The organism is Streptomyces sp. LHD-70, from assembly GCF_031157275.1.
GTDB lineage: Bacteria > Actinomycetota > Actinomycetes > Streptomycetales > Streptomycetaceae > Streptomyces.
Genome location: NZ_JAVIFW010000003.1, coordinates 113,647 through 169,880 on the forward strand (window position 1 = coordinate 113,647; position 56,234 = coordinate 169,880).

49 protein-coding genes, 3 pseudogenes and 1 riboswitch (2 of these 53 only partly in view) are annotated in these 56,234 nt (G+C 72.3%); of the genes and pseudogenes, 23 read left to right on the plus strand and 29 right to left on the minus strand.

Annotated features, from left to right (window positions below; translation table 11 throughout):
* Positions 1-393 carry the 3' portion of a nickel pincer cofactor biosynthesis protein LarB gene (gene larB, locus RCO28_RS08640; RefSeq protein WP_308940403.1) on the plus strand. It extends 339 nt beyond the left edge of the window, so 393 of the gene's 732 nt are visible here — the last part of the coding sequence; the start codon falls outside the window, past its left edge; it ends in the stop codon at positions 391-393.
* A gap of 90 nt (positions 394-483) precedes the next feature.
* On the opposite strand, the gene larC is transcribed toward larB, so the two are convergent.
* The 3 genes from larC to merB form a co-directional block, all read right to left on the minus strand.
* Entirely contained in the window at positions 484-1,755 is a 1,272-nt protein-coding gene (larC, locus tag RCO28_RS08645; RefSeq protein ID WP_308940404.1) for a nickel pincer cofactor biosynthesis protein LarC, read from the minus strand.
* Between the two features lie 130 nt (positions 1,756-1,885).
* Positions 1,886-2,116: a hypothetical protein gene (locus tag RCO28_RS08650; RefSeq protein WP_308940405.1), complete on the minus strand. Its 231-nt coding sequence runs from the start codon at positions 2,114-2,116 to the stop codon at positions 1,886-1,888.
* A gap of 198 nt (positions 2,117-2,314) precedes the next feature.
* The gene (gene merB, locus RCO28_RS08655) at positions 2,315-3,043 is read right to left on the minus strand and encodes an organomercurial lyase (RefSeq protein WP_308940406.1); all 729 of its coding nucleotides are present in this window, start codon (positions 3,041-3,043) and stop codon (positions 2,315-2,317) included.
* Between the two features lie 184 nt (positions 3,044-3,227).
* On the opposite strand from merB, the gene RCO28_RS08660 reads away from it, so the two are divergent.
* The 3 genes from RCO28_RS08660 (at position 3,228) to RCO28_RS08670 (ending at position 7,595) form a co-directional block, all read left to right on the plus strand.
* The gene (locus tag RCO28_RS08660) at positions 3,228-3,797 is read left to right on the plus strand and encodes an AraC family ligand binding domain-containing protein (RefSeq protein ID WP_374991121.1); all 570 of its coding nucleotides are present in this window, start codon (positions 3,228-3,230) and stop codon (positions 3,795-3,797) included.
* Positions 3,682-3,960: a TetR-like C-terminal domain-containing protein gene (locus tag RCO28_RS08665; protein ID WP_374991132.1), complete on the plus strand. Its 279-nt coding sequence runs from the start codon at positions 3,682-3,684 to the stop codon at positions 3,958-3,960. Before RCO28_RS08660 ends, RCO28_RS08665 begins: the two co-directional genes overlap by 116 nt.
* Positions 3,961-4,217: 257 nt before the next feature.
* Complete coding sequence (locus RCO28_RS08670) at positions 4,218-7,595, plus strand: pyruvate carboxylase (RefSeq protein WP_308940408.1); 3,378 nt, start codon at positions 4,218-4,220, stop codon at positions 7,593-7,595.
* A gap of 181 nt (positions 7,596-7,776) precedes the next feature.
* Here RCO28_RS08670 and RCO28_RS08675 read toward each other — a convergent pair.
* Both RCO28_RS08675 and RCO28_RS08680 read right to left on the minus strand, forming a co-directional pair.
* Positions 7,777-8,305, minus strand: a pseudogene (locus RCO28_RS08675) (GNAT family N-acetyltransferase).
* A gap of 31 nt (positions 8,306-8,336) precedes the next feature.
* On the minus strand, positions 8,337-9,362 hold the full coding sequence (locus RCO28_RS08680) for an Lrp/AsnC family transcriptional regulator (RefSeq protein ID WP_308940409.1): 1,026 nt from the start codon (positions 9,360-9,362) through the stop codon (positions 8,337-8,339).
* A 326-nt stretch (positions 9,363-9,688) separates the two neighbouring features.
* Here RCO28_RS08680 and RCO28_RS08685 point away from each other — a divergent pair, with 326 nt between their 5' ends.
* The 4 genes from RCO28_RS08685 to RCO28_RS08700 all read left to right on the plus strand — a co-directional run bounded on the left by RCO28_RS08685 (position 9,689) and on the right by RCO28_RS08700 (position 15,290).
* On the plus strand, positions 9,689-11,077 hold the full coding sequence (locus RCO28_RS08685; protein ID WP_308940410.1) for an MFS transporter: 1,389 nt from the start codon (positions 9,689-9,691) through the stop codon (positions 11,075-11,077).
* The gene (locus RCO28_RS08690; RefSeq protein ID WP_308940411.1) at positions 11,074-12,285 is read left to right on the plus strand and encodes an amidohydrolase; all 1,212 of its coding nucleotides are present in this window, start codon (positions 11,074-11,076) and stop codon (positions 12,283-12,285) included. The genes RCO28_RS08685 and RCO28_RS08690 overlap by 4 nt, the downstream gene beginning before the upstream one ends.
* Positions 12,286-12,373: 88 nt before the next feature.
* Positions 12,374-13,264: a 3-hydroxybutyrate dehydrogenase gene (locus tag RCO28_RS08695; RefSeq protein WP_308940412.1), complete on the plus strand. Its 891-nt coding sequence runs from the start codon at positions 12,374-12,376 to the stop codon at positions 13,262-13,264.
* A 112-nt stretch (positions 13,265-13,376) separates the two neighbouring features.
* A complete protein-coding gene (locus RCO28_RS08700) occupies positions 13,377-15,290 on the plus strand; it encodes a GAF domain-containing protein (RefSeq protein WP_308940413.1) in 1,914 nt (637 codons plus the stop codon).
* Between the two features lie 191 nt (positions 15,291-15,481).
* On the opposite strand, the gene RCO28_RS08705 is transcribed toward RCO28_RS08700, so the two are convergent.
* Positions 15,482-16,876, minus strand: coding sequence for an MFS transporter (locus tag RCO28_RS08705; RefSeq protein ID WP_308940414.1), 1,395 nt, complete (start codon positions 16,874-16,876; stop codon positions 15,482-15,484).
* A gap of 230 nt (positions 16,877-17,106) precedes the next feature.
* Here RCO28_RS08705 and RCO28_RS08710 point away from each other — a divergent pair, with 230 nt between their 5' ends.
* Positions 17,107-17,388: a DUF1269 domain-containing protein gene (locus RCO28_RS08710; RefSeq protein ID WP_308940415.1), complete on the plus strand. Its 282-nt coding sequence runs from the start codon at positions 17,107-17,109 to the stop codon at positions 17,386-17,388.
* Here RCO28_RS08710 and RCO28_RS08715 read toward each other — a convergent pair.
* Positions 17,316-17,687, minus strand: coding sequence for a helix-turn-helix domain-containing protein (locus tag RCO28_RS08715; protein WP_308940416.1), 372 nt, complete (start codon positions 17,685-17,687; stop codon positions 17,316-17,318). The two genes, RCO28_RS08710 and RCO28_RS08715, sit on opposite strands and share 73 nt — an antisense overlap.
* Positions 17,688-17,762: 75 nt before the next feature.
* Positions 17,763-19,340 carry an AMP-binding protein gene (locus tag RCO28_RS08720; RefSeq protein ID WP_308940417.1) on the minus strand — a complete coding sequence of 526 codons (1,578 nt, stop codon included), beginning with the start codon at positions 19,338-19,340 and terminating at the stop codon, positions 17,763-17,765.
* Positions 19,341-19,459: 119 nt separating this feature from the next.
* Here RCO28_RS08720 and RCO28_RS08725 point away from each other — a divergent pair, with 119 nt between their 5' ends.
* Both RCO28_RS08725 and RCO28_RS08730 read left to right on the plus strand, forming a co-directional pair.
* Positions 19,460-20,068, plus strand: coding sequence for a TetR/AcrR family transcriptional regulator (locus tag RCO28_RS08725; protein WP_308940418.1), 609 nt, complete (start codon positions 19,460-19,462; stop codon positions 20,066-20,068).
* Positions 20,069-20,162: 94 nt separating this feature from the next.
* Positions 20,163-21,821 (plus strand): acyl-CoA dehydrogenase family protein, encoded by a 1,659-nt coding sequence (locus RCO28_RS08730; RefSeq protein WP_308940419.1) that lies wholly within the window; start codon positions 20,163-20,165, stop codon positions 21,819-21,821.
* A gap of 193 nt (positions 21,822-22,014) precedes the next feature.
* On the opposite strand, the gene RCO28_RS08735 is transcribed toward RCO28_RS08730, so the two are convergent.
* Genes RCO28_RS08735 through RCO28_RS08750 form a run of 4 tightly spaced genes read right to left on the minus strand, consistent with a single transcriptional unit; the run spans position 22,015 to position 24,727 of the window.
* Positions 22,015-22,854 (minus strand): ATP-binding cassette domain-containing protein, encoded by an 840-nt coding sequence (locus tag RCO28_RS08735; RefSeq protein ID WP_308940420.1) that lies wholly within the window; start codon positions 22,852-22,854, stop codon positions 22,015-22,017.
* Positions 22,851-23,600 carry a cobalt ECF transporter T component CbiQ gene (gene cbiQ / locus RCO28_RS08740; protein ID WP_308940421.1) on the minus strand — a complete coding sequence of 250 codons (750 nt, stop codon included), beginning with the start codon at positions 23,598-23,600 and terminating at the stop codon, positions 22,851-22,853. Before cbiQ ends, RCO28_RS08735 begins: the two co-directional genes overlap by 4 nt.
* 6 nt (positions 23,601-23,606) lie before the next feature.
* Positions 23,607-24,014, minus strand: a complete 408-nt coding sequence (locus RCO28_RS08745) for an energy-coupling factor ABC transporter substrate-binding protein (protein ID WP_308940422.1) — start codon at positions 24,012-24,014, stop codon at positions 23,607-23,609.
* Positions 24,014-24,727: an energy-coupling factor ABC transporter permease gene (locus RCO28_RS08750; protein WP_308940423.1), complete on the minus strand. Its 714-nt coding sequence runs from the start codon at positions 24,725-24,727 to the stop codon at positions 24,014-24,016. The genes RCO28_RS08745 and RCO28_RS08750 overlap by 1 nt, the downstream gene beginning before the upstream one ends.
* A 28-nt stretch (positions 24,728-24,755) precedes the next feature.
* A riboswitch (cobalamin riboswitch) is annotated at positions 24,756-24,941 on the minus strand.
* 149 nt (positions 24,942-25,090) lie between these two features.
* Between RCO28_RS08750 and RCO28_RS08755 the strand changes: the two are divergent.
* Positions 25,091-25,618, plus strand: a pseudogene (locus tag RCO28_RS08755) (DUF4872 domain-containing protein); the annotation flags it as partial.
* Positions 25,619-25,763: 145 nt separating this feature from the next.
* On the opposite strand, the gene RCO28_RS08760 reads toward RCO28_RS08755, so the two are convergent.
* A complete protein-coding gene (locus RCO28_RS08760; RefSeq protein ID WP_374991122.1) occupies positions 25,764-26,489 on the minus strand; it encodes a response regulator in 726 nt (241 codons plus the stop codon).
* Positions 26,486-27,313 (minus strand): histidine kinase, encoded by an 828-nt coding sequence (locus RCO28_RS08765; protein WP_308940425.1) that lies wholly within the window; start codon positions 27,311-27,313, stop codon positions 26,486-26,488. The genes RCO28_RS08760 and RCO28_RS08765 overlap by 4 nt, the downstream gene beginning before the upstream one ends.
* Before the next feature lie 378 nt (positions 27,314-27,691).
* On the opposite strand from RCO28_RS08765, the pseudogene RCO28_RS08770 reads away from it, so the two are divergent.
* From RCO28_RS08770 to RCO28_RS08780, 3 genes and pseudogenes are all read left to right on the plus strand, one after another.
* Positions 27,692-27,970: pseudogene (locus tag RCO28_RS08770) on the plus strand (SLC13 family permease); the annotation flags it as partial.
* Between the two features lie 119 nt (positions 27,971-28,089).
* Positions 28,090-28,437 (plus strand): TrkA C-terminal domain-containing protein, encoded by a 348-nt coding sequence (locus RCO28_RS08775; RefSeq protein WP_374991123.1) that lies wholly within the window; start codon positions 28,090-28,092, stop codon positions 28,435-28,437.
* A 48-nt stretch (positions 28,438-28,485) separates the two neighbouring features.
* Positions 28,486-30,036, plus strand: a complete 1,551-nt coding sequence (locus tag RCO28_RS08780) for a phosphatase PAP2 family protein (RefSeq protein ID WP_308940426.1) — start codon at positions 28,486-28,488, stop codon at positions 30,034-30,036.
* Between the two features lie 25 nt (positions 30,037-30,061).
* Here RCO28_RS08780 and RCO28_RS08785 read toward each other — a convergent pair whose 3' ends face one another.
* The 4 genes from RCO28_RS08785 to RCO28_RS08800 all read right to left on the minus strand — a co-directional run bounded on the left by RCO28_RS08785 (position 30,062) and on the right by RCO28_RS08800 (position 34,192).
* Entirely contained in the window at positions 30,062-31,171 is a 1,110-nt protein-coding gene (locus tag RCO28_RS08785; protein WP_308940427.1) for an NADAR family protein, read from the minus strand.
* An 89-nt stretch (positions 31,172-31,260) separates the two neighbouring features.
* On the minus strand, positions 31,261-32,715 hold the full coding sequence (locus RCO28_RS08790; RefSeq protein ID WP_308940428.1) for a glyceraldehyde-3-phosphate dehydrogenase: 1,455 nt from the start codon (positions 32,713-32,715) through the stop codon (positions 31,261-31,263).
* A gap of 77 nt (positions 32,716-32,792) precedes the next feature.
* Positions 32,793-33,413 carry an L-threonylcarbamoyladenylate synthase gene (locus tag RCO28_RS08795; protein ID WP_308940429.1) on the minus strand — a complete coding sequence of 207 codons (621 nt, stop codon included), beginning with the start codon at positions 33,411-33,413 and terminating at the stop codon, positions 32,793-32,795.
* A gap of 179 nt (positions 33,414-33,592) precedes the next feature.
* Positions 33,593-34,192, minus strand: a complete 600-nt coding sequence (locus RCO28_RS08800) for a TetR/AcrR family transcriptional regulator (protein WP_308940430.1) — start codon at positions 34,190-34,192, stop codon at positions 33,593-33,595.
* 153 nt (positions 34,193-34,345) lie between these two features.
* On the opposite strand from RCO28_RS08800, the gene RCO28_RS08805 reads away from it, so the two are divergent.
* Positions 34,346-35,809 (plus strand): cytochrome P450, encoded by a 1,464-nt coding sequence (locus RCO28_RS08805; RefSeq protein ID WP_308940431.1) that lies wholly within the window; start codon positions 34,346-34,348, stop codon positions 35,807-35,809.
* Here RCO28_RS08805 and RCO28_RS08810 read toward each other — a convergent pair.
* From RCO28_RS08810 to RCO28_RS08840, 7 genes are all read right to left on the minus strand, one after another.
* The gene (locus tag RCO28_RS08810) at positions 35,763-37,346 is read right to left on the minus strand and encodes an APC family permease (RefSeq protein ID WP_308940432.1); all 1,584 of its coding nucleotides are present in this window, start codon (positions 37,344-37,346) and stop codon (positions 35,763-35,765) included. The genes RCO28_RS08805 and RCO28_RS08810 overlap by 47 nt on opposite strands.
* A gap of 127 nt (positions 37,347-37,473) precedes the next feature.
* Positions 37,474-38,424 carry a PDR/VanB family oxidoreductase gene (locus RCO28_RS08815; RefSeq protein ID WP_308940433.1) on the minus strand — a complete coding sequence of 317 codons (951 nt, stop codon included), beginning with the start codon at positions 38,422-38,424 and terminating at the stop codon, positions 37,474-37,476.
* 4 nt (positions 38,425-38,428) lie between these two features.
* Positions 38,429-39,439, minus strand: a complete 1,011-nt coding sequence (locus RCO28_RS08820; protein WP_308940434.1) for an aromatic ring-hydroxylating dioxygenase subunit alpha — start codon at positions 39,437-39,439, stop codon at positions 38,429-38,431.
* 49 nt (positions 39,440-39,488) lie between these two features.
* Positions 39,489-40,280 carry an SDR family NAD(P)-dependent oxidoreductase gene (locus RCO28_RS08825; protein WP_308940435.1) on the minus strand — a complete coding sequence of 264 codons (792 nt, stop codon included), beginning with the start codon at positions 40,278-40,280 and terminating at the stop codon, positions 39,489-39,491.
* Positions 40,277-40,702, minus strand: a complete 426-nt coding sequence (locus RCO28_RS08830) for a VOC family protein (protein ID WP_308940436.1) — start codon at positions 40,700-40,702, stop codon at positions 40,277-40,279. The genes RCO28_RS08825 and RCO28_RS08830 overlap by 4 nt, the downstream gene beginning before the upstream one ends.
* On the minus strand, positions 40,699-41,844 hold the full coding sequence (locus RCO28_RS08835) for a C45 family peptidase (protein ID WP_308940437.1): 1,146 nt from the start codon (positions 41,842-41,844) through the stop codon (positions 40,699-40,701). The genes RCO28_RS08830 and RCO28_RS08835 overlap by 4 nt, the downstream gene beginning before the upstream one ends.
* Positions 41,841-42,722: a polysaccharide deacetylase gene (locus RCO28_RS08840; RefSeq protein ID WP_308940438.1), complete on the minus strand. Its 882-nt coding sequence runs from the start codon at positions 42,720-42,722 to the stop codon at positions 41,841-41,843. The genes RCO28_RS08835 and RCO28_RS08840 overlap by 4 nt, the downstream gene beginning before the upstream one ends.
* 232 nt (positions 42,723-42,954) lie before the next feature.
* Between RCO28_RS08840 and RCO28_RS08845 the strand changes: the two genes are divergently transcribed.
* The 4 genes from RCO28_RS08845 (at position 42,955) to meaB (ending at position 48,691) form a co-directional block, all read left to right on the plus strand.
* Entirely contained in the window at positions 42,955-43,419 is a 465-nt protein-coding gene (locus tag RCO28_RS08845) for an Lrp/AsnC family transcriptional regulator (RefSeq protein WP_308940439.1), read from the plus strand.
* A 151-nt stretch (positions 43,420-43,570) separates the two neighbouring features.
* The gene (locus tag RCO28_RS08850; RefSeq protein WP_308940440.1) at positions 43,571-45,430 is read left to right on the plus strand and encodes a methylmalonyl-CoA mutase subunit beta; all 1,860 of its coding nucleotides are present in this window, start codon (positions 43,571-43,573) and stop codon (positions 45,428-45,430) included.
* Entirely contained in the window at positions 45,430-47,703 is a 2,274-nt protein-coding gene (scpA, locus tag RCO28_RS08855) for a methylmalonyl-CoA mutase (protein WP_308940441.1), read from the plus strand. Before RCO28_RS08850 ends, scpA begins: the two co-directional genes overlap by 1 nt.
* A gap of 4 nt (positions 47,704-47,707) precedes the next feature.
* Positions 47,708-48,691: a methylmalonyl Co-A mutase-associated GTPase MeaB gene (gene meaB, locus RCO28_RS08860; RefSeq protein WP_308940442.1), complete on the plus strand. Its 984-nt coding sequence runs from the start codon at positions 47,708-47,710 to the stop codon at positions 48,689-48,691.
* Between the two features lie 133 nt (positions 48,692-48,824).
* Here the strand turns inward: meaB and RCO28_RS08865 are convergent, their stop codons facing one another.
* Entirely contained in the window at positions 48,825-49,127 is a 303-nt protein-coding gene (locus RCO28_RS08865) for a hypothetical protein (RefSeq protein ID WP_308940443.1), read from the minus strand.
* Between the two features lie 263 nt (positions 49,128-49,390).
* Between RCO28_RS08865 and RCO28_RS08870 the strand changes: the two genes are divergently transcribed.
* The 3 genes from RCO28_RS08870 to RCO28_RS39325 all read left to right on the plus strand — a co-directional run bounded on the left by RCO28_RS08870 (position 49,391) and on the right by RCO28_RS39325 (position 52,943).
* Positions 49,391-49,705 carry a hypothetical protein gene (locus tag RCO28_RS08870; RefSeq protein WP_308940444.1) on the plus strand — a complete coding sequence of 105 codons (315 nt, stop codon included), beginning with the start codon at positions 49,391-49,393 and terminating at the stop codon, positions 49,703-49,705.
* On the plus strand, positions 49,702-51,786 hold the full coding sequence (locus RCO28_RS08875) for a bifunctional polysaccharide deacetylase/glycosyltransferase family 2 protein (protein ID WP_308940445.1): 2,085 nt from the start codon (positions 49,702-49,704) through the stop codon (positions 51,784-51,786). Before RCO28_RS08870 ends, RCO28_RS08875 begins: the two co-directional genes overlap by 4 nt.
* Before the next feature lie 419 nt (positions 51,787-52,205).
* Positions 52,206-52,943: an LCP family protein gene (locus tag RCO28_RS39325; RefSeq protein ID WP_374991133.1), complete on the plus strand. Its 738-nt coding sequence runs from the start codon at positions 52,206-52,208 to the stop codon at positions 52,941-52,943.
* 3 nt (positions 52,944-52,946) lie between these two features.
* Here the strand turns inward: RCO28_RS39325 and RCO28_RS08885 are convergent, their stop codons facing one another.
* From RCO28_RS08885 to RCO28_RS08895, 3 genes are all read right to left on the minus strand, one after another.
* On the minus strand, positions 52,947-54,350 hold the full coding sequence (locus RCO28_RS08885; protein ID WP_308940447.1) for an MFS transporter: 1,404 nt from the start codon (positions 54,348-54,350) through the stop codon (positions 52,947-52,949).
* A gap of 205 nt (positions 54,351-54,555) precedes the next feature.
* Positions 54,556-55,443 (minus strand): LysR family transcriptional regulator, encoded by an 888-nt coding sequence (locus tag RCO28_RS08890; protein WP_308940448.1) that lies wholly within the window; start codon positions 55,441-55,443, stop codon positions 54,556-54,558.
* Positions 55,444-55,588: 145 nt separating this feature from the next.
* A protein-coding gene (locus RCO28_RS08895; protein WP_308940449.1) for a formylglycine-generating enzyme family protein crosses the window boundary here: on the minus strand, positions 55,589-56,234 show its 3' portion. It continues 146 nt past the right edge of the window; only the last 646 of its 792 coding nucleotides appear in the window; its start codon lies beyond the right edge, outside the window; its stop codon occupies positions 55,589-55,591.

Genomic DNA, 56,234 nt, shown 5'->3' on the forward strand with positions numbered 1-56,234 from the left:
GTCATCGCCTGTGCCGGAACGTCCGACATCCCTGTGGCGCGTGAGGCGTTGCTGACCGCTCGCTACCTCGGCCGCGCCACCGAGCTGATCGTCGATGTCGGAGTGGCGGGTCTGCACCGCGTCCTGGGGAAGCTCGACGTCCTGCGCGCGGCGCGGGCGGTGGTCGTCGTCGCGGGGATGGACGGTGCCCTGCCCAGCGTGGTGGCCGGGCTGGTCGCCGCTCCCGTCGTCGCGGTACCGACTTCCGTCGGCTACGGCGCTGCGTTCGGCGGGGTGGCACCGCTGCTGTCCATGCTCAACGCCTGCTCACCGGGCGTGGCGGTCGTCAACATCGACAACGGTTACGGGGGAGGGCACTTGGCCGCCCAGATCGCCGCTCCGTCCGACGGCTGACCGGGGGCGGCCCGAGCTGTCGTTCGGTGTCGCGTCACGCTCCGTCCGACGGTTGACCGGGGGCGCCGGAGGTTGTCCTCCGGTGTCGCGTCACGCTCCGTCCGACGGCAGCTCCGCACCCGGGACCAGCCCCTGCGCCACCGCAGCCGCGTTGGCGGCGTCCAGTACGGTGACGACCGGAAGCCCCTGCGTCGTGGCCAGCGCGACCACGTCCTCGAACTCCGGCGTGGCCCGGACGATCGTCCCGCCGCGGTGGGCGACCTTGACCGGCACGGTCTGCCCGTCCAGCACAGCGGCCGGCACCCACGTACGCTCCAGGGCGGTCTTGTGCACGGCCCAGTCACGTACCCCGATCGTGCTCGTCTCGCGGAACATCCGCTCACGCACCGCGGCGACCCGCGCCACCGGTACCAGCACGCGCAAGGTGTGCGCCGGCCGGCCCTTCTTCATCAGGATCGGCACCAGCCAGGCATCCGATGCCCCGTCCGTGAGCAGGGCCGTAAGGACGCCGGGCCACAACCGCGGATCCATGTCGTCGACATTGGCTTCCAGGACCACATCGGTGGCATCCCGGCTGCTGTCCGGGGCCGCCGGCATCGGCGTGCCGAGCACGGCCCGTACGACATTGGCACGGCCCGGTGTGTCCTTCGTGCCCGCGCCCATACCGGTCCGCTGCACAGTCAGCGCGGGGAGGGTTCCGCACTGCTCGGCCAGCGCGGTCACCAGGGCCATGCCGGTCGGTGTGGCCAGTTCGCCCTCGCCGCCGCTCAACACCTGCCAGCCCGCGGACAGTTCCAGTACGGCGGGCACCGGCACCGGGATGTCGCCGTGGGCCGCGCGCACCCGGCCGGAGCCCAGCGCGACGGGGCTCGCGGTGATCCTGGTGACACCGAGGTCGTGCAGGGCGGCACATACCCCCACGACATCGGCGATCGAGTCCCATGCACCGACCTCGTGGAAGTGCACCTCGTCGACCCCCACCCCGTGTACGCGGGCCTCCGCCCCGGCCAGCCGGCCGAACACCACCAGCGCCCGGTCCCGTACCGGACCGGGGAGACCGGCCTGTGTGATCAGGTCCCTGATGGTCTGCCAGGTGCGGTGCGGATGGTCTTCGGCCAGCGGCTCCACCGCCACCTTCGTGGCGCGCAGTCCGGCGCGCCGAACGGTCGTCTGCGACAGCCGGACGGTCCCAGGGATCACGGCGTCGACCGCCGCCTGCACGACCGCCGGCCCGGCACCCGCATCGATCAGCGCGCCGAGCAGCATGTCGCCCGCTGCACCGGCCGTGGCGTCGATCCACACCTCCTGGTGCTGGGCGTTCGCCGCGTGGGATTCAGGCGGTTGGGCAGCAGGAATGCGCATGTCCGCAGTCTACAAACTGGCGATTTCGCCTCCTGCAGCCCCTGCCTCGGAGGGCCGTGGGCCAAGCCGAACTCGTCGGGTGCGGCCCCGAGTTCAGCACGGGCTCAGCTACCGACGGGCTGCCTCGGTTTCACCGTCCCTCCAGCGCGGTCATCTTGCTGTACGGGCTCGGGATGCGCTGCTGCGTCGAGCCGAAATCGACGAGCACCGCGAGCCCTTCCTCGATGCCGATGACCCGGCCGAGGCCGTACGTGTCGTGCGTGACCTGATCGCCTACGGCGAAGTGCTTGGGAGCCGGTGTATCGGGGACCTTGAAGGGACTGGTGGGCAGATGACGCTTCGGTGCAGCGGGCTTAGTCATTGCCCCCAGTATGCGCCTGTCGGCGCGCTGCTCCGTACGGTTGTCGATATCGCCCGTTTGCTGGGCAGGGCTCAGACGCAGGTGGAGGAACGCGCGGCGGTGGCTGCGCCGCCGACGGCGTGGCCCCCCACAGCGGTCCGTGACGGGTCGACGAGCCGGGCGCCGTCCCCCCCTCGCGTGTTCCGCGGTCCGGTCTGTTCATGGGACGTCGTCACGCACAGAGCCAGGCAGCCCCCAGAAGGAGCCGTGCAGGCCGACCTGGGTGAAGTAGGCGCCGGCGGCGGCGGGGTCGCGGCGGGTGTAGCCCGGGTCCAGGCGTCCGGTGTACCAGTCGCTGGCGAAGCGCCACAGGGTGCCGAGATCCATGACGTAGCCCCGCTCCTGGCCCGTCTCCTGCAGCCAGGTGTCGACGCAGTCGGTGGAGCAGAACAGGCGCTGGTTGGCGCAGGTGTGCACGACGTCGTCCCAGGCCCGGTGCATGGGGGTGAGGAAATGGGCGACCTGGTCGCCCTTCGGGGGTGCGTCTCGGCCGACGACCCAGGCGTGCGGGGTGTCGCAGGCCGGGCAGCGGGTGGCGACCAGGACGTCGGGCTCGTCCTTGAGCAGGTGGGGCAGGGCGAACGAGTCCCAGGCGCAGCCGCCCCACCACAGGGTGTGTGCCCCCATGACGGAGAAGCCGAGCGGCACGGAGGCGAAGGGGTGGGCCATCACGACGTGGTCGTCGTCCTGCGGGTTCAGGACCACATCGTGGCTCTCGTGAAGGGTGCGCAGTTCCTGACGTACCTGGCCGGGGGCGAGTCCGGTGAGTGCGGCGAGTTCCGGCACGCTCGGAGCCTTTCCGGTGCGCGCGAATCCGTTGTAGACGGCCAGGCGGACCCGCTCCGTCCCGTGGAGGTCCATCGGTGCCGCTGAGAAGTTCTCGGTCATTCCTGTGGTTCCTTCGCTGGTTGAGGCGCTCTGTCCAGCGTGCGCCTGGAGCAGGCCCGGGGCTTGAACGCTCGTGCGGAACAATGGGGACATGACGTCTTCCGGAGAACGCGCCGCCTACTGGCGGGTTCCCGGGCTTGCGCTGGAGGCCATGCGTGCCCGCTTTGAGTACTAGGCCTATCCGATGCATGCCCACGACACGTACTCCTTTGGAGTCACCGACGACGGCGCGCAGTCGTTCGTGTGCAGGGGGGAAAGACACGTCAGCGCGGCCGGGCTCGTCATGACGTTCAACCCGGACGAGCCGCACGACGGCCGCACCGCCGGGCTGCTGGCGCTGTCCCGCGATGCCGCGACGAGGCCGGCGCGGCTGCCGGACCTGCGGGGACGGGTGGACCTGGCCGCGATGGCGCGGGCCCGAAGCCTGCTGCGGCAGTGGTTCGCCGACAACGTCGGCGCCGACGAACTGGCCCGGGTCGCCGGATGCAGCCGCTTCTCGTTGTACCGGGGCTTCCGCGCGGCGTACGGCTTTGCACCCAGCGACTACCAGCGCGATCTGCGGCTGCGCCGAGCCCGCGCGCTCCTGGCCGACCCTGGAACTCCTGCGCTCCACTCTGAGGGGCCGCGTCATGCAGGGACTGGTCTCGGAGGTCGCGGCCGACCCCGAACTGGCGAAGGCCTACCGGGAGCGCGTGGTCAACCGCCGACGGGCGGACGTGCGCAGCCTTGTGGAGCGGGGAATTGCCAGGGGTGAGATGCGCCCGGACCTCGACCCCGAGATGGTCACCGACCTGCTGCTGGTGCCCATTTACTACCGGCTCTTCCTGAGCGGCCCGCCGTTGGACGAGGAATTCGGGAAGCAGCTGGTTGCGGCTGTCATTGCGCACTGCCGCATGGAGGGGAACGGCCCGGAATGACGCGGGCCGGGTCCGGGAAGTGAGACGCGGGGCGGCATCGCCCGTCGCGATGAGCCGCTTCCCGCCTCCGCGGAGGGGTGTTCCCCGACTCCGGTCGCCCGTGGCAGGCCTCGGGGGCCACGATTGTCCTCACCGGGGCGGATCGCGTCCGGTGACCATGCTCACGTGTGCAGACAGGGCTGTCTGCGGCGGGTGGCGGGTACGCAAGCTCCTGCACTTCCCAACCACTTTGCTTTCCCCTGACGTTGAGGATTCGCATGTTCACAAAAGTGCTCGTGGCCAACCGTGGAGAGATCGCGATCCGGGCGTTCCGGGCAGCGTTCGAGCTGGGGATCTCGACGGTGGCGGTGTTCCCGCACGAGGACCGCAACTCACTGCACCGGGCGAAGGCCGACGAGTCGTATCTCGTGGGGGAGCGCGGCCATCCCGTGCGGGCGTACCTGTCGGTCGACGAGGTGATCAAGGCCGCGCGCAAGGCGGGCGCGGACGCCGTCTATCCCGGTTACGGCTTCCTCTCCGAGAACCCGCACCTGGCAGCCGCGTGTGCGGAGGCGGGCATCACCTTCGTCGGCCCGCCCGCGGACGTCCTGCACCTGACGGGCAACAAGTCCCGCGCGGTCGCCGCGGCCCGCGAGGCCGGGGTGCCGGTCCTGGCGTCGTCCGAGCCGACCACGGACGTGGAGTCGCTGCTCGCCGCGGCCGACGACATGAACTTCCCGCTGTTCGTCAAGGCCGTCGCGGGCGGTGGTGGCCGCGGCATGCGGCGCGTGGCCCGGCCCGACGAGCTGCGCGAGTCGATCGTCGCGGCCAGCCGGGAGGCGGAGTCCGCCTTCGGCGACGGCACCGTCTTCCTCGAACAGGCCGTGGTGAACCCGCGCCACATCGAGGTGCAGATCCTCGCCGACGCGGACGGCAACGTCGTCCACCTCTACGAACGGGACTGCTCGGTACAGCGCCGGCACCAGAAGGTCGTCGAGATCGCGCCCGCCCCGAACCTCGACCCGCAGCTGCGCGAGCGGATCTGCGCCGACGCCGTCGCCTTCGCCCGGCACATCGGGTACGTCAACGCGGGCACCGTCGAGTTCCTGGTCGACGAGCGCGGCAACCACGTCTTCATCGAGATGAACCCGCGGATCCAGGTGGAGCACACGGTGACCGAGCAGGTCACCGGCCGGGACCTGGTGATCGCGCAGCTGCGGATCGCCGCCGGAGCCACCCTGCCCGAACTCCGGCTCACCCAGGACGACATCGTCCTCAACGGCGCGGCCCTGCAGTGCCGTATCACCACCGAGGATCCCGCCAACGGCTTTAGGCCCGACACCGGGACCATCTCCGCGTACCGCTCACCGGGCGGCCCCGGCGTCCGGCTCGACGGCGGCACCGTGCACACCGGCGCCCAGGTCAGCGCACACTTCGACTCGATGCTGGTCAAGCTGACCTGCCACGGGCACAACTTCGGCAACGCCGCCCGCCGGGCCCGCCGTGCCATCGCCGAGTTCCGTATCCGCGGGGTGTCGACCAACCTGCCGTTCCTGGCCGCCGTCCTCGACGACCCCGACTTCCAGGCCGGGCACGTCACCACCAGCTTCATCGACGAACGCCCCCAGCTGCTGCGGGCCCGCCCCTCGGCCGACCGGGGCAGCCGCATCCTGCACCACCTCGCCGAGACCACCGTGAACAAGCCGCACGGACTGCGGCCCGTCGTGGTCGAGCCCGCCGACAAGCTTCCCGTCACGGACCTCACCACCGAGCCGCCGTCCGGTTCGCGGCAGCGTCTGGCCGAGCTCGGTCCCGAGGCGTTCGCCGCGGATCTGCGGCGGCGACGCTCGGTCGCCGTCACCGACACCACGTTCCGCGACGCCCACCAGTCCCTCCTCGCCACCCGCGTACGCACCCGCGACCTGCTCGCCGTCGCCCCGCACGTGGCCCGTACGGCACCGGAGCTGCTGAGCCTGGAGTGCTGGGGCGGCGCCACCTACGACGTGGCGCTGCGGTTCCTCGCGGAGGACCCGTGGGAGCGGCTCGCGCTGCTGCGTGAAGCCGCGCCGAACCTCTGCACCCAGATGCTGCTGCGCGGCCGCAACACCGTCGGCTACACCCCGTACCCGACCGAGGTCACCGACGCGTTCGTCGCCGAGGCCGCCGCCACCGGCATGGACATCTTCCGCATCTTCGACGCGCTCAACGACGTCTCGCAGATGCGCCCGGCCATCGACGCCGTACGCGCGACGGGCACCGCGGTCGCCGAGGTCGCCCTCTGCTACACCGGCGACCTCAGCGACCCCGGCGAGCAGCTCTACACCCTCGACTACTACCTGCGTCTCGCCGAGGAGATCGTGGAGGCCGGGGCGCACGTCCTGGCCATCAAGGACATGGCCGGGCTGTTGCGTCCCCCGGCGGCCAGAAAGCTGGTCACCGCGCTGCGCGAGCGGTTCGACCTGCCCGTTCACCTGCACACCCACGACACGGCGGGCGGCCAGCTGGCCACGCTGATCGCGGCGGTCGACGCCGGGGTCGACGCCGTCGACGCGGCCGTGGCGTCCATGGCGGGCACCACCAGCCAGCCGTCCCTGTCCGCCCTGGTCGCCGCCACCGACCACACGGACCGCGCAACAGGCCTGTCCCTGCAGGCAGTCGGCGACCTGGAGCCGTACTGGGAGGCGGTACGCAAGGTCTACGCGCCCTTCGAGTCCGGCCTGGCCTCGCCCACCGGACGCGTCTACCACCACGAGATCCCCGGCGGACAGCTGTCCAACCTGCGCCAGCAGGCGATCGCGCTCGGCCTCGGCGACCGCTTCGAGCTGATCGAGGACTGCTACGCCGCGGCCGACGCGATGCTCGGCCGCCTCGTCAAGGTCACCCCGTCCTCCAAGGTCGTCGGCGACCTCGCCCTGCACCTGGTCGGGGCCGGGGTCGAAGCGCGTGACTTCGAGACCGACCCGGCCAAGTTCGACCTGCCGGACTCGGTGATCGGCTTCCTGCGCGGCGAACTCGGCGACCCGCCCGGCGGCTGGCCCGAGCCCTTCCGCACCCGCGCCCTCGAAGGCCGCCCCGAGAAGGCCGAGGCTGCGCACCTCTCCGACGAGGACAAGAAGGGCCTGAGCGAAGCCCGCCGCGCCACCCTGAACCGGCTCCTCTTCCCGGGCCCGACCAAGGCGTTCGACGCCCACCGCGAGACGTACGGCGACACCTCGGTGCTGTCCACCAAGGACTTCTTCTACGGCCTCGAACCCGAAACCGAGCACACCGTCACGCTGGAGCAGGGCGTGAACCTCCTGATCGAGCTGGAGGCCATCTCGGAGGCCGACGAGCGCGGCTTCCGCACCGTCCTCGCCACTCTCAACGGCCAGCTCAGGCCCGTCGCCGTGCGCGACACCTCCATCGCGACCGACGTGAAGGTCGCCGAGAAGGCCGAACGCGGCAACGACGGTCATGTCGCCGCCCCCTTCGCCGGTGTCGTCACCCTGCAGGTCGAAGAGGGGGCCTCCGTCGAGGCCGGACAGACCGTCGCCACGATCGAGGCCATGAAGATGGAGGCCACGATCACCGCCCAACGCGGCGGCAAGGTCGGCCGCCTGGCGATCGGCTCCATTCAGCAGGTGGAAGGCGGAGACCTGCTCCTTGAGATCCACTGACCTCACCTCGTCCCGGGCGCCTTCCTGAAGGCCGTCCGCGTCGTCGACCGAGAGGCGGGCTTCGAGCCGCACGGCTCGAAGCCCGCCTCCCGGTCTCCCGTGCCCGGATCTCCCGTGCCCAGGCTTCCCGTGCCCGGATCTGCCGTGCCCGGGTCTTCCCGTGCCCAGGCCTGACGGGCCATCAGGGCCGCACGCCGAGCCACTGCTCCGCGCCGTACTCCTCGAACCGCGCCACCTCGGTGAACCCCAGCCTCACCGCGAGCCGCATCGCGCGGTCGTTGGCGGTCCGGGTGCACAGCACGACGGGCTCGCCGGGAAGCGCCTCGGCGCACCAGTCCAGTACGGCTGCATGCCTCGGCGGCGTACCCGTATCCCCACGCCTGAGGCAGGAGCAGGAAGCCGAGCTCGGCTTCCCCGGCGTCAGGACGGACATGACCCGGACGCTCCGGGGCGCGCCGGTCGAGCGTGACCGTGCCGATCATCACCCCGTCGAGATCGACGACGAAGAGCCCGGGCCGCCGCCCGGGCACGGGAGGGACGACCCGTTCGAGCTCAGCCCGCGGCCGGGGACCACCGAGGTGGGCGTGCACCTCTGACGAGGCGAACAGCTCGATGAACGCCGCCCGGTCGCGAGCCTCCGACTCACGGAGCACGAGCCGTTCGGTTCGTACGGGGGCAGGGGGCCAGTCGGCCGATCCGGGTCCAGGCATGGCGGGCAACTTATCGCCCGGCAGGGCCGGTTCACCAGGGTGAGATGGGCTGTACCCCGGTCCGCAGGCCCTCGGTGTCCAGGAGGTGGCCCATGCGCTTGACCGTGTGCAGGCCGACGATGCGGTCCGCGATCGTCAGCGTGGGCAGGCGGGCGCAGAGGGCCGTCTCGCGGCGCTGGATGTCGGCCATGTCGTGGACCCAGAGGGTGGCGAGGACATTGGCCGGTCCCGTGACGCCCGCGACGAGCCGGCACTCGGGCAGGGCCGCGAGCGTGCGGTGGACGGCGCCCATGTCGCGCGCCGGGGTCTGCGCGAGGAGCGTCACCGGCACGGGATGGCCGGCCAGCGGGGCGGCCACATCGCAGCGGAAGGCCAGCACGCCCGCGTCGGTCAGGCGCCGCAGCCTGCGGCGGACCGTGGCGGGGCTGGTGTCGGTGCGCTCGGCGAGCTCGGCCAGGCTGAGCCGGCCGTCGCGGACGAGGGGGTCGAGGAGGGCGCGGTCCACGGTGTCCAGGTCGAGCGTGCGGACCTGATCGGCCGCCGTGGACGAGGAGTTGCCGAGCGCCGAGAGCTGGGCGGGGTCGAGCGAACGCAACCGCCAGCGGCTTCCCTCGACGTACAGCGAGGTCGCGAAGAGGCAGGCGATCGACGTGATGCCGGGCAGCCGGTCAAGCGTCTCCGTGACGAACCGGCCGAGCGAGGCCAGGTCGGGGGCGAGCACGTCGAGGAAGAGATCGGCGGTGCCGGGCGCCGTCACCTCGATCGTGGCGGCCTCCGTGTACGCGCTGAGCCGCTCGATCAGCCCGGAGCGGGCGCCCGGCTCGCAGCGCAGCAGGACGAACGCGGTGCACCGGCTGCGGGTGAACTCGCGGCCCGGCACCGCGTACACCCAGGCGAGCCCGGTGTCGCAGAGCCGTTCCCAGCGGCGGGCCAGGGTGCTCGCGGTGACGCCGAGCAGCGGCGCCAGCTCGGACCAGGAGGCGCGCGGGCGCAGTTGCAGGGCGTTCACGAGGGCGAGGTCGAGCTCGCTGACGGCGACCGCTGCCGTTTCCCCCACCTTCACTCCCTTGTCCGCCGTTCCTCGCCGCGGTGACCCTGCGGTGGCCCTGCGGTGGCCCTGCGGTGGCCCTGCGGTGGCCCTGCGGTGGCCCTGCGGTGGCCCTGCGGTGGCCCTGCGGTGGCCCCGCGGTGGCCCTGCGGTGGCCCTGCGATGGCCCTGCGGTGACCGTTTCTCGCACCGCACCAACCGCGTACGCACGAATCCTTCGATCTGCGAGGGCACTCGCGCCTCGACCCGCACAGTAGCCACCACTTCCGGTTCCGGCCACCACAAGGGGTGAGGCATTGTCCAGGCGCGCATCGGAATTCCGCATGCTTCCGGCCATGGCCGTCGTCGTGCTGTTCAGCGGCATCGTGCAGGGCTATCTCACGCCCCTGCTCCCTGAACTCGGGGAGCAGCTGCACATCGGCGGCGTAGGCCAGAACAACATCTATCTGCTCTCCCAGCTGGCGTTCGCCGTGATGACGCCGCTGATCTCACGCCTCGGCGACCTCTACGGCCACCGCAGGCTCCTGCGTATCGCCCTCGCGATGGTCGCGGGCGGCTCGCTCCTGATGGCCGTGTGGCCGACGGCCATCACGCTCGCCGTCGGTGTGGTGCTGCAGGGCGCCCTCGTCGGCTTCTTCCCGCTGCTCGTCGGGATCCTCAGGTCCCGGGCGCCCGAACGGAACCGCACCGGGATCTCCCTGCTCGTCGGCGTCCTCCTCATCTCCATCGGCGTGGGCGGCCTGGTCGCGGGCGCGCTCAGCGAGCGGCACGCGGCGGCGGGACTGTGGGCGGCCGTGCCCGTGGCGGCGCTCGCCCTGCTCGCCGGAGCGGTGCTGCCGGACAGTGACGTACCGCGCGGCGGGCGCTTCCACTACGGCGCGGCCACGCTGCTGACCGGCGGGCTCATCGCGCTCGTCCTGGTCCTCGCGCAGGGCAGCTCCTGGGGGTGGGCCGCGCCGTCGACCCTCGGCCTCGCCGCGGTGGCCGTCGTACTGCTCGCGGCCTGGGTGGTGGTCGAGCGGCGGTCGGAGCATCCGCTGGTCAGCGTGCGGATGCTGGCCAACCCGCGGCTCGCGGTGGTCAGCGGCTACACCTTCTGCGCCGCGTTCGGCACGATCGGCTTCCTCGGCGCCAACGCCCTGTTCCTGGGCGCATCCCCGGCGGACGCGGGCTACGGCATGGACCTCGGCCCGCAGACGATCGCCACCGTCTCGCTCGCCATGGTGATCGCCGGCTTCGCCGGTTCGACGCTCACGCCCCGCATCGCCCGCAGCGTGGGCGACCGCGCGGTGCTTGCCGTCGGCGGTGGCCTGATCGCCCTTGGCTTCGTGGGGATGGCGCTGTTCCACGACACCCTCGGCCAGTACCTGGCCGCCGCACTCGTCGTCGGATTCGCCACGGGCCTGTTCGAGTCGATCACGCGCACGCTCTCCGCCGAGGTCGTCCCGGAGCACGAGACCGCGCTCGCGGTCGGCCTCAACGAGCTGGCCCTGTCGCTCGGCGCGGCCATCGGCGCCGCCGTGATCGGCGCGTGCTTCGCCGCGCACCCCGCGCCCGGCGGCGGACACATCGGGGAGTCCGGCTTCCTGTGGGGCTGGGGCGCCTGCGCGGCCGTCGCCGTCCTCGGCTCGGCCCTCGCCCTGCGCTACCGCACACCCCAGGGGGCGGACGCCCCCGCCGTACGACCGTCCGAGCAGGCGGTGGAGACCGGAGGACTGGCATGACGACGCACACCCACGACATACGCGACATCCATACCGCTGCCGACGAGGTGTCGGGGGCCGTGGAGTCAGCCGTACGCACCTACGCCGACCTGCTGGTCGGACTCAGCCACAGCCTCCACGACGAGCCCGAGACCGCACTCCAGGAGCACCGCTCGGCGGCGAAGATCGCCGACCTGATGGCGGACGCAGGCTTCGCGGTGACCCGCGGCGTGGGCGAACTGCCCACCGCCCTCGTCGCCACGTACGGCACCGGAGACCTGGTCGTCGCCTTCTGTGCCGAGTACGACGCGCTGCCCGGCATCGGCCATGCCTGCGGCCACAACGTCAACGGTGCGGCGGCGGTCGGCGCGGCCCTCGGTCTGGCCGCGGTGGCGGACCGGCTCGGCCTGACCGTCAAGCTGGTCGGCACGCCCGCCGAGGAGGACATCGGGGGCAAGGTGCTGCTCCTGGACGAAGGGGTCTTCGACGACGTCGCCGCCGCGATGATGGTGCACGCCGCCCCGTACGACAGCGTCGGCGCGTCCTCCCTGGCCATCGGCGCCTGGGACATCGCGTACACCGGCACCCCCTCGCACGCGGCCGTCGCCCCCTGGGAAGGCGTCAACGCCCTCGACGCGATGGCCCTCGCCCATACCGCGATCGGCCTGCTCCGCCAGCAACTCCCGCCCGGCGCGCTGGTCCACGGCATCGTCACGGAGGGCGGCCAGGCCGTGAACGTCATCCCCGCGCGGACCACCGCGCGCTACGAGGTCCGGGCACCTTCCCTGGAGGCGCTCTCCGCCGTACGCGACCGGGTCCGGGCCTGCTTCGAGGCGGGCGCCCTCGCCACCGGAGCCGAGCTCGAACTGCGCGTCCACGGGCGGGACTTCGCCGAGCTGCGGCAGGACCCGTACATGACGGGGGCGTACGTCCGTGCCGCCGAGGCGCTCGGCCGCACGGTGGCGGCACGCCACGGCGAGACGCTGGCCTCGACGGACATGGGCAACGTCTCGCGCCTCGTGCCCACCATCCACCCGACCATCGGCTACGAGACCGACGGCGCCCTGCAGCACACCCCCGAGTTCACCGCCCACGGCAAGACCCCCGGAGCCGACCGCGCCGTCCTCGACGGCGCCACCGCACTCGCCCTCGTGGGGGCCGAACTCGCGGCCACGGAGGAACAGCGGAGCCGCCTCCTCGCGGGGGTCGCGAGCCGCCATGGTCGATGAACCCACGTGGTTCGACCCCAGCTCTCAGCCCTGAAGTATGGGTTCTGACCATATGAGGGCGGTCAGATGTGCTGCCTAGGGTGCCTGCATGAGCGCCTCACCCGTGACCCGCACCCCGTCCGACGGACCGGTCGGCGGCGCCTACGCTGCCGACCGGTCCGCCCCGGCCCCCGCCCGCGTCGCCGAGGAGCCGGCCGGCCGTACGGTCGCCGTCGACCTCAGCGGGCGCACCGCGCTCGTCACCGGCGCGGCCTCCGGCATCGGCCGCGCCTGCGCCCTGCGCCTGGCCGCCGCCGGGGCGCGGGTCCGGGCCGTGGACCGGGACGCCGACGGGCTCGGCACGCTCGCCGCGCTCGCCCAGGAGCGGGGCGACGGCGCGGGCGGCATCGAGGCGTACGCCCTTGACCTCACCGACCTCGACGCCGCCGAGCGGGCCGCCGCGGGCAGCGACATCCTCGTCAACAACGCCGGGCTCCAACTGGTGCGCCCCATCGAGGAGTTCCCGCCCGAGGTCTTCCACACCGTCCTCACGGTGATGCTCGAAGCGCCGTTCCGCCTGCTGCGGGGCGCGCTGCCGCACATGTACGCGCAGGGCTGGGGGCGCGTCGTCAACATCTCGTCGGTGCACGGGCTGCGCGCCTCGCCGTACAAGTCCGCCTATGTCGCAGCAAAGCACGGGCTCGAAGGGCTGTCCAAGACGGCGGCGCTCGAAGGCGCCCAGTACGGCGTGACGTCGAACTGTGTGAACCCCGGATACGTCCGCACGCCCCTCGTCGAGAAGCAGCTCGCCGACCAGGCGGCCGCGCACGGCATCCCCGAGGAGCAGGTGCTCAGGGACGTGATGCTGCGCGACAGCGCGGTGAAGCGGCTGATCGAACCGGCGGAGATCGCCGAGGCCGTGGCGTACCTGTGCGCCCCGCAGTCCTCGTTCATCACCGGCACGTCGATGGTCGTCGACGGCGGATGGACGGCGCACTGACCTGCAGGGGCCTGATCCGCCCGACAGCCCCCTGGCTCACCCGCCCACACGTTGGGAAGGAGTTATCCACAGGCCTGGCGGCGATGTCGGCCGTGTCGGTCATGCTGTCCTCATGTCCATCGATCACCCGCCGACCGCCGTGAGTGCGGAGGCACCCTTCCTCGAGCTGCTCGCGCGGGACGCCGACGCCGAGGCGTACGAGCAGCCGGTGCGCCTCGCCCGAGCCGAGGGCGCGTCCGCCGACCGCATCGCCGCGCTCGATCACGCCAAGCTCCTCGCGCTGCGGGTGCGCGCGGAGCTCGAAGGCCGCAGACGGCGGGAGGCGGAGCTGTCGGCGCTGTTCGAGACGGCCCACGACCTGGCGGGGCTGCGCGATCTCGACGAGGTGCTGCAGGCGATCGTCCACCGCGCGCGTTCCCTGCTCGGCACGGACATCGCGTACCTGTCCCTCAACGACCCGGCCGAGGGCGACACCTACATGCGGGTCACCGAAGGCTCGGTCTCCGCCAGGTTCCAGCAGGTGCGGCTCGGCATGGGGGAGGGGCTCGGCGGCCTCGTCGCCCAGACCGCCCGGCCCTACGTCACCGACGACTACTTCCGGGACGAACGCTTCCGCCACACCCGGTCCATCGACACGGCGGTGGAGGACGAAGGCCTCGTCGCGATCCTCGGCGTGCCCCTGCTGCTCGGCACGGAAGTGATCGGAGTGCTCTTCGCCGCCGACCGCCGCGCACGGGTCTTCGAGCGGGAACAGATCGCCCTCGTCCGCTCCTTCGCCGCACTCGCCGCCGCGGCCATCGACTCGGCCCACCTGCTGGCCGAGACGCGCACGGCCCTCGCCGACCTGGAGCACGCCAGCGAGATCATTCGGGACCGCAGCGGCGTCATCGAGCGCGCCTCGGACGTGCACGACCGCATGGCCCAGCTCGTGCTGCGCGGTGGCGGAGTGCAGGACGTGGCGGCCGCGGTGTCCGAAGTCCTCGACGGCACGGTCGAGTTCAGGGACAGCGCGAACGCCCCCGCCCAGGCCCTGGAGCGCTCCCGCGCCGACGGCCACGCCGTGCCGCACGGCGACGACTGGATCGCGGCGGTCGCAGCCGGCGGCGAACTGCTCGGCGCCCTCGTCATGCGCGGCCACCCCGCCCTTGACCCGGTCGACCAACGCACCCTGGAGCGCGCCGCGATGGTCACGTCGCTGCTGCTCCTGGCCCGCCGCTCGGCGGGCGAGGCCGAGCGGCGGGTGCGCGGCGAACTCCTCGACGACCTGCTCGACGGCCGGGACCACGACCCCCGGCTGCTCCGGGAACGCGCCGCACGCCTGCAGGCCGACCTGGACTCCCCGCACGTGGTGCTCGCCGCCCACCTGGGCTCCGGTGCGGCGGCCGGTGACCGCGAGGGCGCGGCCCGCGGCCGGCTCTGGGCGGCGGCCTCGCACCTGGCGGCCACCCGGCACGGTCTGGCCGCGGAACGCGACGGCGGTACGGTCCTGCTGCTCCCCGTCGAACAGCCCCGTGCCGAGGCCGAGTTGGCGCAGGAGGCGGCGAAATCCCTGAGCGGTGCCGCGCGGGAGCCGGTCACCGTGGGCGCCTCAGGACCGGTGAGCGCCCCGGCGGCCGACCCCGAGGCGGTGTCCGTGGGGTACGCGGAGGCGCGCAGATGCGTGGAAGCCCTGCGCCTCCTCGGACGTACGGGACAGGGCGCGGCCACCGAGGACTTCGGGTTCCTGGGACTGCTGCTCTCGGACGGCCGGGACATAGCGGGCTTCGTGAGCCGCACCATCGGCGAGGTCGTGTCATACGACGCACGCCGAGGCACGGACCTCGTCCGCACCCTCGACGCGTACTTCTCCTCCGGCATGAGCCCGGCCCGCACGAAGGACGAGCTCCACGTCCACGTGAACACGGTGGCGCAGCGCCTGGAACGCATCGGGCGCCTCCTGGGGGAGGACTGGCAGAGCCCGTCCAGAGCGCTGGAGATCCAACTGGCGCTGCGCCTGCATCGGTTGGGCGCCGCGGTCGAGCGCTAGGGGCGCGGCGGTCGAGCGGTAGCGCGCGACGCCGAAGGTCTCTCCGATCCGCCGATCCGCCGATCCGCCGAGCCCCCTCGGTCCGCCCCGAACACCGCTCCGCCCCGCCCGGTTCGACGGTCGGTGTGACCGGTCGAGCCCGACGGGGCGCGGCAGGGAGGGAACGGCGGCAGGTCCGGCGAGCGGACGGGTCAGACGGTGCGGGCGTCCGCCGGGGCCGGGGAGTCGTCGGTCGAGGCCTCGGAGTGCGGGTCGACGTCGGACAGGTCGCGGTGCCGGGTCTCGCGGGCCACGCCGACGGCGAGCAGGGTGAGGAGAGCCGCGGCGATCACGTACAGCGCGATGGGGGTGGAGCTGTTGAAGTCCGCGAGGAGAGCGGTCGCGATCAGCGGTGCGGGGGCGCCCGCGGCGACGGAGGAGAACTGGGCGCCGATGGAGGCACCGGAGTACCGCATCCGGGTCGCGAACATCTCGGAGAAGAAGGCCGCTTGGGGTGCGTACATCGCCCCGTGCAGCACCAGGCCGACGGTGACGGCGAGGAGCAGGCTGCCGAAGCTGCCGGTGTCGATCAGGGAGAAGAACGGGAACATCCAGGCGCCGATGCCGGCCGCGCCGAACAGATACACCGGCCTGCGGCCGATCCGGTCGGAGAGGGCGCCCCAGGCGGGGATGACCGCGAAGTGCACGACGGAGGCGATGAGTACGGCGTTGAGGGCGGACTGCTTGGACAAACCGGCGGAGGTGGTGGCGTACACGAGGATGAAGGCGGTGACGACGTAGTAGCTGATGTTCTCCGCCATGCGGGCGCCCATGGCGATCAGGACGTCCCGCCAGTGGTGGCGCATGACGGCGACCAGCGGCATCTTCTCCACCTGCCGCTCGTCCCCGGCGGTGGCCTTCTTGGCCTCGGCACGCGCCAGGGCCTCCTTGAACACCGGGGACTCGTCGACCGAGAGACGGATCCACAGGCCGACGATGACCAGCACACCGGAGAGCAGGAACGGGACGCGCCAGCCCCATGAGGTGAAGGCCGATTCGGAGAGGAGCGCGGTGAGCGCGGAGAGGACACCGGTGGCGAGCAACTGCCCTGCGGGGGCGCCGGTCTGGGGCCACGAGGCCCAGAAGCCGCGGCGGCGGGCGTCACCGTGTTCGGAGACGAGGAGTACGGCGCCGCCCCACTCGCCACCGAGCGCGAAGCCCTGGACCAGACGCAGCACGGTCAGAAGGACCGGCGCGGCGGTGCCGATGGTCGCGTGGGTGGGCAGCAGACCGATGGCAAAGGTAGCGCCGCCCATCATCAGCAGGCTGAGCACGAGCAGCTTCTTGCGGCCGAGCCGGTCGCCGTAGTGGCCGAAGACCAGGGCGCCGAGCGGGCGGGCGGCGAAGCCGACGGCGTACGTGAGGAAGGAGAGGAGGGTGCCGACGAGCGGGTCGGAATCGGGGAAGAACAACTGGTTGAAGACCAGGGCGGCGGCCGAGCCGTAGAGGAAGAAGTCGTACCACTCGATCGTGGTGCCGATCAGGCTCGCGGCGACGATGCGCTTGAGGTTGGCGGGTGGTGGTGGAGCGGTTGCTGCGGAGGCCATGTGCACCACTTCCAGGCGGTGAGCGGGGACGAGTGTTCGCTGGTACGTGCTGGCACAAGGTAGGAACACGCAGGTCAGTGGCACATGTGGTGGGACCCCATAGTTCGGAGGGTGTCTATGGCGTCGCACTCCGGATGACGGCGGCGAGGCTACGGTCTCATGGCCGATATGCGTGATATGCGCGCCGCCGGTGAACTGTGGGATGACCGTCTGGCGACCACGTCTGGGGGATGCTCTTCGGGCTGATCTTCCTCATGCCGCTGCTCGGAGCCGCGATCGGGGCGGCCTCGGGTGCCCTCGGCGGCAAGCTCGCCGACGTGGGGATCGACGACGACTTCATCGACACGGTGAAGTCCAAGGTCACCCCGGGCACGTCGGTGCTGTTCCTGCTGTCTCAGGACGCCGTCGTCGAGCGGGTGCGGGAGGCGTTCCCCGGCGGTCACGCCCAGCTGATCCAGTCCAACCTCGACTCCGCGCAGGAGGCGAAGCTGCGCGAGGTCTTCGCGGAGTGACGCGCCGCCCCCACGCGTGCCCGCCGACCGCGACGCGACTCCGCGCCGCGGCCGACGGACCGGGGGCGACCGCACGGTGAAGCTGACTTCGGGCGCGGGCGAACCAGGTCCTGCTTGGTGGGCCGGCGCCGGTAGATCGCGGGCTTGCCGACACCGGCACGGGCCGCGACGGCGTCCATGGTCAGCGCGCCCATGCCGCGCTCCGCGACCAGCTCCGCCACGGCGTCGAGCACGGACCGGGTGACCCGCTCCTCACGCAGCCGCCCCGGCCCCCGCCGTACCTGCTCCGCTCGCTCCATGCCGCGACCCTGCGCTGCTCCGCTCGCTCCATGCCGCGACCCTGCGCGGAGCCGGCCGGCGTGACGCAGGAGGGCCTACGGCCCCTCGGGTGCAGCCAGTTCGGCGCGCAGGACGTGCTTGGTGATCTTTCCCGACGGGGTGCGAGGGAGTTCGGTGCGGAGGATCAGCTCACGCGGCAGCTTGTAGCGGGCGATCCGGCTCTCCAGCCAGGCCCGCAGCCCCGCGAGGTCGAGCCCGGCGCCCGCGCGCGGCACCACGACGGCGACAATGGTCTCGCCCCACTGCGCGTGCGGGCGGCCCACCACGGCGACGTCGAGGACGTCGGGGTGGCCGCGCAGGGCACCCTCGACCTCCTGCGATGCGACGTTCTCTCCGCCGGTGATGATCACGTCCTTCATCCGGTCGACGACGGTGACGAATCCGTCCCCGTCGATCCGCCCCAGGTCACCGCTGCGGTACCAGTCCCCGGCGAACGCCTCGGCCGTGGCCGCCTCGTCGTCCAGGTAGCCGACCATGCGGGTGTCCGCGCGCAGCCAGATCTCGCCGGTCTGCCCCGCCTCGGCGTCGGTCCCGTCCGGCTTCACCACCCGCAGTGCCACTCCGGGCATCCCGCCGCGGCCGATCGAGCCGGCCTTCTCGACCTGCTCGGCGGGGGAGAGGGAGGTGCCGACGGGGCCCATCTCGCTCATCCCGTACACCTGGTGGAAGTCGTCCGAGCCGTAGGCCTTCATCAGACGGCGCGCGGTGTCCGCGTCCAGGGGGCCCGCTCCGTAGATCCAGGCTCGTACGGAGGACACGTCGAAGTCGGCGAAGTCGGGGACCGTCTGGACCGGGGCGATCAGGGCGATCGGGGCGCCGAACAGGGCGGTGATCCGCTCGCGCTCGATGGTCTCCAGCATGGCGCGCGGCTCGTACTCGCGCTGCAGCACCACGGTCGCGCCGAGCAGCAGGGTGCTCAACGTCCAGTTGTTGAGCGGGGACGCGTGCCAGATCGGCATGCAGACCAGGAAGCGGTCGTCGCGGCGGAGCGGGATGGACGTCGCCGTGTACGTGGCGGTCAGGGCGATGCCGCGATGGGTGTGCACGCAGCCCTTGGGGCGGCCCGAGGTGCCGGACGTGTAGAGGATCTGCGCGATGTCGCCGTCAGGGCCGGGCTCGCCCCGCCACGCCTCGCCCCGCCACGCATCGCCCCGCCACGCATCGCCCCGCCACGGCTCGGCCGCCGCGACGAGGGACTCGAAGGAGTCGGCCGGGCGCTCCTCGGAGGTGGCGTCCGGGTGGCTGACCAGCCAGCGCACCGGAGCGTCCGCGGCGGTCGCCCGCTCGCCGATCTCCGCGTCCACCACGGCCAGCTCGGCCCCGCAGTGCCGCAGCTGGTACGCCACCTCGGCCGTCTGCAGCTTGTGGTTGACCGGCACGAGCGTGGCCCCCGCGTACCAGGCGCCGAACGCGGCGAACAGGAACGCGGGGGTGTTGTACGTCATCACGGCGAGGCGGTCGCCCGGGCGCAGGCCGGCCTCCCGCAGCACGGTCGCGGCGCGGCGGGCGGCGTCCGCGAACTCCCGGTAGGTCCAGTGCTGTTCGCGGTAGGTGAGGGCTCGCCGGTCGCCGGCCGAGCCGACGGCGTTGTCCAGCAGGGTGCTGAGGTGCATCACGTTCTCCTGACGGGCGGGCGCGGGTCGCCGGAGCCGGGGGAGTGAGGTTCCTGGCGGAAGCGCTCGCTGCGGGAAGGGCTCTGGCGGGAAGCTCTGAATGATGGTTCACTTCTTTCATGGCCTACCGCAAGACCCCTGCCGAGATCCGCCGCCTCGAAGCCACCCGCGAGCGGCTCGTCACCTGCGCCACCGAGGTCGTCACCGAGGTGGGCTGGGCCCAGGCCTCCGTCTCCGCGGTCGCCGACGCGGCCGGGATCGCCGCCGGCTCCGTCTACCAGCACTTCCCGTCCAAGTCGGCCCTCGCCGTCGAGGTGTTCCGGCGTGCGGCGGGGCGCGAGGTCGAGGTGCTCGGCGAGGTCCTGCACGCGCCGGGCGACCCGGTCGAGCGCCTCAGCCGCGCCGTCGAGGTGTTCGCCCGCCGCGCCCTGCAGAACCGCGGTCTCGCGTACGCCCTGCTCGCAGCCCCCGCCGAACCCGCGGTCGGCGCCGAGCGCCTGGAGTTCCGGCGGCGCTACCGCGTGCTCTTCGCGGAGGTGGTGCGCGACGGGATGACGCAGGGAGCGCTGCCCCAGCAGGACGACGAGATCACCGCGGCGGCACTCAGCGGCGCGATCGGCGAGGTCCTCGTCTATCCGCTCGGCGACCCCGAGAAGCGCGCCGTCGACACCTTCATCGCCGAGCTGACCGCCATGGCACTGCGCTGCGTGGGCGCCCCACACGACTGACCGACCCCGAAGTCCTACGGAAGTCCCCCGAAGTCCTACGGAAGTCCCACGCAAGTCCTACGGAAGTCCCGCGAAAGCCCTACGGAGGAGCCCCATGACCACGGCCGCCGCCCCGAGCAGCCACCCCACCGCCGTGACCCACCAAGTCACCAACCAGGCACCCCCGTTGACGGGCCACGACGCCGCCGACGACCCGGTCCTGATTGAGGGCGTACGCCGCGAGGGCGCCGCGTGGCACCTCGACGACCTGCACACGTTCGGCCGGTTCGCCGGCAGCGAGGAGGCCCGCACCTGGGCCGACCAGGCCAACCGCTTCGAGCCTGAACTGCGCACCCACGACCGCTACGGCAACCGCGTCGACGAGGTCGACTTCCACCCCGCGTACCACTCCCTGCTCACCGCCACCGTCGGCGCGGGCGCGGCCGGTTCCGCGTGGGCGGACGAGCGGCCCGGCGCACATGTCGCGCGCGCCGCGACGTTCATGGTGGCCACCATGCTGGAGCAGGGCCACATGTGCCCGGTCTCCATGACCTACGCCGTCGTCCCCGCCCTGCGCCACGCCCCCGACCTCGCCAAGACGTACGAGCCGCTGCTCACCAGCACCGTCTACGACCCGGGACTGCGCACCCCCACTGGCAAGCGCGGGCTGCTCGCCGGGATGGGCATGACCGAGAAGCAGGGCGGCACCGACGTCCGCGCCAACACCACCGCCGCGACCGAACAGGCCGACGGGACCTGGCGGTTGCGCGGCCACAAGTGGTTCACCAGCGCCCCGATGAACGACCTGTTCCTCGTCCTCGCCCAGGCGCCCGGCGGGCTCTCCTGCTTCCTCGTGCCGCGCGTCCTGCCCGACGGCAGCCGCAACACCTTCCGCATCCAGCGCCTCAAGGACAAGCTCGGCAACCGCTCCAACGCCTCCAGCGAGCCGGAGTTCGACGACACCGTGGCGTGGCTCGTCGGGGCCGAGGGCAAGGGTGTGCGGACCATCATCGAGATGGTCACGATGACCCGCCTCGACTGCGTCCTCGGCTCCGCGGGCCATATCCGCGAGGCCCTCGCGCAGGCGGCCCACCACACCCGGTACCGCTCGGTCTTCGGCGCCAAGCTCATCGACCAGCCGCTGATGCGGAACGTCCTCGCCGACCTCGGCCTGGAGTCGGAGGCGGCCACCACCCTCGGCCTGCGCCTCGCCGGGGCCGCCGACCGGGCGCAGCGGGGCGACGCCCAGGAGCGCGCGTTCCTGCGCCTGGCCACCGCCGTCTCCAAGTACTGGGTGTGCAAGCGCCAGCCCACGATCGTCGCCGAGACCCTGGAGTGCCTCGGCGGCAACGGCTACGACGAGGCCTCCGGCATGCCGCGGCTCTACCGCGAGGCCCCGCTCAACGGCATCTGGGAGGGCTCCGGCAACGTCAACGCGCTCGACATGCTGCGCGCCATGACCCGCGAACCGGAGTCCCTGGAGGCGTTCCGTACGGAGATCGAGTCCGCGGCCGGCGCCGACGCCCGACTCGACGCGGCCTGGCGGGAGTTGCAGGACCAGCTCGTCCTCACCGAGGACGCCCCGCTGCGCGCCCGCCGCGTCATCGAACGCGCGGCGCTCGTCCTACAGGGCTCCCTCCTCGTACGGCACGCGCCCGCAGCCGTCGCCGACGCGTTCTGCGCCTCCCGACTCGCCGGTGACCAGGGCCTGGCCTTCGGGACACTGGCGCCGGGGACGGACTTCACGGCAATCCTGGAGCGGCTGCCCGCGTGAGCGGTGGGGCCCGATAGGGGCGCGGGGCTGTGACCTTTGCGGCTCCGCCGCGGGGCGCGACCAGCCACGACGGCGCGACAGCCGAACGGCCGCGAAGCGGGGTCCAGGGGCGGCAGCCCCGGGAAGGGGGCCCGGGGCGCAGCCCCGGAGCTGTCCGCTGAGGACTTTCGGGAAGGGGCGGGCAGGGGGACAATCACCCCTCGCGCCGCACCATCCACCCCGCCAACTCCTCCGCCGTACGCGGCAGTTCCCCACCACCCGGCACCAACCCCCGCCCCCGCAGCAGCGACTCCACCGCCACCCCCCACGGCAACCGCAACCCCGCCTCCGCAAGGCGGGAACGGTCGGCCAGCATCACCGGGCCCGGACCGCACCGCACCCCCGACGGAGTCAGCAGCGCCGCGTCATCCGCCCAGCGCAGCGCGAGGTCCACGTCGTGGGTGGCCATGACGACCGTCGTACCCGTGGCCCGCAACCCCTCAAGCGTGTCGAGGAGCCGCTCCTGCCCGTCGGGGTCGAGCCCGGCCGTGGGCTCGTCGAGGATCAGGACGCGCGGCCGCATCGCCACGGCCCCGGCGATCGCGGTGCGCTTGCGCTGCCCGTACGAAAGGAGGTGCGTGGGCCGGTCCGCGAGGCCGGTGATGTCGAGGGCCGCCAGGGCCTCGGAGACCCGGGCGCGCACCTCCGGCTCGGGCAGCCCCAGATTGAGCGGACCGAACGACACGTCCTGCGCGACGGACGCCGCGAACAGCTGGTCGTCCGGGTCCTGCACCACCAGCTGCACGCTGGTGCGCAGCCGGAGCAGCCCCTTGCGGCCGTACGTCACCGGGGTGCCGTCGACGCTCAACTGCCCTGCGTCCGGCCGCAGTCCACCGCTGAGCAGCCGCATCAGCGTGGTCTTGCCGCTGCCGTTGCGGCCGAGCAGGGCGAGGGCCCGGCCCTCGGGGACGTCGAAGTCGAGCCCGTCGAGCACGGTCGGGCCGTCCTCGTAGGCGTAGCGGGCACCCCGCAGGGAGACCAGGGGCACGCTCATGGCAGCAGCCTTTCCAGTACGAGAGTGAGGGCCGCCAGGGCGAGCAGCAGCGCGAGGCTCGCCCCGACGAAGCGACGCGAGACCCGCACGTCGGGCACGAGCACATGCAGAGTGCCGTCGTACCCGCGCCCCGCGAGCCCCGCCTGCAGCCGGCTCGCCCGGTCGAAGGCCCGCACGAACGCCGTCGCACCGAGCCCCGCGAGGGACCGCCAGGCCGCCGCGCGCGTGGTGTGCCCGAGCCGCGCGGCCTGCGCCTGCCGGACGCGGCTCATGGAGTCGAGGAGCAGAAAGCTCATCCGGTACGTCACGAGCGCCACGTCCACCACCGGCGCGGGCACACCGGCCCTGACCAGTCGCGGCAGCAGATCCGACAGCGGCGTGGTGAACGCGAGCAGCAGCACCCCGAGCGAGGCCGCCGACGTACGCAGGAGCAGCTCACCGGCCCGTACGGGACCGCCGTCCGCCAGACCCACAAGGCCGCCCGGCCCGCCGACCTGGACGAGGAGCGTCAGGGCGCCGGTCACGCAGAAGCCGAGCGGGATCCGGTACGCGCGCCAGAGTTTGCGAGGCGGCACCCCGGCCGGCCCGAGCAGCAGCGCGAGCGCGGCGGCGAGCACCAGCGCGGCACCGGGCCACGGCGGCAGGGAGATCGCGAGCACGGTCAGGCCGAGCCCGAGCACGGCCTTGTCCACGGGGTGGCGGCGGCGCCAGCGACTGCTGTGCGCCGCCGCGTCGATGGGCAGCACGAGCGGCTAGCCCTGCTCGGACCCGGCCGAGGGTCCGGGCTTCGCGGATGTGGCCGAGGGTCCGGGCTTCGCGGATGTGGCCGAGGCGGCGCGCTTCTCTGTGGCCGAGGCGGCGCGCTCCTCGCCCTGCCTCCGGCCCTTGCGCAGCCCGAAGTAGTACGCGAGGACGCCCGCGCCGATCGCCGCCTGCAGCGCGAAGAGCGCCGACTCGACCTCGCCGGACGGCGGTTCGTACAGCGGTGAGAACCAGGGCTCGTAGTCCGGGTCGATCTTTGTGATGGCGGTCTCGGCCTCGGCGTCGGCGCCCGCGAACGGCTCCTCCTTGTGGTCGCCGAGGCCGAGGGCCAGGGGCAGCACCGCGAGGGCGGCGACGACGAGGAGCAGAATCGTATTGATCTTGGCGTTGCGGCTCATCAGGCGTCGGCCCCCGTCTCTTCTTCCTTCTCCTGCTTGTCCTGCTGCTTGCGGGTCAACAGCACGCCGAGCCGGGTGAGTTCGCCCTTGCTCGACTGCACCAGGAGGCGCATCACCAGGACGGTGAGCAGGCCCTCGCTGACGGCCAGCGGGATCTGCGTGACGGCGAAGATGGAACCGAACTTGGCCAGCGCGCCGAGGAATCCGCTGCCCGGGTCCGGGAACGCCAGGGCGAGCTGGACGCTGGTGACGCAGTACGTCGACAGGTCGGCGACGAACGCCCCGAAGAACACGGCGACCATCAGCGGCACGTCGTACCGCCTGAGCAACCGGTACACGGCGTACCCGGCCCAGGGCCCGACGATCGCCATGGAGAACACGTTGGCGCCCAGGGTCGTGAGGCCGCCGTGGGCGAGCAGCAGCGCCTGGAACAGCAGCGTGATCGTCCCGAGGACGGCCATGATGGGCGGCCGGAACAGGATCGCGCCGAGCCCTGTGCCCGTCGGATGCGAGCAACTGCCCGTCACCGAGGGGATCTTCAGGGCGGAAAGGACGAAGGTGAAGGCCCCGGAGGCGCCGAGGAGCAGGGTGCTCTCGGGGTGTTCCTTGACTTCACGTGTGAGGGAGCGCACTCCCTGGACGACGAACGGGGCGGACGCGACGCTCCAGGCGATCGCGTGTGCCGGTGGCAGAAAACCTTCGGCTATGTGCATGGCTCAGCAGACCCTCTCCAGCACCTCGTGGATGGCAACGTGCCTTGGCCGGTCTCCTGGCTTACGGGTCGTACCGCCCGGACTCCGCCTTCCCGGGCGCTGACGCGCCCAGTGGCTGCCCCTGAGGGCTGGAGCCGGACTTCCCGATCACAGTGGCGAGGGCCGCACCGGCATCACACCGGCTTTCCCGTACACCAAGGCGACGCGACCCTACACGAACTTCCCAGACCTGCCCTCCCCTTGTCCGGCAACCAGAACGGCCCACTCGCGTGACCCACCGGAGCCCCACCCCCGGGGCCTAGGACCATCGCCTGTTCAACAACGGCACCTTCCCGCTGTTAGCGCGCAGGCTGCACATGATTTGCAATAAGGCGGGCCAGGGCCGCGCGCGGACCGATGTCCGCCAGGCACCGGTCGTTCACCCTTGCCGTGCCGGGGAGTTCTCCCTTGCCACGGGAGCGGATCGTTCCCGCCGTCACCGCCTGCGCGGACGCCTTCCTCGACCCGCCCATCGCCAACCTCGGCCACCGTGGCATCGCGAAGGCCGGAAAGCTGGTGCGCACCTGGCTCCGGCGCACCGCCGCCCCGGAACGGGACCTGCCCCGGGCGGCGCTCCTGATGGAGAAGGCCGGTACCGGCGGCGCCCTGTTCCGCAACCTCTACCGGGACTTCCTCGCCGAGTGCACCCAGCACGTCGACGACAGCCACCTGCGCACCGGCCACCGGATGTACACCGAGGCGGCCGCCCTCTGGACGGAGGTCGCGGCACTCATCAGCGCGGCCGGTGAAGCGGGCGACCAGCAGGGCCTCGACCGGGCGGGCAGGCTCCTCGGCGAGCTGTCCCGCCTGGAGCGGGAAGCCATGCAGGAGTTGAGCCGCCTACGCGAGTGAGGCCCCACGCCCAGCCGGGGTTGAGCTGTTCGGTCATGCCGCTGGTGTACTGGCAGTCCGCCTGCGGCGGGAAGAAGCTGTACTCCAGCGTGCGCGGGGGAGTTGGTCATCCGCGCACCCTGGCCGGGGCCGCGCGCAGGCCGGTTCAGGGTTCGATCAGGCCTGAGCGGATCGCGTACCGGGTGAGTTCCAGGCGGTCGCGCAGGCCGAGCTTCTGCAGCAGGTTGGCGCGGTGGCGTTCGACGGTCTTGGGGCTGATGACGAGCAGGTCCGCGATCTGCTGCGAGGTGTGGCCCTCGGCGACCAGCTTGAGGATCTCCTCCTCGCGGTCCGTGATCGTCCTCGTCGGGAGGTCCGCGCCGTCCTTGGCCCGGTCCAGGAAGTTGCGGATCAGGGCGTTGACCGCACCCGGGTAGATGAACGGCTCGTCGCGCATCGCCGCCCGGCAGGCCTCGACGAGGTCGCGGTCGGCGACGGACTTGAGGACATAGCCGCACGCCCCGGCCCGCAGCGCCTCGAAGAAGTACTGCTCGTTGTCGTACATCGTCAGGATCAGGATCCGGGTCTGCGGCAGCAGCCGGGCCAGCTCGCGGGCCGCCTGGAGGCCGGTGAGCCGGGGCATCGCGATGTCGAGGATGGCCAGGTCGGGGGCGTCCGCACGGGCCAGCTCGATGGCCTCGGCACCGTCCCCGGCCTCCGCGACCACCATCAGGTCCGGCTCGCTGTCGAGGATCAGGCGCACCCCTCGGCGGACGAGCGCGTGGTCGTCCGCGAGCAGGATCCGTGTGGGCGGCGTACGCGGCGTACGCGGGAACCGCTCGGGCGAAGTGCCGGGCGTGGCGGCGGAGTTGGGGAGCTCGGGCATGGTCACTTGGCCCTCTCGCGCAGCGGCGTCATGAGTCGGATCTCCGTGCCGGCGCCGTCCGGGCCCGGCCCCACGTCGAGGTGGGCGTGGCGGGCGCCGGAGTGGCGCACGATGTGGGTGAGGCTCTCCTGCGCGACCCGGTGGAGCACCAGCTCCTCGTCCGGGCCGAGTTGCGGCAGGTCGGCGTCGAAGTGGTGGCGCACGGTCAGGCGGTCCGGGGTGGTGCTCTCGCCGGACAGGGTCCGCAGCGCGCTCGTCAGGCCCAGCTCCTCCAGGACACCGGGGCGCAGGCGGCGGGCGATCCGGCGGATCTCGTCGAGGCTGCTGCGGGTGGTCTCCTGCACCTGGTGCAGCTCCGCGCGGAGCGTGGCAGGGGCGTGGTCGGCGGCGGTCTTCAGGCCGAGCAGGACCACGGTGAGGGACTGGCCGATCTCGTCGTGCAGCTCCTGGGCGATCCGGCGGCGCTCCGCCTCCTGCGCGGACAGGGCGAGCCCGCTGCTCGCGGCCCGCTCCGCCTCCAGGCGGTCCAGCATGGTGTTGAACGTCTCGATCAGGCCCGCTACCTCGCCGTGCCCGGACACCGCCGGGCGGCTGCCGGGCCGCGGACGGTCCGTCGTGGTCATCGCCCGCGTCAGCCGCTGCAACGGCGCGAGCCCGACCCGCAGCAGCGCGGCGTTGGCGATCAGCATCACGACGAGCCCGGCACCCAGGATCAGCGCCTCGGTCAGGAGCACCGGCGTGGACACGGTGACCGGCCCGAGCAGCAGCAGCGAGGCGGTCGCGAAGAGCACCGAGGCGTTGAGCAGGAAGATCCGCCAGAACAGGGACACGGGTGTGCGGGCTCCTCGGGGTCGATGTCCGTCGTTGGTTGCTGCACCAGGTCCGTCGTTGGTTGCTGCACCAGCCAGCCTCCGCGCCGAGCAGTGGATCTGTCCATCGGGGCCACCACCCATCTGGTACGGGAGCCGTGTGAGACGCCCGCGTGAGCGGGAGCCCTCGCGGCGCACGAGGTGCGCGAGGTGCACGTTTCCCCCACCCCGATATGGGTGCCCGTGCCGACCCCGATGGTTCCGGGCGGGGGGTCGCAACGAGGGTGGAATGGCGGCCTCCGCGCGCTGGGCCCTAGAGGAGCCGACGGCAGGGCTGGGCCCTTGAGGAGCCGACGACGGGGCTGGGCCTTGAGGAGCCGACCACAGGGAGGAGCGGCCATGAGCCTGACCGCCTGGCTGGCCGTGGCCGTCTTCGCCGTCGTCTACGTGCTGATCGCCACCGAGTTCGTGCACCGGGTGGCCGCCGCGCTGGGCGGTGCCGTCGTGATGCTGGTGATCGGGGCGACCGACCCGGAGCACGCGTTCTTCTCCGAGCACGCGGGGATCGACTGGAACGTCATCGTCCTGCTGCTCGGCATGATGCTCATCGTCGCGGTCCTCAAGCGGACCGGGATCTTCGAGTTCATCGCGATCTGGGCGGCGAAACGCGCGCGCGGCACCTCCTGAATACCGTCTTCGTCCTGGTCGCCTTCTTCACCCTGGTCCAGGGCCCGACGCTGCCCGCCGTAGCCCGCGGCCTGGGGCTGACCCGCGCGGACGCGCTGCACGACGTACAGGTGGAGACCGCGCTCCTGGACGTCCTGCACGCCGACCTGCTCACCGCGACCGTCCCGCCCGGATCACGGCTCGCCGGCGTCGCCGTCTTCGAGCTGCGGCTGCCGCAGCCGACCGCCGTCACCCTGATCGTCCGCGACGGCACCGCCCTCGTACCGGGACCGGACACGGTGCTCCGCACCGGCGACGAGCTGCTGCTCATCACCACCCCGGAAGCCGGCGAGCGCACCGAGCGCCGCCTCCGCGCCGTGGGCCGCCGCGGCCGCCTCGCCCACTGGCTGGGCGAAACGGGAGATCCGGAACAGAACGGGACCTGGCGGGAGGCGGTACGGGGTGCGGGGCGGGGCTGAGGAGAGGGGCCCGCGCAGGAAAGGGGACGCGCCGGGTATCAAGGAGTCATGGCCACATCCGCGAACCGTTCCGTCCGCTCACTCCGCGGCCTCCTGAGGCACGCCGACCACACCGTGTTCCGGCAGGTCGCGATGCGGCCCTGGCCGGCCGCCGAGCCGGTGCTGCCGCGGCTGAGCCGAGCCGCCAACCACGGGCTGCTCTGGGGCGGGGCCGCCCTCGGCATGTGGGCGCTCGGCGGGGCGCGCGGGCGGCGGGCGGCCGTGCGCGGTATCGCCTCGCTCGCCCTCGCCTCGGCGACCGTGAACACGCTCGGCAAGGGCGCCGTGCGCCGCACCCGCCCGGTCCTCGACGCCGTCCCCGTCATCCGGCACCTGCCGCACCAGCCCCTGACCAGCAGTTTCCCGTCCGGTCACTCGGCGTCCGCGGCCGCCTTCGCCGCCGGTGCGGCCCTGGAGTCGCGCGGCTGGGGCGCGGTCCTCGCGCCCGTGGCGTTCTCCGTCGCGTTCTCCCGCATCTACACCGGCGTGCACTACCCGAGCGACGTCCTCGTCGGGTCCGCCCTCGGCGTGACCGCCGCGTTCGCCGTGCGCGGCCTCGTGCCCTCCCGCGACCAGCTCCCGCCGCCCGCCCGCCAGCAGGAGTCCGCCCCCGCGCTCCCGGACGGCGACGGCCTGTACGTGGTCGTCAACCCCTCGTCCGGCGCGCAGCCCCAACTCGTCGATCCCGTACGCCAGTTGAGGTCGATGCTGCCGAGCGCCGAGATCATCCTGTACGACGACGAGGCGGGGCCGCTGCCCGATGTCCTGGAGGCGGCGGCTCGGGACGCGGCCCGCAAGGGCGGAGTGCTGGGCGTGTGCGGCGGCGACGGCACCGTCAACGCGGCCGTCGAACCGGCCCTCAGGTCCGGGGTCCCGCTGCTCGTGCTGCCCGGCGGCACGTTCAACCACTTCGCGTCCGACCTGGGCGTCGACACCATCCCGGACGCCTGTACCGCGGTTGCGAACGGGCACGCCGTACGCGTCGACGTAGGCCGCATCACCCCGCTCACCGACCAGGCCGCCGCGCCGGACGCCGAGGCCGAACCGGCGTACTTCCTCAACACGTTCAGCCTCGGCGCGTACCCGGACCTGGTCCGGCTCCGCGAGCACTGGTCGCCCAGGATCGGCGGCCCCGCCGCGACGCTGCTCGGCATCGCGAAGGTCCTGCGCACCGCGCACCCGATGCGGGCCGTGGTGAACGGCCGCCGCCGCGCCATGTGGCTGCTGTTCGCCGGCAACGGCGTCTACCAAAGCCTCGGCATCACCCCGATGCGCCGCCACGACCTCTCCGACGGCCTCCTCGACATCCGCATCGCCCACGGCGGCCACCTCGCCCGCACCCGCCTGCTCGCCACGGCCCTGGTCGGCGGCGTCGCCAGGACCCGTACGTACGCCGCGGCCCATGTGCCCCGCCTCCTGGTGTCGGGCCTGGCCGAGGGCACGCGGATGGCGTACGACGGCGAGGTCACGGACGCCCCGAGGGCCTTCCGCGTCGACAAGCTGCCGGAAGCGCTGACGGTCTACCGACCGCTCACGGAGTCCCCGCGCCTCGACCACTGAGCCGCGCGCCGGGGCCGGGGCCGGGTCAGTTCGGTTCGATCCCGGCCCGCCGTGCCTGCAGTTCGGACCTGACGAGTTCGAGGAGCCGCCCCGACCAGTTGCGGCCCCGGCCGCCGTTGTCGCCCCAGAAGTGCGAGTCGTCGTCGTAGATCACGGTCGCGTCGTCCGTGGCGAGCAGGATCTCCGCCAGGTCGTCGTGCGTGAACTTGGCGCGCAGCAGCCCGGTCATCACGGCCGTACGGGCGTGCGTCCAGCCCTCGCGGCGTGGGGCGTCGGCGGCGAGCGTACGGGCCGCGTGCTCGGTGTCGGCCTCCGCGATCGCCGCCCGTACGGAGAGGTCGTCGACGGACAGGGCCCAGTAGGCGTGCGCGACGGACGGGTAGCCGGCGCCCGCCACGGTGATCGGGGCGGGGTACTCGTGGCGCAGAGCGCGGGTGCCCGGGTCCTCGACCCGCTTCATCGGGAACGACTGGTAGAGCTTGATCGCGGGGGCGAACGAGGCGTCCGGTCCGTCCACCGGGACGCGCGGGGGCTCGGCCCGCCAGGCCGCGCGTTCCGCGAAGTACGCGAGGGCCTCGTCGTACTCCTCCTGCGTGACCGGCTCGTCCGGCCAGTCCTCGGTCCTGCCGCCGACCCCGGCCACGAGGACCTGCAGCGGGCCGTCCTTGCGGTCCATGTCGCCAAGGGCGTAACGGCGTTGGGTGACGGGGATCGCCCGGTACGCGGCGCGGGCGGCGGCCCGGTTCTCCTCGGTGCGCTCGACCAGGAAGACGTCGACGGCGGCGAGGCAGCGGGCGGTCGAGTCGGGGCGGCGGTTCAACTGCTCGATGGTGTCCCGGACTTCGGCCAGCAGGATCTCCGGCGTCAGCCAGGTGCTCGGCTCGCTGAACTGCCAGGCGGCCAGCTCGTGCCCGGACGCCCTGGCGCCTTCGGGGAGTTCGGTGGCGACCCAGCCCTGGCGCAGCTTCTCGGCGAACTCCTCGACGGTGACGAGGCCCCAGCAGTCGATCAGGCCGTCCGCGTAGATGAAGAGGTCGGTGAGGTGGTAGTCGAAGTTGTGGATGAAGGCGTGCCGCCAGGTGCCGGGTATGCGGACGCCGTCCGCCGTGCGATGGATGATCCGGTTCTCGCGCATCCGGCGATTGTGCCGCAGCGCCCGGCCCGCCACCCCCGTAGGGGCGGCGGACCGGGCGCTGCGGTGAACCGGGAGCCCGGAGCGGCGGATCAGGCAGCCGGGGCCGGGTATGTCGGGTACTCGACGCCCGAGACGTGCTGGACGACCCGGATGACCTGGCAGGAGTAGCCGAACTCGTTGTCGTACCAGAGGTAGAGGATCGCGTTGTCGCCGTCGACCTTCGTGGCGCCGGCGTCGACGATCGAGGCGTGACGCGAGCCGACGAAGTCCATGGAGACGGCGTCCGGCGCGGTCGTGAAGTCGATCTGGCGCTTCAGCGGCGAGTTGAGCGAGACGTCGCGGAGGTACTCCAGGACTTCCTCGCGGTTGGTCTCGCGGCCCAGGCGCAGGCTGAGGATCGCGATCGAGACGTCCGGCACGGGCACGCGGATCGAGGAGCCGGTGATCGGCGCCTTCAGGTCCGGCAGGGCCTTCGCGACGGCCGACGCGGCGCCGGTCTCCGTGATGACCATGTTCAGCGGCGCGGAGCGGCCACGGCGGTCGGCCTTGTGGTAATTGTCAAGCAGGTTCTGGTCGTTGGTGAACGAGTGCACCGTCTCGACGTGACCGCGCAGGACGCCGTACTCGTCGTCCATCGCCTTCAGCGGCGGCACGATCGCGTTGGTCGTGCAGGACGCGCAGGACAGGATCTGCTCGTCCGGCTTGATCATGTCGTGGTTGACGCCGTGCACGATGTTCGGGACGTCGCCCTTGCCGGGGGCGGTCAGGACGACCTTGTCGATGCCGGGGCGCAGGTGCTTGGAGAGGCCCTCGCGGTCCCGCCACTTGCCCGTGTTGTCGATGAGGATGGCGTCCTTGATGCCGTACGCCGTGTAGTCGACCTCGGACGGGTCGTTGGCGTAGATCATCTTGATCTCGTTGCCGTTGGCGATGATCTTGCCGCCCGCCTCGTCGACGGTGATCGTGCCCTGGAACTGGCCGTGGATCGAGTCGCGGCGCAGCAGCGAGGCGCGCTTCACGATGTCCTCGGCGGCCCGCTCGCCGCCGCCGCGCACGACGATCGCGCGCAGCCGCAGGCCGTTGCCGGAGCCCGCCTTCTCGATGAGGAGCCGGGCGACGAGACGGCCGATGCGGCCGAAGCCGTAGAGGACGACGTCCCGGCCCTCGCGGCGCTCGATCTTGTTCTCACCGGTGGCGCCGGCGACGGCCTCGGCGGTGAACTCCTCGACGGACAGACCGCGGTCGTCGGCCCGGTGCGCCTCGGCGAGCAGACCGATGTCCACCTGCGAGGGGCCGAGGTCGAGCGTGGTGAGGGCCTGCAGGAACGGCAGCGTCTCGGTGACCGAGAGCTCCTCGCCTGCGATCTGCCGCGCGAACCGGTGCGTCTTCAGGATGCTGACCACCGACTTGTTCACCAAGGAGCGGCTGTGCAGCAGGACGGTGACGTCCCGCTCGCGGTGCAGCTTCCCGATGATCGGGATCATCGACTCCGCGATCTCCTCGCGGTTCTTCCAGTTGGTGAACGAGTCCTCGTTGACAGTCACGTTTTTATCTTTCGAGCTAGGCGGTGCTCATATGCTAACCCTCCCGGTTCCGGGCACCGCCACGGGCCTCGGTGGGCCTACTCGAAGGGCGTCGTCGGGCCAGCGCCCCTGCGGACGATCTCGGCCTCGCCGCCCGAGAAGTCGATCACCGTGGTCGGCTCGGTGCCGCAGTCGCCGGAGTCCACCACCGCGTCCACGGCATGGTCCAGTCGCTCCTTGATCTCCCAGCCCTGGGTCATCGGCTCGTCCTCGTCGGGCAGCAGCAGCGTGCTGGAGAGCAGGGGTTCACCGAGCTCGGCGAGGAGCGCCTGGGTGACGACGTGGTCGGGGATGCGCACGCCGACCGTCTTCTTCTTCGGGTGCATCAGCTGACGCGGCACCTCCTTCGTCGCGGGCAGGATGAAGGTGTAGCTGCCGGGGGTGGCCGCCTTGATCGCGCGGAACACGTCGTTGTCGAAGTAGACGAACTGGCCGAGCTGCGAGAAGTTCTCGCAGACCAGGGTGAAGTGGTGGCGCTCGTCGAGGTCGCGGATGGACCGGATCCGGTTGATGCCCTCGCGGTTGCCGAGCTGGCAGCCGAGGGCGAAACAGGAGTCGGTCGGATAGGCGACGAGGGCGCCGGAGCGGATGCTGTCCGCCACGTTGGTGATGATGCGCCGCTGCGGGTTGTCGGGGTGCACGTCGAAGTACTTCGCCATTGGCCGAGCGTATGGGATCGGACCCGCGCGGGGGCCGTCACGCGCGGATCGGGGCCGGTGCCTGCCGCCCGGCAAGGGTCGGGCCGTTTGCCCGCGTCTCCCGCGGCCCCCGCGTCTCCCGCGTCTCCCGCGTCTCCCGGGCCTCCCGGGCCTCCCCGGCCTCCCGCGCCTCCCGGGCCTTACGCGCGGATCGCGCCGAGCAGCGTGCGGGCGCACAGCTCCCTGACCTCGTCCCGTCCCAGGTCCGGCTCGTCCAGCCAGTCCAGGCAGACGGTCACCAGGAACGACAGCCAGCCACGCACGGCGAGCCGTGTCGCGGAGCCGTCCGCCGTGTCGGCCGAGGCGGTCGAGAGCGCGCCCAGGATCTGCTGCTCCTGCGCGGCCAGGGCGGCCCGATACACCTCGCGCACCGTCGGATCGCCCGCAGCCTGCGCCCGGTGGAAGGCGCGGAAGCCCTCCGCGTGCTGCTCGACATAGGAGAGGAAGAGGTCGATGCCCGCGTCGATCTGCTCGCGCAGCGGGCGGCCCGGAACGGCGGCGGTCAGGCGCAGCATGCGCTCGCTCTCGTGCCGTACGACGGCGGCGAAGAACTCCCGCTTTGTCGGGAAATAGTGGTACAGGAGGCCGCGCGAGACTCCCGCGATCTCGGCGACCTGCTCGATCCACACGTCGTCGTACGGACTCTGCGCGAACAGGCGCGAGCCGACCGAGAGCAGTTGCTCGCGGCGTTCCTCGGTGCTCAGCCGGCGGCGGGTGCGTGAGCTGCGGTTCGCTGGCATGGCAGGACCGTACTCGACGCCGTTCCGCGCGGGGAGCGAGGTTCCCCGCCGTACGTTCTTGACGGCGATTCGGCGGCGTGACCACACTGGTGACGTCTATTGAACCGAGATGCAATAACGCAATCGGCGGGCATGGCAGGGGAGTTGGGGCAGATGGCGCAGATCACCGAGGCGGCGGCGCGCGACGGGGGAGCCGCTCTGCCCAAGGGCTTCCGCAGCGCGCAGCAGGGCTGGCCGGAGCTCGACCGCATCCCGCACCCGCCCCGCCGAATCCCGCTGATGGGAGACGTCGTCGGGGCGAACGTGCGCACCCCCGTGCAGGACTCCCTGCGCATCGCCCGCGACCTCGGCCCGATCTTCCGGCGCAAGGCCTTCGGCAAGGAGATCGTCTTCGTCGGCGGGGCCGGGCTCGCGGCGGACATGGCGGACGAGTCCCGGTTCGCGAAGCACGTCGGGCTCGGCGTGGCCAACCTGCGGCCGGTCGCCGGGGACGGACTGTTCACCGCGTACAACCACGAGCCCAACTGGCAGCTGGCGCACGACATTCTCGCGCCGGGGTTCAACCGGGACGCCATGGCCGGATACCACCGGCTGATGCTCGACGTGGCCGGCCGGCTCACCGAGCGCTGGGACGAGCGGGAGCGCACCGGGAGGGCGGTGGACGTGCCGGGTGACATGACGAAGCTCACCCTGGAGACCATCGCGCGCACCGGATTCGGGTACGACTTCGGCTCGTTCGAGCGGGAGCGCCCGCACCCCTTCGTGACCGCGATGGTCGGCACCCTCGCCTTCGCCCAGCGCCGCAACACGGTGCCCGCCGCGCTCGCCCCCGTCCTCCTGCGTGCGGCGACCCGGCGCAACGACGCGGACATGGCGTACCTGAACCGCACCGTCGACGAGGTCGTCGCCGCGCGCCGGGCCGAGGGCGGCAGCGGTGAACTGCGGGATCTGCTCGACCGGATGCTGGAGGTCGCCCACCCGGAGACGGGGGAGCGGCTCACCGCCGAGAACATCCGGCGGCAGGTCATCACGTTCCTCGTCGCCGGGCACGAGACCACCTCGGGCGCGCTCTCCTTCGCCCTGCACTACCTCGCCCGCCACCCCGAGGTGCTCGCCCGCGCGCAGGAAGAGGTGGACCGGGTGTGGGCGGGCAAGGACGTCCCCGCGTACGAGGACGTGGCGAAGCTGCGCTATCTGCGGCGGGTCCTCGACGAGTCCCTGCGCCTGTGGCCCACCGCGCCCGCCTTCGCCCGCGAGGCCCGGCACGACACCGTGCTCGGCGGCGAGCACCCGATGCGGCGCGGGGCGTGGGCGCTCGTCCTCACCATGACCGTGCACCGCGACCCGGAGGCCTGGGGCGAGGACGCGGAGGTGTTCGACCCGGACCGCTTCGACCCGAAGGCGGTACGGGCCAGGCCCGCGCATGTCTTCAAGCCGTTCGGCACCGGGGCGCGGGCCTGCATCGGGCGGCAGTTCGCGCTGCATGAGGCGGTGTTGGTGCTCGGTCTTCTGCTGCGCCGGTACGACTTGCAGGGTGATCCCGGGTACCGGTTGCGGGTCGCGGAGCGACTCACGTTGATGCCGGAGGGGTTGAGGCTGCACCTGGCTCGGCGCTGATTCTTCCCCTACCCGCCCCTTCCCGAAAGCCTGCGGCGCTGTCGTTCGGCTGCTGCGCCGTCGTGGCCGGTCGCGCAGTTCCCCGCGCCCCTTTCGGGGCACATTCAGCCCCGGAGCACGCGCGGTCGGACGGGGTTGGGGTGCGGCGGTCCTGGACCTTGGTGCGGTAGAGCCACAGGCCCACGCCCGCCGCCATGACGCCCAGCGCCACGGCGAGTTCGCGGTAGCCCCCGTACCCGCTGATCTCGAAGCCGGTCGCGCCGACCACCAGGACCAGCAGAAGCAGCGCCGCCAGCAGCCAGGCGATCGGTACGAACACCGCCGGGAGGCGGATCGGGCGGGCCGCGTCCGGACGGTCGCGGCGAAGCAGGGCGAAGCCCGAGAGGGCCAGGACGTGCGTCAGGATGTAGCCGAGGTTGCCGGTCACGATGATCGCCAGCGGCGTCTGCAGGACCGTGATCGCCAGGACGTTGAGGACGAGGGCGACCCACAGGGCCCGCGCGGGCACCCCGCGCCGGGTGAGCACCCCGGCCTGCCGGATCGTCGTTCCCCGGACGCCCATGTGGTAGAGGACCCGGGAGCCGTCGGCGAGGCCGGTGATCATGATGAGCAGCAGCGAGCCGATCAGGAAGACCACCATCAGGTCCGCCCCGCCGCCGATCAGCCGCTGGAACGCCCCCACGTAGAACGTCACCGGCTCCGCCGAGATCTTCGCCTCGCCCAGATATCCCGAGAGCGACAGCGGCATCAGCAGGAACACCCCGAGGCAGAACAGCACGCCGGCCCGCAGCGCCCGCGAGGTGTCGCGCACGGTGTCCTTGTACTCGGGGGCGAAGGTCAGGCAGACCTCCACCGCGAACGACGTCCACGCCATGATGTACAGCCACACCAGCGCCTCACGCAGACCTGCGGCGCCGTGCAGGTTCCAGTGCAGGCCCGCGGCCGACCAGTCACCGCTCACGAACGGGCCGACCACGAACACCGTGAGCGGGACGAGGAGCATGCCGCCCGTGACGTACACGACCCACATCGCGGCGTGCAGTCCGGCCATGGCGGCGCCGAAGAGCAGCACGATCACCACGAGGCCGACCGCGATGGGGAAGTCCACGGTCGCCGGGCCGAACGAGTACGACCAGTCCTGGTCGGGGAACCACTGCGCCTGGACGAGCGAGCCGACGATGCTCGCGTAGATGGCGAGCGCGGTCGTCCAGGGGAACCAGTAGCCGATGCCGGCGATCGGGCCGACGACGGGGGCGCGGGACTTCCATGCCTCGGCGGCGTAGTCCGCGATGCCGCCGGAGGACTCGGGGAACATCGCGGCCAGTTCCTGGTAGATCCAGTTGGCGGCGGCCGCGAGGACCATCGAGACGGCCCAGAGCGCGAGCGCGCCCCAAGCGCCGAGGCCGCCGATCGAGGCGCCGAGCGAGGCGATCAGCGCGGCGGGCATCGCGAGGGTCAGGGCGAAGCCGTCGTACCAGTGCATCTTCTGGGGCAGCGCGGGCATTCGGTCCGGGCCGCCGGGGTTCGGGGATGACATCAGAGGCCCCCTTCGGGGAGCGCGGGAACGGGAACGGGATATGGGGAGAGGCCCCCTGCACAGGAACGTGCGGGCAGGCAGGGGCACATGGGGAGAGGAGGCATACGGGGGCGGGTGGTCGCCGTGGTCACAGGTCGAGGACCAGGCGCTCGCCGGCGCAGCGGGAGACGCAGATCATCATCGTGCCGCCGCTCGCCCGCTCCGCCTCGGTGAGCAGGTCGTCGCGGTGGTCGGGGACGCCGTCGAGCACCTTGGTCTCGCAGGCCCCGCAGATGCCCAGCTCGCACGAGGAGTCCGCCTCGACCCCGGCCGCGCGCACGGTCTCCAGGACGCTGCGGTCCGCCGGCACGACCAGATCGAGGCCGGAGCGCTCCAGGCGGAGCGCGAAATCGGCCGGTCCGCCCGCGCCCGGCCCGTCCTGCGGCGGCCCGCCCGCCGGGGCGAAGCGCTCGGTGTGCACCGGCCCGGTGTGCAGCGCGCGGACGGCGTCGAGGAGACCCCCGGGGCCGCAGGCGTACGCGGCCGCGTCCGGCCAGGAGGCGAGGAACGACGCCAGGTCGGGCCGGCCCGCCTCGTCCTCGGGGACCACCGTGACGGCGTCGGCGGGCAGTTCGCCGAGGAACGCCATGCTCGCCCGTGAACGGCCCCCGTACAGCATCTTCCAGGGGCGGCCGAGTGCGGTGAGGCGGTGGGCCATCGGCAGCAGCGGGGTGATGCCGATGCCGCCGGCGACCAGCAAGTACCGCTCGGCGTCGGCCAGTCGGAAGGTGTTGCGGGGCCGCGACACCGGCAGTGTGTGGCCGGGGCGCAGCACCTCGTGCACCCGCGCCGAGCCGCCCCGGCTGTCGGGGACGCGCAGCACGCCCACGCGGTAGCGGCTCGGGTCGGCCGGGTCGGAGCACAGCGAGTACGGGCGGACCAGGCCGGGCGCCAGGTGCAGATCCACGTGGGCGCCCGGCTCCCACGGCGCGAGCCGCCCGCCGTCGGGGTCGGCCAGGGTGACGGCGAGCACGCCCTCGGCCGCCCGCTCAAGGGCATCGACGCGCAGCACCGGCGGCGCGTCCGGGGTGGTGGCCATCGCGTTACCCCTCGGCCCCGGCGGGCGCGGCGGCCCGGCGCATCAACTCACCGAACGCACGCCGGTAGTTGAGGGTGAACAGGTCGGCGGGGGCCGAGAACTCGGGGGCCTCGCCGTCCCACGGCACCTCGCGCGGCTGGATGTTCTCCACGATCGGCAGGTCTTCGAGGTACACCATCTCCTCGACGCGCAGACACTCCTCAAGGGAGTCCCCCTTGAAGTCCCGCTCGTTGGCGACCCCCCAGAAGATCTTCACCTCCTCGTACGAGACGGGCGAGGGGAAGCCGGCCACGATGCGCAGCCCGGCGATCTCGTAGTGGTAGCTGATGCTGGCGAAGCCCGGCGCGGTGCACTGGTAGTCCATCCGGCAGTCGCCCTGCGCCGCCCAGTCGCCCGAACTCGCCTCCAGGGGGCGGCTCATGTGCACGTCGAGCCCGTCCCTGCGCACCTCCAGGGGCTCCACCACCTCGGGCGTCGGGCCCATCGACACCTGGTGCACGAACGGGAAGTGCGCCACGTCCCGGAAGTTCTCCACGGCGACGGCGACGCCGGTGGGCGAGTGCAGCGGCTCGGCCGCGAGCCACTCCAGGTCCCGGCCGCGCCAGGCCGCCGGGTCGTACAGCTCTACGACGGGCTCGTCGAGGACCGTCCACACATGGCCGAAGCGCTCGACGGCGGGGTGGACGCGCACCGCGGCCTTCGCCGGGATGCGGCTCTGGTCGGCGAGCGAGGGGATCCGGGTGCAGCGGCCGTCGCCGCCGTCGAACTGCCAGCCGTGGTACGGGCAGCCGAGGGAGCGCCCGTGCACCTTGCCGAGGGAGAGGTCGGCGCCGCGGTGCGGGCAGCGGCGGGCGGTGACGCGCGCCGTGCCGTCCTCGTCGCGGTAGACGACGAGCTGCTCGCCGAGCAGGACGGCGGGCTGCGGGGTGTCGAGGTCGACGGAGCGTGCCACCGGGAACCAGGAGCGCCGCATGGCGTGCTCGGCCTGCTCCCGTTTGGTGAGGGTGGAGGTCATCTGGGGTCCTTCCAGGGGGTGTTGGGGCTGACGACGGCACAGGAGTGGGCTAGATGCCCACGAGGAGGGCGCCGCCGTTGACGGGGACGGTCTGGCCGGTGATGAAGGCGCCGGTGTCCCCGGCGAGGAACGCGACCACGTCGGCGATCTCCGAGGGCTGCCCGAGCCGGCCGACGGGCACGGCGGCGACCTCGGCGTCATGGTTCTCCGGCGGCACCATGCGGGTCGCGATCGCGCCCGGCGCCACGGCGTTGACCATGATCCGCTCCGCCGCGAACTCCTGGGCGAGGGTCTTCATCAGGCCGAGCTGGCCCGCCTTGGACACCATGTAGCCGTAGCTGTGGCCGTCGGGGACCTGCCCCCACTGGGAGTTGATGAAGATCACCCGGGCCGCGGGGCTGCGCCGCAGCTCGGGCAGGGCGGCCCGGGTGAGGTGCAGCGGCGCCCAGATGTTCACGGCGAGCAGCCGGGCGACGTCCTCGTCGGCGGTGTCGGCGAGGCCCGTCATGCTGTGGATCAGGCCCGCGTTGTGCACCAGGATGTCGAGCCCGCCGAGTGCGGCGACCGCCTCGGCCACCAGCTTCTCGGCCTGCTCGCGGTCGGTGATGTCCGCGCCGAGTGCCACCGCGGTGCCGCCCGCGGCGCGCACCGCCTCGGCGGTCTCGGCGAGTTCGGCCGCGTCGATGTCGGCGAGGGCGAGGTCCGCGCCCCGGGCGGCGAGGGCGAGCGCGTGCGCGCGGCCCATGCCGCGGGAGGCGCCGGTGATCAGGGCGCGGCGGCCGGTCAGTTCGGCCGCGGTGGGAGTGTGACCGGCGGCGGGGGTGCGGTCGGCGGCGCTCACGCGGTCACCTCGGCCTGGTGCGGCTCGGTGACGTAGAGCATGTTGCCGTCGGGGTCGTAGAAGGGGCGGTAGCGGTACCAGGTGCCCGACGGGTGCTTCCAGACGATCTGATCGTCCGTCACCCACTCCACGCGGCCGTCGAGTTCTGCTACGGCCGCGTCCAGGTCGTCGACCTCGAAGGCGACGGAGTCGAAGCCGGGTGCGTTCTCCGCGTTCACCTCGGTGCGGCGCGGCTCGTGCCGGCCGGCCTCCGACTTGAAGAGGTAGAGCGTGAGATTGCCCAGGTCGATCGCGGCCCACTCCTCGGCCGCCGCGTAGGGCAGGTGGAACGGCAGGCCGAGGGTGCCGTGGTAGAAGTCCACGAGTCGCTGGACGTCGTGGGTGAGGATGTCCATGTTGTCGATGCGCTTGAGCCGGATCATGCGGCGCTCCTTGTCGGTTCGGGGGACGGGGCGGGGTCGGCTGTCTCGGGTCCTGGGCCGGATCCTGACCCGGATCCCGGGTGCGGTTCCGGGCGGTGCAGGCAGGGCGGTCCGGAGGTGATGTGCAGGGCGCGGGTCGCGAAGTCGATCCGTACGGTGGCGAGCGTGCGGAACGCGTCCGGCCGGTCGTCGGGTGCGTGGGCGCAGAGCCCGCCGGTGTGGTCGCAGAGCGCGTCCACGGCCGCTTCGGTGGTGAGGGTGGCGCCCTTGCCGTGCAGGGCGCGGCGCAGCACGTCGTACCGGACCAGGGTGTCGGGGTCGGTGACCGGCTCGGTGTCGCCGTCGCTGCCGGGCCGGGTCAGGAAGTGGTTGGTGTGCAGCAACAGCCCGTCGGCGTCCGGGAGTACGTGCCCCGGGCCGCCCGGCCACAGCTCGCAGGCGATCGCGGTCCTGCCCGCCGCGAGGCCGCCGACCACGGTCAGGGTGGTGGACGCGGAGACCGGCGCGGTGCCGGCGGTGCGCAGCGCGTCGGTCACCGTGTACGCGGTGTCGAGCAGCCGCCGGGCGATCACATGGACGGGAACGCCGCCCTTCGGCCGGTCCTCGCGGTGGTGCAGGATGTTGAACAGGCAGCCCACGCCCCGGTCGTTGACGCCGATCTTGCCGACGACGCCGAACTCGGTGAGGGTCGTGGTGCGCCGCCCCTCGGCCTGCGGGATCTCCCACTCCAGCCAGTTGTCGGCCAGGCCCGCGTACCAGTCCCAGTTCTGCACGGCCACAGGCTCGGCGCCGGGGCCGCCCAGGGCCACCACGGTGGAGCACTCGCCCCCGCCGCGGGCGCCGGCGAGGATCTCGGTGCGGGCGTTCACGGCGGCCACGTCGGTGACGGGCAGGGCCGCGCCCTCGGCGATGCCCCGGATCTCCGCGGCCAGTTCGGGCGCCCAGCGCTCCACGGCGGCGAGCGCGTCGGCCCCCGGCCCGGCCAGGTCGTGGACGCCGCCGCGGGCGAACAGGTCCCGGTAGCCGGCCACCGTGGCGGCCACCCGGCCGCGCCAGGTCTCGCCGAACTCGCGGCCGCGCTCGCGGGGTTCGGCTTCCGTGGAGACGAACCGGACGGGCGGCTGCGGCGGGACCGTGCTCACTGCACGCTCCCCGTGGCCTGAGGCTGGGCCGGACGAGTCCGTACCCGGGCGGCGACGTCGGCCAGCGGCGCCTGCCACGAGCCGCCGCGGCGGGAGATCTCCTCGACCAGGCGGACCAGTTCGACGAAGCGCTGGGGCCGGCCGATGACCTCGGGGTGCATCGTGTAGATCACGTGCCGCCGCTCGGCCCGCGCGAACGTGTACTCCGCGAGCCAGGAGGTGTAGAGCTCGCCCGGGGCGGCGGTGTTGCCGCCGGTGTCGATGTTCCAGCCGTACCGGGGCCAGTCGTCGAGGGACCAGTGCACCGGGAGTTCGAGCAGCGCCCGGCCGTCGTGCACCTCGTAGTACGGGCGGTCGTCGCCCATGCAGGAGGAGTCGTACCCGAAGCCGTGCTCGACGAGCAGGTCGAAGGTCTCCGGGGTCAGCTCCCAGGACGCGGAGCGGTAACCCACCGGGACGGGTGCGCCGGCCGAGGCGAGAGCGGCGAGCCCCTTCTCGATCTCGGCGCGCTGGTCGGCGGGGGAGATCTTGTCGCTGCGCAGGTGCAGGTGCCCGTGGTGAGCGACCTCGTGCCCGCCCTCGAGGATCTCGGCGACCAGTCCGGGGTGGACCTCGGCCGTGTGGCCGGGGACGAAGAAGGTGCCGCGGATGCCGTGTTCGGCGAGCAGGGCGAGGATGCGGGGCATGCCGCGGACGACTCCGTAGCGGCCCTCGGAGAGGGTGGTCAGCCTGCGGGCGTAGGACGGGTCCTCGCCGAGCCAGCCCGCTTCGGCGTCCACGTCGAAGGTGAAGGACACGGCCGCCTCGGCGCCGTCCGGCCAGTCGAACTCCGGCTCTTCGGGTGGCTCGGGGGAGGGGGAGGGATGCGGCAGCGGCATGAGGGTCTCCTGGTGTTGCGTAGCCAAGGACGTACACAGATGCGCGATGCGCAGGTGAGTGCTCGAATCGATGCGCATTGCGTCGCGCCAGGAAACATAGGGTGCGCGATCCGTGAACTTCAAGAGGTCGGACCTGCGCGATGCAAAGAATCTTCCGCGCTTGGCTACGCATGTCGTGGATCAAGGGCCGTTCCGGCACCGCAACGCGTGATCCACATCTAGGATCGAGCCCATGACCGAACTGGATGACCTCGACCGCGCGATCATCGCCGAGCTGGAGCAGGACGGCCGCCGCGCCTTCCGTGAGATCGCCCGCTCTCTGGACGTCTCCGAGGGCACCGTGCGCAGCCGCTTCCGTCGCCTGGAGGAGTCCGGCGTGCTCAAGATCACGGCCTTCGCCGACCCGGGGCGCTTCAGTCAGGGCCGCCTGGCGCAGATCTTCCTGCGGGTCGCCCCGGACCACCACGATGCGGTGGTCGCGGCGCTCTGCGCGTGCGTCGAGATCAGTTACGTCTCCACGACGCTCGGCCGTGCCGACGTCTTCGCCCAGGTCCTCGTCGCCGACGACCGGGACCTCTGGGAGTTCCTGCACCGGCGTGTGCGCCCGCTCGAAGGCGTCACGGACGTCGAGTCCGTACTCGAAGTGGCCGTGCACAAGCTCTGGTTCGACGGGCAGCGGCCGACCGAGGAGGGCTGAGGCCGCCGTCGGGAGGGGGCGTTCGCCTCCCGTGTGTCACGCTCGCCCGGATAGGCCACCGGGCACGCATGATCAAGACCAGCCCGGAGAGGGCAAGGTCACAGCTGTGGGCACTGCTGCTCATGAGTGAACGTGCCCTAACATCCGAGCCATGACGGTCCTGCCTGACGACGGGCTTTCGCTGGCCGCCGAGTTCCCTGATGCGACCCACGAGCAGTGGCAGGCCCTTGTGTCGGGCGTACTGCGCAAGTCGGGTAAAGAGTTCTCGGGCACGGCGGCCGAAGACGCCCTCTCCACCGCACTCGAGGACGGGCTCAGCACCCGCCCCCTCTACACCTCCCACGACCCCGCGCCGGACACCGGCCACCCCGGCTTCGCCCCGTTCGTCCGGGGCGGCAGGCCGCAGGGTGGCACGGCCGGTGGCTGGGACGTCCGGCAGCGGCACGCCGACGCCGACCCAGAGCGCGCCCGCGAGGCGGTCCTCGCCGATCTGGAGAACGGCACCACCTCGCTGTGGCTCGCCGTCGGCCCCGGCGGCGTCCCCGTCTCCGGCCTCTCCCGCGCCCTCGACGGCGTCTATCTCGACCTGGCGCCGATCGCGCTCGACGCGGGCGCCGAATACGCCGACGCCGCACAGGAGTTGCTGCGCCTGTACGCCGAGCGCGGAGTGACCGCCGACCAGGCGAGCGGCACCCTCGGCGCCGACCCGCTCGGCCACGAGGCCCGCACCGGTCAGGAGTTGGACGCCGCACCCGCCGCAGAACTCGCCGCCCGCTGCGCCCGCGAGTACCCCGGCATCCGCACCCTCGCCGTGGACGCCCTGCCGTACCACGAGGCCGGGGCCTCCGCCGCCGAAGAGCTCGGCTGCTCCCTGGCCACCGGGCTCGCCTACCTGCGCCGGCTCACCGCGGCCGGGCTCGACCTGCAACAGGCCCTGGGCCAGTTGGAGTTCAGGTACGCGGCCACCGCCGACCAGTTCCTCACCATCGCCAAGCTGCGTGCCGCGCGCCGCCTCTGGGCGCGGATCGCCGAGGTGTGCGGGGCGCCCGCCGACGGCGCGCAGCACCAGCACGCGGTCACGTCCTCGGTGATGATGACCCGCCGCGACCCGTGGGTGAACATGCTGCGCACCACGGTCGCCACGCTCGCCGCAGGCGTCGGCGGCGCGGACTCCGTGACCGTCCTCCCCTTCGACGAGGCGCTCGGCCTGCCCGACGCGTTCGCCCGCCGCATCGCCCGCAACACCTCCACCATCCTCCTGGAGGAGTCGCACCTCGGACAGGTCATCGACCCCGCGGGCGGCTCCTGGTACGTGGAGCGACTCACCGACGAACTCGCCCACGCCGCCTGGGAGTTCTTCCAGGAGATCGAGCGCGAGGGCGGCCAGGCCTCCGCCCTGCGCTCCGGTTTCGTACGCGAGAGGCTGGCCGCCACCTGGGCCGCGCGCAGCGCCAAGCTCGCCACCCGCCGCGAACCCGTCACCGGAGTCAGCGAGTTCCCGCACCTCGCCGAGAAGCCCGTCGTCCGCGAGCCCGCGCCCGCACCGCTCACCGGCGGCCTGCCGAAGGTGCGCCGCGACGAGGCGTACGAGGCGCTGCGCGCCCGCTCCGACGCGCACCTCGACGCGACCGGGGCCCGCCCCAAGGTGTTCATCGCCGCACTCGGCCCGGCCGCCGCGCACACGGCCCGCGCCACGTTCGCCGCGAACCTCTTCCAGGCGGGCGGCGTCGAGCCCGTGCACGACCCGGTATCCATCGACAACACGGCCGCGGAGTCGGTCGCCGAGGCGTTCCGGGCGAGCGGTGCGGGCGTCGCCTGCATCTGCTCCAGCGACGCGCTCTACGACGAGCAGGCCGAGGCCGTCGCGCAGGCACTCCAGGACGCGGGCGCCCAGCGGGTGTTCCTCGCCGGGAAGCCCGCCGAGCGCACCGGAGTCGACGCGCACGTGTACGCCGGCTGCGACGCGGTCGCCGTCCTCACCTCCACCCTCGACCGCATGGGAGTGGCGTGATGCCGAACCAGCAGCCGAATCAGCAGTCGGACCAGCAGGCGAATCAGCAGAGCTCGCACACCCCGCAGATCCCCGACTTCTCCGTGATCGGCCTGAACACCGGCGCCCCCGCGGGCTCCGACGACGAGTGGCGCGCCGCCGTCAAGGAGTCCACCGGCAAGTCGGTCGACGACCTGACGTGGGAGACCCCCGAGGGCATCGCCGTCCAACCCCTCTACACCGGGCGGGACTTGGAGGGCCTGGACTTCCTCGGCACGTATCCGGGTGCGGCCCCGTATCTGCGCGGCCCGTACCCGACGATGTACGTCAACCAGCCCTGGACGATCCGGCAGTACGCGGGCTTCTCCACGGCCGAGGAGTCCAACGCCTTCTACCGGCGCAACCTCGCGGCGGGCCAGAAGGGCCTGTCCGTCGCCTTCGACCTGCCCACGCACCGCGGGTACGACAGCGACCACCCGCGCGTCACCGGTGACGTCGGCATGGCGGGCGTCGCCATCGACTCCATCTACGACATGCGCCAGCTCTTCGACGGCATCCCGCTGGACAAGATGACCGTGTCGATGACGATGAACGGCGCCGTTCTGCCCGTACTGGCGCTCTACATCGTGGCGGCGGAGGAACAGGGCGTACCGCCCGAGAAGCTGGCCGGGACCATCCAGAACGACATCCTCAAGGAGTTCATGGTCCGCAACACCTACATCTATCCGCCGAAGCCGTCGATGCGGATCATCTCCGACATCTTCGCGTACACCTCGCAGCGGATGCCGCGCTACAACTCCATCTCCATCTCCGGCTACCACATCCAGGAAGCGGGCGCGACGGCCGACCTGGAGCTGGCGTACACCCTCGCCGACGGGGTGGAGTACCTGCGGGCCGGGCAGGAGGCGGGCCTCGACGTGGACGCGTTCGCGCCGCGGCTCAGCTTCTTCTGGGCGATCGGCATGAACTTCTTCATGGAGGTCGCCAAGCTGCGCGCCGCCCGCCTGCTCTGGGCGAAGCTGGTCAAGCAGTTCGACCCGAAGAACGCCAAGTCTCTCTCCCTGCGCACCCATTCGCAGACCTCGGGCTGGTCCCTCACCGCGCAGGACGTCTTCAACAACGTCACGCGTACGTGCGTCGAGGCCATGGCCGCCACGCAGGGCCACACCCAGTCCCTGCACACCAACGCGCTCGACGAGGCACTCGCCCTGCCCACCGACTTCTCCGCGCGCATCGCCCGCAACACCCAGCTCCTCATCCAGCAGGAGTCGGGCACGACGCGGACGATCGACCCGTGGGGCGGCAGCGCGTACGTGGAGAAGCTCACGTACGACCTCGCGAACCGCGCCTGGCAGCACATCCAGGAGGTCGAGGCCGCGGGCGGCATGGCCAAGGCCATCGACGCGGGCATCCCCAAGCTGCGCATCGAGGAGGCCGCGGCCCGCACCCAGGCCCGGATCGACTCCGGACGGCAGCCCGTCATCGGCGTCAACAAGTACCGCGTCGAGAACGACGAGCAGATCGACGTCCTCAAGGTCGACAACTCCTCGGTCCGCACCCAGCAGATCGAGAAGCTGCGCCGCCTCCGCGAGGAGCGCGACGGCCAGGCCTGCCAGGACGCGCTCGACGCCCTGACCCGCGCCGCCGCCGAATCCACCGGAAACCTCCTGGAGTTGGCGGTGAACGCGGCCCGCGCCAAGGCGACGGTCGGTGAGATCTCCGACGCACTGGAGAAGGTGTACGGGCGGCACGCGGGCCAGATCCGTACGATCTCCGGCGTGTACCGCAACGAAGCAGGCCAGTCGCCCTCCGTGGAGCGGACCCGCGCTCTCGTCGACGCCTTCGAGGAGGAAGAGGGCCGCCGCCCGCGCATCCTCGTCGCCAAGATGGGCCAGGACGGGCACGACCGCGGCCAGAAGGTCATCGCGTCCGCCTTCGCCGACCTCGGCTTCGACGTCGACGTCGGCCCGCTGTTCCAGACCCCGGCGGAGGTGGCGCGGCAGGCCGTCGAAGCGGACGCGCACATCGTCGGCGTCTCCTCGCTTGCGGCCGGGCACCTCACCCTCGTACCGGCGCTGCGCGAGGAGCTGGCCGCCGAGGGGCGCGAGGACATCATGATCGTCGTCGGTGGTGTGATCCCGCCGCAGGATGTGCCCACGCTCCTGGAGATGGGCGCCACCGCGGTCTTCCCGCCCGGCACGGTCATTCCGGACGCGGCGTACGACCTGGTGGAGCAGCTGGGCGAACAGCTCGGCCACGAGTCCGCCGCCGGTTCCGCCGCTGCCGAGCGCTGAGCCGATGCCCAAGCCGATCGACATCGACAGCTATGCGAAGGGCGTGCTCGACGGGAAGCGCGCGCACATCGCGCGCGCCATCACCCTCGTCGAGTCCACCCGGCCCGATCACCGCGCCCACGCCCAGGAGTTGCTGACGCGGCTGCTTCCGCACTCCGGGCGGGCCCGGCGGATCGGCATCAGCGGAGTGCCGGGCGTCGGCAAGTCGACGTTCATCGACGCGCTCGGCACGCTCCTCACCTCGCTCGGCCACCGGGTCGCCGTCCTCGCCGTCGACCCGTCCTCGACGCGTACCGGCGGCTCCATCCTGGGTGACAAGACCCGGATGGAGCGCCTGTCCGTCGACCCGGACGCGTTCGTCCGGCCCTCACCGACCGCGGGCACGCTCGGCGGGGTGGCGAAGGCGACGCGCGAGTCGATCGTGGTGATGGAGGCCGCCGGGTACGACGTGGTGCTGGTGGAGACCGTCGGCGTCGGCCAGTCCGAGACGGCCGTCGCGAACATGGTCGACTCGTTCCTGCTGCTCACCCTGGCCCGTACGGGAGACCAGCTGCAGGGCATCAAGAAGGGCGTCCTGGAGCTGGCCGACGTGCTCGCGGTCAACAAGGCGGACGGCCCGCACGAACGCGACGCCCGCTCGGCGGCACGCGAACTCGCGGGCGCGCTCCGCCTCATGCACCCGGCCGACGCCGCCTGGACTCCGCCCGTCCTGTCCTGCAGCGCCCGCGAGTCCACCGGTCTCGACACGGTCTGGGAGCGCCTGGAGCAACACCGCGCACTCCTCGACTCCACGGGCCGCCTCGCCGCCAAACGCCGCGACCAGCAGGTCGACTGGACCTGGACCATGGTCCACGACGTCCTCCTGGAACGCCTGCGCGCGGATCCGAAGGTGCGGGAGCTGTCGCCGGAGCTGGAACAGCGGGTCAGGGAAGGCGAGTTGACGGCCACGCTGGCGGCGGAGGAGATCCTGCGGGCGTTCCGGGGCTGAGGTCCGTCCCCCGGGGCTCCGCCCCGGACCCCGGCCGTCTTCTCGGCTTTCCCGCCGTCGTGGCTGGTCGCGCCCCGCGGCGGAGCCGCAAGTGTCACAGCCCCGCGCCCCTGAAAAACCGGCCCCCCGGGGCTCACGCCGATGCCATGGCCGCCACCATCAGGATCATCTGGACCACGGGCAGCAGGGCCATCGCGAGTGCGGTGCCCGCGGCGACCATGCGCCACTCGCGCTGCGAACGGCGGTGCGGGAGGAGCCAGGACACGGCGAGCAGCACCAGGGAGGTCAGGCTCATCGCCTCGATGCCGCTGGTGTAGCCGTCGCCCCAGAACGTCAGGAACTGCCAGACGAGCAGCGGCAGTCCGGGGATCGATGCGGCCAGGGGCGCCTTCCACCAGGTCGCGTGGGGCCGAAGCTGAACGTCGTTGATCATCATGCGGCCACTGCAGCAGCCGTACGGGCCGCACGACATCCGCTCGCGTACTCACTTGGACAGGGTTCTTGGCAAAAAGGAACCAAGAACGATCACCACACGTCACATCCGCGCCGTATCGTCGCCCTGCGACGCCCCGCGCTGACCACGTTCGGGCGCCGCACCGCGACACAACCCCCCACACAGCACCCCCCACAGGAGCTACAAGTGTTCGGCGCCACACCCCCCACAGGCATACCCGAAAACCCCAACTCCCCGCTCGGCGCATGACCCCCACCAGGCGGCGCGGACGCCGCAACCGCCCGGTCTTCATCGAGCGTTCGGGGCGGCGCAGACGAGTGCTGCGCTCCGTCGCCGCGGTCCTCGGCTGCGCCTGCGCCGGGTATCTGCTGTTCCTCGTCGTCCTCGTGGACGCCGTACGGCAACCCGCCGGCACCGCACCCCCGCGCATGGACGTACCGCTGCAGACCACCCACGCCCGCCACGACACCACCGTCCCCGACGAGCAGACCCGACCGAACCGGCCACCCGCCCCCACGCCCACCACGACCGCCCCCGCCTCGCCGCGGGATCGGGGGTGAGCCCCCGGCACGCGCTGCGCCGTACCCCGCGAGGGCACTGGATCCTGCTGTTCCTCGTGCTGCCCGTGGTCACCATCAGCCTGCTCTTCGAGGGCTGGACCACGCACGAGGTCGACGCCGCGCGCGAAAAGGAGCCGTGCACCCGGCCCGTGCCCGCCGCCGCCGACGACGGCCAGCCGGTGCTCCGCCTCGACGGCGACCGGATCGAGACCGCGGGCATGCCGCCGCGCACCGCAGCGCTCACCTTCAACGGCGGCCCCGACCCGCACTGGACGCCGCGCCTGCTCGACCTGCTGCGCGAGCACGACGCGCACGCGACGTTCTTCCTGTACGGGGCACGCGCCGCCCGGCACCCGGCGCTCGTCCGCCGGATCAGGGCCGAGGGGCACGAGATCGGCTCGTACACGTACACCGGCGGCGACCTCGGCACCGCGTCCACGCTCCGCGCCCGGATGGAGCTGGCGCTCACGCAGACCGCGCTGGCCGGTACGGCCGGGGTCCGCACGCGGCTGCTCAGGCTGCCGCACACCACCGCCGCCGACACCCTGTGCGGCGCCGAGTGGCGGGCCGCCCAACGGGCCGCCGCCCAGGGCTACTTGCTGGTCGCCGCCGACCACAAGTCCCGCAGGCCCTCCCAGGGCGTGATCCGGCAGTACAGCCACACCGACCTCGGCTACCGGGAGGCGCGGGCCCTGCTCGGCAACCCGCGCATGGACAAGTTCAGCACCGTCACCGCCGGGCTCGGCCGGCCCACGCTCACCACGCCGGTCGGCGTCACCGAACGCCTCAAGGGCGAGGGCCTGTTGTGGGCGCAGACCCTCGGGCACGCCTTCACCCGCGCCATGGCCTGGGTGCTCGGCGTGGCGGGTGTGCTCGGTGTGGTGCGGCTGCTGCTTCTCGCCGTGTTCGCGCGCGCCCATGTGCGCCGCGTCGACCGGCTGCGTCCCGGCGCACCCCGGCTGCGGGAAGTGCACGACCCGGTGACCGTCCTCGTACCGGCGCACAACGAGGAGGCGGGGATCGGCGCCACCGTGCGCTCCCTGCTGGCCTCGCTCTACCCGCGCCTGCAGATCGTCGTGATCGACGACGGGTCCACCGACCGCACCCCGCAGATCGTCGAGGCCATCGACGACCCGCGCGTGACGCTCGTCCGCAGGCCCAACGGCGGCAAACCCCGCGCCCTCAACACCGGCCTCGCGCACGCCCGGCACGACATCGTGGTGATGGTCGACGCGGACACGGTCTTCGAGCCGGACGCGCTCTACCGTCTCGTCCAGCCGCTCGCCCACCCGGCCGTCGGCGCCGTCAGCGGCAACACCAAGGTCGGCAACCGCCGTTCCCTGCTCGGCCGTTGGCAGCATCTGGAGTACGTGATCGGCTTCAACCTGGACCGGCGGATGTTCGAGGTCCTGGAGTGCATGCCGACCGTGCCGGGCGCCATCGGCGCGTTCCGCCGGGACGCCCTCATGGGTGTGGGCGGCGTCAGCGAGGACACCCTCGCCGAGGACACCGACCTCACGATGTCGCTGTGGCGCGCGGGCTGGCGCGTGGTGTACGAGGAGTCCGCGATCGCCTGGACCGAAGTGCCCGGCACCATCGGCCAGTTGTGGCGCCAGCGCTACCGCTGGTGCTACGGCACGCTGCAGTCGATGTGGAAGCACCGCAGGTCCCTGGTCGAGATGGGCCCGGCGGGCCGCTTCGGGCGCCGCGGCCTCACCTATCTGACCCTGTTCCAGGTGGTGCTTCCGCTGTTCGCGCCGGTCGTGGACGTGTTCGCGCTGTACGGGCTCTGCTTCCGCGACCCCACCGAGGCCCTGCTGGTGTGGCTGGGCTTCCTCGTCGTACAGCTGGTCACCGCCGGGTACGCGCTGCGGCTCGACGGGGAGCGGCTGCGTGAACTCTGGGCGCTGCCGCTGCAGTTGTTCGTCTACCGGCAGCTGCTCTACCTGGTGGTCATCCAGTCGGTGATCACCGCCCTGCTCGGCACCCGGCTGAAGTGGCACCGCATGCTCCGCACCGGCACCGGCGACCAGCACCTCTTGGAGGAGGCCGACCGCCACTCGCCGGCCTCCGCCCGTTGACGAGGGGAGAAGAACCCATGCAGGACCCGCACCCCGCAGGACCGCAGTACGGGCAGGGACGGCGCGCGGGCCCGGTGATCGCCGTGACCGGGCCGCTCTGGCAGGACGAGGACGAGGTACTCCTGCGGCCACCCCCGCGCCGGGCGCGTTCCCGGCCGCGCCGCCGCAGGCGCCGCAGGCCGCTGCGCCGCGCGATGCTGTTCCTCCTCGCGCTGCTCCTCGCCACCCCGCTCGGCACGTACGCCTGGGCCGAGGCCCGCCTCAACCGCGACGTCGACCTCGGCACGTACGGGAACCGCCCGCCGCCCGGCAAGGGCACCACGTATCTGATCGTCGGCTCCGACAGCCGCGCCGGGCTGACCGCCGAGGAGCAGCGGGACCTGCACACCGGGGCGGTGTCGGGGCGGCGCACGGACTCGATGATCCTGCTGCACACCGGCGCCTCCGGCACCACCATGGTCAGCCTGCCGCGCGACTCCTGGGTGACCGTGCCCGCGCATCTGCGCACCTCGACCGGCAAGCGCACCAAGCCCGCGAAGAGCAAGCTCAACGCCTCGTTCTCGCGGGGCGGGCCCGAACTCCTCGCGCGTACCGTCGAGTTCAACACCGGGCTCCGGATCGACCACTACGCGGAGATCGGCTTCGCCGGGTTCGTGAAGATCGTCGACGCGGTCGGCGGCGTACGGATGTGCCTGCCGCGCGCCGTCCGCGACGAGAAGTCCGGGGCCGACCTCCCGAAGGGCTGCCAGCAGTTGGACGGCGCCGACTCCCTGGCGTTCGTACGGCAGCGCCACCAGGAGGCCGAGGGCGACCTGGGACGGACCCTCAACCAGCAGAAGTTCCTCGCGGCCCTCGCGAAGCGCGCCGCCACCGCGGACACGGTCCTCGACCCGACCGTCCTCTACCCGGCACTCGGCGCGGGCCTCGACACCCTCGTCGTCGACCGTGACATGACGCTGCGTCAACTCGCCGCGATGGTACGGGCGGTGCAGGGCGTCACGGACGGCCGCGGGCGGCGCATCAACGTACCGGTGGCGGCCGTCGGCATACCCACGCCCCAGGGCAGCGCGATCCGCTGGGACGAGGACGGCGCGCGGGAGCTGTTCGGGCGGCTGCGGCACGACCTGCCGGTGCCGGAACAGCTCCCGCGGCGCTGAGGGTCAGGCGTCGTGCGGGGGAGCGGTGGCGGCAAGTGGAGTGCGGGGGAGGGGAGTTGAGGCCTGTGCCGGGTCGTCGGCGTCCGTGGCGGCCTCGTCGAGGGTGCGGCCCCGGGTCTCCTCCGCCCAGGCCACGCACGCCAGGAACCCGACCGCGGTGACGGCCGCGCCCGCGTACATCGTGCCCGAGACCCCGATGTGCAGGAGGGACAGCGGGACCAGGTAGGTGCCGACCGCCGCCCCGATCTTGCTGAACGCCACCACCATGCCCACGGCGCTCGCCCGGATCGACGTCGGGAACAGCTCGTTGGGGTACAGCCATTCCAGGATGCCCGGCGCCCCGGCGAAGAACGCGTACAGCGAGAAGCAGCCGAGCACGACCGCGACCGGCGCGTCCGCCCACAGGCCGAGGACAAGGAGCGGAAGCGCCATCAGGGCGAAGGACCAGGTGATGACCGGGCGGCGGCCGACCGTCTCCAGGAGGCGCATCGCGGGGACGCAGCCGATCAGGAACAGCAGGCTGACCAGGGCGGCCCCGAGTGTGCCGACGGAGTGCTCGTCGAAGCCGAAGGCGCCCAGGAGTTGGGGGCCGAAGATATAGATGGCCCACATGGGGACGACCTGGCAGGTGTAGAAGAGCGAGACGAACATCAGGCGGCGCAGGTACTTCCCGCGGAAGAGCGTGCGCAGGTCCCCCTTGCCGCCCTTGTCCTTCTCCGGCGCGGACAGCTGCTCGCTCGGCACGTCCCGGCCGAGTACGCCGCGTACCAGCTCGCGCGCCTCCTCCACGCGGCCCTTCTCGATCAGCCAGCGCGGCGACTCCGGGATGCCGTGCCGCAGGAACAGCACGATCAGGCTGAGGACGGCCGAGCTGGCGAGCATCCACCGCCAGCCGCCCTCGGGCACGGCGAGCGAGATGGCGTATCCGACGACGTACGCGGCGAGCGCGCCGAAGTACCAGGACATGATCACCCAGCCCATGGCCCGCCCGCGCATGCGCCGGGGGCACCACTCCGTGAGCAGGGCCGTGGCGATCGGATAGTCCGCGCCGATGGCGAAGCCGATCAGGAACCGCAGCGCCACCACCTGCCAGGCCTCGACCGCGACGACGGAGGCGAGCGAGGCGACGAGGAGCACCGTCAGGTCGATGGTGTACATGCTGCGCCGGCCGAGCCGGTCGGTGAGCGGCCCGATCAGCAGGCCGCCGAAGAACATGCCCACGATCGCGGCGACGCCGATCACGGAGGCCGTGGACGTGCTGAGATCGAGATCCCGGCTCATGTCGACGAGCGCGACGCCGACGATGCTCAGCAGATAGCCGTCGAGCAGGGGGCCACCGCAGCAGGCCACAAGCAGCTTGCGGTGGAAGGGACTTGTGGGCGCCTCATCGATCACGTCGATGGTCAATGTTGCCTCCTGCGGAGGGGGATTCGTATGCGTCGGCCGAATTTCCGGGCGGCGGAAAACGGGGTGCCTTTCGGACGCGGGGTGGCGGCGAATTCAACTTGGCAGTCGGGTAAAACCGGGTCAACGGCACCGCTGAAATGGGCCAGACCGAAGATGAATTCCCCCGGTAGAAAAGGGCTATGGCCCCAGGAAAACGGCCCGTCGCTCAGGGAGCGGCCCGTACCGAGTCCACGAACGCCTGCGCCGCCGGCGACATCGGGCCCGATCGCCAGACGAGGCGGCCGCGAAGGAGCAGCCGCGGCCGTGTGGGCAGGACGAGCGCACCGCGCGCGGACGCGTCCACGGCCATCGAGCGGGTCAGCAGGGCGGCCCCGGCCCCGGCGAGGACGAGGGGCACGATCATCGCCCGGTGCGCGGTCTCCACGACGATGCGCGGGGTGACGCCCGAGGCCGCGCAGGCCTCGTCGAGGACGCTGCGGGTCGAGGTCCCGGGCGGCGTCGAGACCAGGTCGAGGGCGGCAAGCTCCGGCATGCCGACGTCGTCGCCGGCCGGGCGTTCGCCGCCCGGCGGAAGGACCACGAACAGCTCCTGATCGGGCACGTCCCGGCCCCGCAGGTCCGCCGCGGTGTCCCGTTCGGCCACCGTCGCGTCCACCAGGCCGAGCTCGCACTGTCCGCTGCGCACCATCTGCAGCACCTCGGAGCCCCGCTCGGGGTCCACCACCCGTACGGCGACCCGCGGATGCGCCTGCCGGAAGCGGCCGAGCAGCCCGGCGAGCGGGTCGGCGGCGAGGGTGGTCTGGGAGACGATGTCGAGTCGCCCGCCCTCCAGACCGAGCACCTCGCGCACCGACGACGTGGCGGTGGACAGGTCACGCATCACCTGCCGGGCGGGCCCGATCAGCGCCTCGCCCGCCGCCGTGAGCGTCACCCCGTGCGGTACGCGATGGAACAGGCGCCCGCCCAACTCCCGCTCCAGGGCCCGGATCGCGTGCGAGAGGGAGGGCTGCGCGACGTGCAGGGCGTGCGCGGCGGCGGTGAATCCCCGGTGCTCGACCACGGCGATGAAGTATTCGAGTTGGCGTCGCTCCACGAAAACCACGACCTCCCTGCCCCTGGTGGCCCAGGCGGTGTCTTCGACAGGCGGGAGTTCGAAGACAGGGCCTGGGGCGCCAGATCATGTCGTACCGCGAGAGCGGCCGACCGGGCCGCCCACATTCCGGACGACTCGCGCGGGATCAGTCCGCCGCACACCGGAAGCCGACGTTGCCGGTCGCCGAGTCCGGGGCGAGTCCCTGCCGGGCGGCGACGCGATAGCGGAGGCAGTACGACTCGTGGCACAGGTAGGAGCCGCCCTTGGCGACGTACGTCGTGGGGCCCGAGGAGAACGGGTCCGCGCACCACTCCCACACGTTCCCCGTGGTGTTGTGCAGCCCGAGCCCGTTCGGCTCGAACGCGTCCACCGGGCACGTCCCGTACCAGCCGTCGTCCTGCGTGTTCCGGACCGGGAACTCGCCCTGCCAGACGTTCATCCGGTGCCGGCCGCCCGGCGTGAGCTCGTCGCCCCACGGGAAGACGCGGCCCTCCAGGCCACCGCGGGCCGCCCGCTCCCACTCGGCCTCGGTCGGCAGCCGCTTGCCCGCCCAGGCGCAGTAGGCGAGCGCGTCCCGCCGGTCGACGTGGACGACGGGATGGTCCGGCCGGTCGTCCATGGAGGAGTGCGGTCCCTCGGGGCGCCGCCAGTGGGCGCCCTCGACCTGTCGCCACCAGGGCGCGGCGGCGACCCCGCGCGTCGGCGGGAAGTCGTCGGGCAGCAGGCCCCCGAAGACGAACGACCAGCCGATGCGCTCCGCCGAGGTGCGGTGCCCGGTCTCGGCCACGAAC

Bases quoted from the DNA above. Each gene is read 5' to 3' on its own strand.
- RCO28_RS08670 (WP_308940408.1), top strand. From the start codon at position 4,218: ATGTTCACAAAAGTGCTCGTGGCCAACCGTGGAGAGATCGCGATCCGG.
- RCO28_RS08660 (WP_374991121.1), top strand. From the start codon at position 3,228: ATGCATGCCCACGACACGTACTCCTTTGGAGTCACCGACGACGGCGCG.
- RCO28_RS08850 (WP_308940440.1), top strand. From the start codon at position 43,571: ATGACGGTCCTGCCTGACGACGGGCTTTCGCTGGCCGCCGAGTTCCCT.
- RCO28_RS08735 (WP_308940420.1), bottom strand. From the start codon at position 22,854: ATGAGCGTGCCCCTGGTCTCCCTGCGGGGTGCCCGCTACGCCTACGAG.
- RCO28_RS08705 (WP_308940414.1), bottom strand. From the start codon at position 16,876: ATGGCCTCCGCAGCAACCGCTCCACCACCACCCGCCAACCTCAAGCGC.
- meaB (WP_308940442.1), top strand. From the start codon at position 47,708: ATGCCCAAGCCGATCGACATCGACAGCTATGCGAAGGGCGTGCTCGAC.
- RCO28_RS08650 (WP_308940405.1), bottom strand. From the start codon at position 2,116: ATGACTAAGCCCGCTGCACCGAAGCGTCATCTGCCCACCAGTCCCTTC.
- RCO28_RS08810 (WP_308940432.1), bottom strand. From the start codon at position 37,346: ATGTCATCCCCGAACCCCGGCGGCCCGGACCGAATGCCCGCGCTGCCC.
- RCO28_RS08820 (WP_308940434.1), bottom strand. From the start codon at position 39,439: ATGACCTCCACCCTCACCAAACGGGAGCAGGCCGAGCACGCCATGCGG.
- RCO28_RS08870 (WP_308940444.1), top strand. From the start codon at position 49,391: ATGACCCCCACCAGGCGGCGCGGACGCCGCAACCGCCCGGTCTTCATC.
- merB (WP_308940406.1), bottom strand. From the start codon at position 3,043: ATGACCGAGAACTTCTCAGCGGCACCGATGGACCTCCACGGGACGGAG.
- RCO28_RS08830 (WP_308940436.1), bottom strand. From the start codon at position 40,702: ATGATCCGGCTCAAGCGCATCGACAACATGGACATCCTCACCCACGAC.
- RCO28_RS39325 (WP_374991133.1), top strand. From the start codon at position 52,206: ATGATCCTGCTGCACACCGGCGCCTCCGGCACCACCATGGTCAGCCTG.
- RCO28_RS08725 (WP_308940418.1), top strand. From the start codon at position 19,460: ATGGCCTACCGCAAGACCCCTGCCGAGATCCGCCGCCTCGAAGCCACC.
- RCO28_RS08800 (WP_308940430.1), bottom strand. From the start codon at position 34,192: ATGCCAGCGAACCGCAGCTCACGCACCCGCCGCCGGCTGAGCACCGAG.
- RCO28_RS08750 (WP_308940423.1), bottom strand. From the start codon at position 24,727: ATGCACATAGCCGAAGGTTTTCTGCCACCGGCACACGCGATCGCCTGG.
- scpA (WP_308940441.1), top strand. From the start codon at position 45,430: ATGCCGAACCAGCAGCCGAATCAGCAGTCGGACCAGCAGGCGAATCAG.
- RCO28_RS08690 (WP_308940411.1), top strand. From the start codon at position 11,074: ATGACGACGCACACCCACGACATACGCGACATCCATACCGCTGCCGAC.
- RCO28_RS08845 (WP_308940439.1), top strand. From the start codon at position 42,955: ATGACCGAACTGGATGACCTCGACCGCGCGATCATCGCCGAGCTGGAG.
- RCO28_RS08815 (WP_308940433.1), bottom strand. From the start codon at position 38,424: ATGGCCACCACCCCGGACGCGCCGCCGGTGCTGCGCGTCGATGCCCTT.
- RCO28_RS08785 (WP_308940427.1), bottom strand. From the start codon at position 31,171: ATGCGCGAGAACCGGATCATCCATCGCACGGCGGACGGCGTCCGCATA.
- RCO28_RS08720 (WP_308940417.1), bottom strand. From the start codon at position 19,340: ATGCACCTCAGCACCCTGCTGGACAACGCCGTCGGCTCGGCCGGCGAC.
- RCO28_RS08715 (WP_308940416.1), bottom strand. From the start codon at position 17,687: ATGGAGCGAGCGGAGCAGGTACGGCGGGGGCCGGGGCGGCTGCGTGAG.
- RCO28_RS08745 (WP_308940422.1), bottom strand. From the start codon at position 24,014: ATGAGCCGCAACGCCAAGATCAATACGATTCTGCTCCTCGTCGTCGCC.
- RCO28_RS08700 (WP_308940413.1), top strand. From the start codon at position 13,377: ATGTCCATCGATCACCCGCCGACCGCCGTGAGTGCGGAGGCACCCTTC.
- RCO28_RS08780 (WP_308940426.1), top strand. From the start codon at position 28,486: ATGGCCACATCCGCGAACCGTTCCGTCCGCTCACTCCGCGGCCTCCTG.
- RCO28_RS08795 (WP_308940429.1), bottom strand. From the start codon at position 33,413: ATGGCGAAGTACTTCGACGTGCACCCCGACAACCCGCAGCGGCGCATC.
- RCO28_RS08685 (WP_308940410.1), top strand. From the start codon at position 9,689: ATGGCCGTCGTCGTGCTGTTCAGCGGCATCGTGCAGGGCTATCTCACG.
- RCO28_RS08805 (WP_308940431.1), top strand. From the start codon at position 34,346: ATGGCGCAGATCACCGAGGCGGCGGCGCGCGACGGGGGAGCCGCTCTG.
- larC (WP_308940404.1), bottom strand. From the start codon at position 1,755: ATGCGCATTCCTGCTGCCCAACCGCCTGAATCCCACGCGGCGAACGCC.
- RCO28_RS08730 (WP_308940419.1), top strand. From the start codon at position 20,163: ATGACCACGGCCGCCGCCCCGAGCAGCCACCCCACCGCCGTGACCCAC.
- RCO28_RS08840 (WP_308940438.1), bottom strand. From the start codon at position 42,722: ATGCCGCTGCCGCATCCCTCCCCCTCCCCCGAGCCACCCGAAGAGCCG.
- RCO28_RS08865 (WP_308940443.1), bottom strand. From the start codon at position 49,127: ATGATGATCAACGACGTTCAGCTTCGGCCCCACGCGACCTGGTGGAAG.
- RCO28_RS08695 (WP_308940412.1), top strand. From the start codon at position 12,374: ATGAGCGCCTCACCCGTGACCCGCACCCCGTCCGACGGACCGGTCGGC.
- RCO28_RS08710 (WP_308940415.1), top strand. From the start codon at position 17,107: ATGCTCTTCGGGCTGATCTTCCTCATGCCGCTGCTCGGAGCCGCGATC.